Annotated in this window: 37 protein-coding genes and 1 pseudogene; 12 read left to right on the top strand and 26 right to left on the bottom strand. The window is 41.3% G+C overall.

Annotated elements, in window-relative coordinates; all coding sequences use genetic code 11:
• Window positions 1-1,077: 1,077 nt before the first annotated feature.
• The 5 genes from B4U84_RS29250 to B4U84_RS29230 form a co-directional block, all read right to left on the bottom strand.
• Window positions 1,078-3,993 carry a plasmid replication protein, CyRepA1 family gene (locus tag B4U84_RS29250; protein WP_165490400.1) on the bottom strand — a complete coding sequence of 972 codons (2,916 nt, stop codon included), beginning with the start codon at window positions 3,991-3,993 and terminating at the stop codon, window positions 1,078-1,080.
• A 291-nt stretch (window positions 3,994-4,284) separates the two neighbouring features.
• Window positions 4,285-5,010, bottom strand: coding sequence for a hypothetical protein (locus B4U84_RS29245; RefSeq protein WP_131121542.1), 726 nt, complete (start codon window positions 5,008-5,010; stop codon window positions 4,285-4,287).
• Window positions 5,011-5,091: 81 nt separating this feature from the next.
• On the bottom strand, window positions 5,092-5,292 hold the full coding sequence (locus B4U84_RS29240; protein ID WP_026718843.1) for a ribbon-helix-helix domain-containing protein: 201 nt from the start codon (window positions 5,290-5,292) through the stop codon (window positions 5,092-5,094).
• A 74-nt stretch (window positions 5,293-5,366) separates the two neighbouring features.
• Window positions 5,367-5,621, bottom strand: coding sequence for a hypothetical protein (locus B4U84_RS29235; RefSeq protein WP_131121541.1), 255 nt, complete (start codon window positions 5,619-5,621; stop codon window positions 5,367-5,369).
• Between the two features lie 12 nt (window positions 5,622-5,633).
• Complete coding sequence (locus B4U84_RS29230) at window positions 5,634-5,870, bottom strand: hypothetical protein (protein WP_131121540.1); 237 nt, start codon at window positions 5,868-5,870, stop codon at window positions 5,634-5,636.
• 1,236 nt (window positions 5,871-7,106) lie between these two features.
• On the opposite strand from B4U84_RS29230, the gene B4U84_RS31820 reads away from it, so the two are divergent.
• The 9 genes from B4U84_RS31820 (at window position 7,107) to B4U84_RS29190 (ending at window position 11,106) form a co-directional block, all read left to right on the top strand.
• The gene (locus tag B4U84_RS31820) at window positions 7,107-7,271 is read left to right on the top strand and encodes a hypothetical protein (protein ID WP_242677765.1); all 165 of its coding nucleotides are present in this window, start codon (window positions 7,107-7,109) and stop codon (window positions 7,269-7,271) included.
• Complete coding sequence (locus tag B4U84_RS30995) at window positions 7,246-7,413, top strand: hypothetical protein (RefSeq protein WP_017307430.1); 168 nt, start codon at window positions 7,246-7,248, stop codon at window positions 7,411-7,413. Before B4U84_RS31820 ends, B4U84_RS30995 begins: the two co-directional genes overlap by 26 nt.
• The gene (locus B4U84_RS29220) at window positions 7,413-7,976 is read left to right on the top strand and encodes a hypothetical protein (RefSeq protein ID WP_017307431.1); all 564 of its coding nucleotides are present in this window, start codon (window positions 7,413-7,415) and stop codon (window positions 7,974-7,976) included. The genes B4U84_RS30995 and B4U84_RS29220 overlap by 1 nt, the downstream gene beginning before the upstream one ends.
• 379 nt (window positions 7,977-8,355) lie before the next feature.
• A complete protein-coding gene (locus B4U84_RS32025; RefSeq protein ID WP_269208872.1) occupies window positions 8,356-8,481 on the top strand; it encodes a hypothetical protein in 126 nt (41 codons plus the stop codon).
• Between the two features lie 3 nt (window positions 8,482-8,484).
• Window positions 8,485-9,039 (top strand): hypothetical protein, encoded by a 555-nt coding sequence (locus B4U84_RS29210; protein ID WP_131121538.1) that lies wholly within the window; start codon window positions 8,485-8,487, stop codon window positions 9,037-9,039.
• Window positions 9,039-9,281, top strand: a complete 243-nt coding sequence (locus tag B4U84_RS29205) for a hypothetical protein (RefSeq protein ID WP_017307433.1) — start codon at window positions 9,039-9,041, stop codon at window positions 9,279-9,281. The genes B4U84_RS29210 and B4U84_RS29205 overlap by 1 nt, the downstream gene beginning before the upstream one ends.
• A complete protein-coding gene (locus B4U84_RS29200; protein WP_131121537.1) occupies window positions 9,253-9,924 on the top strand; it encodes a hypothetical protein in 672 nt (223 codons plus the stop codon). The genes B4U84_RS29205 and B4U84_RS29200 overlap by 29 nt, the downstream gene beginning before the upstream one ends.
• Window positions 9,925-9,961: 37 nt before the next feature.
• The gene (locus B4U84_RS29195; protein WP_131121536.1) at window positions 9,962-10,327 is read left to right on the top strand and encodes a hypothetical protein; all 366 of its coding nucleotides are present in this window, start codon (window positions 9,962-9,964) and stop codon (window positions 10,325-10,327) included.
• Window positions 10,309-11,106 carry a hypothetical protein gene (locus B4U84_RS29190; RefSeq protein WP_131121535.1) on the top strand — a complete coding sequence of 266 codons (798 nt, stop codon included), beginning with the start codon at window positions 10,309-10,311 and terminating at the stop codon, window positions 11,104-11,106. Before B4U84_RS29195 ends, B4U84_RS29190 begins: the two co-directional genes overlap by 19 nt.
• A 323-nt stretch (window positions 11,107-11,429) precedes the next feature.
• Here B4U84_RS29190 and B4U84_RS29185 read toward each other — a convergent pair whose 3' ends face one another.
• The 11 genes from B4U84_RS29185 to B4U84_RS29135 all read right to left on the bottom strand — a co-directional run bounded on the left by B4U84_RS29185 (window position 11,430) and on the right by B4U84_RS29135 (window position 26,767).
• Entirely contained in the window at window positions 11,430-13,268 is a 1,839-nt protein-coding gene (locus tag B4U84_RS29185) for a type I restriction enzyme HsdR N-terminal domain-containing protein (RefSeq protein WP_131121534.1), read from the bottom strand.
• Between the two features lie 542 nt (window positions 13,269-13,810).
• Complete coding sequence (locus B4U84_RS29180) at window positions 13,811-18,493, bottom strand: hypothetical protein (RefSeq protein ID WP_131121533.1); 4,683 nt, start codon at window positions 18,491-18,493, stop codon at window positions 13,811-13,813.
• Window positions 18,494-18,773: 280 nt separating this feature from the next.
• The gene (locus tag B4U84_RS29175; RefSeq protein ID WP_131121532.1) at window positions 18,774-19,328 is read right to left on the bottom strand and encodes a hypothetical protein; all 555 of its coding nucleotides are present in this window, start codon (window positions 19,326-19,328) and stop codon (window positions 18,774-18,776) included.
• Window positions 19,329-19,377: 49 nt separating this feature from the next.
• Complete coding sequence (locus B4U84_RS29170) at window positions 19,378-20,508, bottom strand: tyrosine-type recombinase/integrase (RefSeq protein ID WP_242677764.1); 1,131 nt, start codon at window positions 20,506-20,508, stop codon at window positions 19,378-19,380.
• 278 nt (window positions 20,509-20,786) lie between these two features.
• The gene (locus B4U84_RS29165) at window positions 20,787-21,242 is read right to left on the bottom strand and encodes a carboxysome distribution maintenance protein McdB (RefSeq protein ID WP_131121531.1); all 456 of its coding nucleotides are present in this window, start codon (window positions 21,240-21,242) and stop codon (window positions 20,787-20,789) included.
• 2 nt (window positions 21,243-21,244) lie between these two features.
• On the bottom strand, window positions 21,245-22,024 hold the full coding sequence (locus B4U84_RS29160) for a ParA family protein (RefSeq protein WP_131121530.1): 780 nt from the start codon (window positions 22,022-22,024) through the stop codon (window positions 21,245-21,247).
• 290 nt (window positions 22,025-22,314) lie between these two features.
• Complete coding sequence (locus B4U84_RS29155; protein ID WP_165490399.1) at window positions 22,315-23,904, bottom strand: restriction endonuclease subunit S; 1,590 nt, start codon at window positions 23,902-23,904, stop codon at window positions 22,315-22,317.
• The gene (vapC, locus tag B4U84_RS29150; protein WP_131121528.1) at window positions 23,901-24,308 is read right to left on the bottom strand and encodes a type II toxin-antitoxin system tRNA(fMet)-specific endonuclease VapC; all 408 of its coding nucleotides are present in this window, start codon (window positions 24,306-24,308) and stop codon (window positions 23,901-23,903) included. The genes B4U84_RS29155 and vapC overlap by 4 nt, the downstream gene beginning before the upstream one ends.
• Window positions 24,305-24,559, bottom strand: coding sequence for a hypothetical protein (locus B4U84_RS29145; RefSeq protein WP_131121527.1), 255 nt, complete (start codon window positions 24,557-24,559; stop codon window positions 24,305-24,307). The genes vapC and B4U84_RS29145 overlap by 4 nt, the downstream gene beginning before the upstream one ends.
• Window positions 24,560-24,592: 33 nt before the next feature.
• Window positions 24,593-25,234, bottom strand: coding sequence for a Uma2 family endonuclease (locus B4U84_RS29140; RefSeq protein WP_131121526.1), 642 nt, complete (start codon window positions 25,232-25,234; stop codon window positions 24,593-24,595).
• 27 nt (window positions 25,235-25,261) lie between these two features.
• Window positions 25,262-26,767, bottom strand: coding sequence for an N-6 DNA methylase (locus B4U84_RS29135; RefSeq protein WP_242677763.1), 1,506 nt, complete (start codon window positions 26,765-26,767; stop codon window positions 25,262-25,264).
• 264 nt (window positions 26,768-27,031) lie between these two features.
• Between B4U84_RS29135 and B4U84_RS29130 the strand changes: the two genes are divergently transcribed.
• The gene (locus tag B4U84_RS29130) at window positions 27,032-27,646 is read left to right on the top strand and encodes a Uma2 family endonuclease (RefSeq protein WP_131121525.1); all 615 of its coding nucleotides are present in this window, start codon (window positions 27,032-27,034) and stop codon (window positions 27,644-27,646) included.
• Here the strand turns inward: B4U84_RS29130 and hsdR are convergent.
• The 8 genes from hsdR to B4U84_RS29090 all read right to left on the bottom strand — a co-directional run bounded on the left by hsdR (window position 27,643) and on the right by B4U84_RS29090 (window position 37,146).
• Window positions 27,643-30,975, bottom strand: a complete 3,333-nt coding sequence (gene hsdR, locus B4U84_RS29125; protein ID WP_131121524.1) for a type I restriction-modification system endonuclease — start codon at window positions 30,973-30,975, stop codon at window positions 27,643-27,645. The genes B4U84_RS29130 and hsdR overlap by 4 nt on opposite strands.
• A 236-nt stretch (window positions 30,976-31,211) precedes the next feature.
• On the bottom strand, window positions 31,212-31,700 hold the full coding sequence (locus B4U84_RS29120) for a tetratricopeptide repeat protein (RefSeq protein WP_131121523.1): 489 nt from the start codon (window positions 31,698-31,700) through the stop codon (window positions 31,212-31,214).
• Between the two features lie 2 nt (window positions 31,701-31,702).
• On the bottom strand, window positions 31,703-33,286 hold the full coding sequence (locus B4U84_RS29115; protein ID WP_242677762.1) for a type IV secretion system DNA-binding domain-containing protein: 1,584 nt from the start codon (window positions 33,284-33,286) through the stop codon (window positions 31,703-31,705).
• Window positions 33,287-33,307: 21 nt separating this feature from the next.
• Entirely contained in the window at window positions 33,308-33,850 is a 543-nt protein-coding gene (locus tag B4U84_RS29110; RefSeq protein ID WP_131121522.1) for a hypothetical protein, read from the bottom strand.
• A 45-nt stretch (window positions 33,851-33,895) separates the two neighbouring features.
• Window positions 33,896-34,531 (bottom strand): hypothetical protein, encoded by a 636-nt coding sequence (locus tag B4U84_RS29105; protein WP_131121521.1) that lies wholly within the window; start codon window positions 34,529-34,531, stop codon window positions 33,896-33,898.
• A gap of 298 nt (window positions 34,532-34,829) precedes the next feature.
• A complete protein-coding gene (locus B4U84_RS29100; protein WP_131121520.1) occupies window positions 34,830-35,768 on the bottom strand; it encodes a DUF6753 family protein in 939 nt (312 codons plus the stop codon).
• Window positions 35,769-35,845: 77 nt separating this feature from the next.
• Window positions 35,846-36,607, bottom strand: a complete 762-nt coding sequence (locus tag B4U84_RS29095; RefSeq protein ID WP_131121519.1) for a P-loop NTPase family protein — start codon at window positions 36,605-36,607, stop codon at window positions 35,846-35,848.
• Window positions 36,604-37,146 (bottom strand): hypothetical protein, encoded by a 543-nt coding sequence (locus B4U84_RS29090; protein ID WP_131121518.1) that lies wholly within the window; start codon window positions 37,144-37,146, stop codon window positions 36,604-36,606. The genes B4U84_RS29095 and B4U84_RS29090 overlap by 4 nt, the downstream gene beginning before the upstream one ends.
• Window positions 37,147-37,594: 448 nt before the next feature.
• On the opposite strand from B4U84_RS29090, the gene B4U84_RS29085 reads away from it, so the two are divergent.
• Entirely contained in the window at window positions 37,595-38,005 is a 411-nt protein-coding gene (locus B4U84_RS29085) for a plasmid mobilization protein (RefSeq protein WP_131121544.1), read from the top strand.
• Window positions 37,986-39,218 carry a relaxase/mobilization nuclease domain-containing protein gene (locus B4U84_RS29080; RefSeq protein ID WP_131121517.1) on the top strand — a complete coding sequence of 411 codons (1,233 nt, stop codon included), beginning with the start codon at window positions 37,986-37,988 and terminating at the stop codon, window positions 39,216-39,218. The genes B4U84_RS29085 and B4U84_RS29080 overlap by 20 nt, the downstream gene beginning before the upstream one ends.
• Before the next feature lie 18 nt (window positions 39,219-39,236).
• Here the strand turns inward: B4U84_RS29080 and B4U84_RS29075 are convergent, their stop codons facing one another.
• Window positions 39,237-40,136, bottom strand: coding sequence for a DUF4336 domain-containing protein (locus B4U84_RS29075; protein WP_131121516.1), 900 nt, complete (start codon window positions 40,134-40,136; stop codon window positions 39,237-39,239).
• A 720-nt stretch (window positions 40,137-40,856) separates the two neighbouring features.
• Window positions 40,857-41,315: pseudogene (locus B4U84_RS29070) on the bottom strand (ISH3 family transposase); the annotation flags it as partial.

Here is a 41,315-nt window from a genome sequence, read left to right as displayed (position 1 = left end):
CTCGTAAAACAGTCAATTTTTTTCACCACATTTTGATTCACAACTCTAAATCATTTCATTTTTTAGCTCGTAGTCAACTATAACTTTTTATTATGTATTTTCCCTGAAAGTGTGCTGCATCTCACCAGCGATCATCCTTTCGGGAAAAGTTTGTGATCTACTGAATTTACCCAAAGACTTATGTTTAGAGTTGTTTTCGGCGGCTAACTCTAGCGAGGACTTGGGAGATCAGATCGAAATTCCAATTGACCCAAACACTGACTCAATCATAGAGAGATTATTCTGGCAGTATAAAGACAGCCCCAGTCACGCACAAACTATTGAAAATATATCGTCTGTCTCTTCATTTCACAGACAGAAGAATCATAAAATTTGGTGCAATTTATATCCCATATTTTGTCTAGTGGATGAGGAAATTCTCCTTAAAGCTCTTAAAAATAAATCTCCTCAAGAAACAGACTACTCACTACGTGCCATGATTCTGTTTAAAATGGCTTGCCCAACCTGTCTCGATGATGAGGAATTCTGGGAAGATGACACCCCCCCAACCCCCACAGAGATTTCAAACTTATTATTTAAGGACTTGTCCTTGAATAGTCAATACAATGACACTGAGCTACAGCAAATCAAAGCCTTTTGCTCTAATATAGGGTCGCTCCTTTCTCGAAACTGGGAAGAATACGGGTTTTGACTTCAATAACTGTTACCCTGTTATGTTTGTCCAGTAAAACTGTTTATCTATTTATTTACCGTTAGTGGACGTAACTCGCTCATAGGTATTTTGACGCTTAGTTTGACCAAACTGTCACCGAAGTTAAGCTTCGCGGCGCTTAAAAACGTGCCAAGGCACTTGCCCTGAAAAAAGATACCAGCCGTCACATCCAGATCCCTCGCCGCACAACGAATAAACGAGGGAACACGGCTGGTATCTTTTTTTTGCGGTCTCCCCCAAAGACGTAACCAAGCCATAAAGCAACGAGGCTGTAGTGTCAAAGCTACAACTAACACAAGTATTTACTTTTATTTACAGTCTCAAATTGTGCTTAAGCATCCGCGCAGGAATAAGTTGGTCAACCCCTAAGCTTGAGCTGCATCCACTGCCAACCAATTTAGGAAGATTTGCTCACGTCCATCGTCAGCATCAACCACACGATAAACTCGTTGGCGAGATCCTGTCCCATCTCTACCCAAATACTTCAATTTCAGCCCTATTTTCTTCAGCAATCGCCGTAAGATAACAATCGGGCTGTCATTATCGTTGAGCGTAATTCCCAAAACTGTTTGGACTTGCCACTTCACAGACAAGGCATTTGATGCCATCTGCAATAGGTCGGCATCAGTCCCCCGTAGCTCGCGCCCATTGACAATAAAACCGGGAATGTTGAACATTTCTAAAGCGTGAATCACCAAACCCAGTTGACCGCCGTTAAAATCTGGTAGCCAAGTACTTTTAGCTTGAAGCATTTTTTCACCCAGTTTGCGATCTCGTTTGGCAACAAAAGCTCTGCCCAAAGTGAGATAATAATGCAGCCTCAGCTGCGGGTAATAGCCCTCGTCGTCCTTTTTGACCAGTTCTGGGGTAACGTCCACACCGTAACGCTGCTCTAGTTTGTATTTGCGCTCCTGGTGGCGTTCGGTCATGGTTTTAGACCTTTGCTGTTGCAGTGCCTCATATTTAGCTGGGGTCATTTCGCTTGTGTCAGCAGCAGAAATATCTTCACATTCAGAGTTATAGACTTGATTTTTTTGAGCAGTAATCTCTTGCTCTAATTTCTTTCTCCTCCTGTGATCTAAAACCTCGATAATGTTGTGGCCTTCGTCGGCTAATCCCGACAAAACTGACTCACGGTAATTAATCATCCCCGCATTTATCCGACAGGCCATTTTGCCAAAAATGTTTAACGCAGTGCGATTAATATTAATTTCATCACTATCGATAATTAATGACGCATCTTGCAGCAGCTTCAAATTAGCTTGAAACTTTTTATGCTCACTAGCTAACAGCGATTTCAAGCTGATAGCACCGTTGCCGATTTTCCCTATACCATGATGCGCCACCCACAAATGACGAGGCAAATCCTCACGTACACGGGCTAAAGCTTGGCGGGTCGAGTTTTCTGCTGTCACTCCCTTAAAACATCCCCAAACACTAGTAAAATGCCCCTTAATGTCAATACTTACCCCCGTACCAATGGACGGAGAAGCCAGCACAATATCATACTCCAGCAGCACTTTATTTAATCTCTCAATGCAGCCGTAAGCTTCATGTTCTGGGTTGGTAATGCTTTCAGAGTCAATACGAAGTATTTTGCGGTCGGGGAATTGTTTCTTTAACCTTGCCTCTAAAACTTTGGTTCCCCATTTGGATTTAGCTTTTCGGCAATCGACTGCAATAAAAGGCTTACCCCCCTCTTTGATGTGGGCTTCCAAGGCAGCCAACCAGTTCACTGGTGTAGTTTTTTTGTAGTGGTAAATGTTCCAAGGTTGCTCCTTCCAAGTGTTGACCACCACCCAAGGAGTTACTTTAGTTTCTGCCAGACCCAAAACCATTTCTGGCGATAAATCCGATAAGTCAGCATCAGCCAGGATCACTCTACCACGTCCAGGGCCAAGGGCATTTTTGAACAGCTGTGTAATTTGGTTAAGGACTTCCACCCGATGATTTTTAACTTCAGTGTTGGCAGACAGCAAGTGCCAAATCACCTGCTCGGACTCATCGATGATCACTAGAGGTTCCTTCCAGTGAAGGGCATTAAATCTGGCTTGTCCAGTTGGGTGTAAACTATCTACACATAGAGCAAAGCCGAGTAAAATCCCCGTTTCTGAGTTTCTAACTTCGGTGATGTAGGGGATGCCTACCCTGTCCGCTAAAGCCTGGGCTAACTGTATTCTGTGGGATAACAGTAACACTGGCTGACCATTGGCAATCGCCTCGGAGACAATGGGGACAAAAGACTCAGTTTTCCCCGTACCTTTGGGGGATTTGAGTAAAATCAGTTTCGCAGTTTCTGGTATATTTAATTCTCCCAGATAACGCTGATTTAGGGTCAATGCCGCTTCAATTGATAATATTTTGTACTCTCTGGCCTGCCACTGTTGGACGGTCAATGCTTGGTCAAGGATGGCTTGAGCTGCTGCTTGTCCTTTAGCAGCAATCAGGTCATCAATGCCTTTTTCTGGGTGGCTCCACTGTGCAATTAACACTTGACAGCCGCACTTAGTTAACAGTTTTGCGGTTTGGTTAATAGCAATGTTGACCCGATAGATTGTTTGTGGCTTAGTGTCGTGGTCAAAGCAGATCGTGAAGAGTCGCCCCATTGTGGCAAAGTGTTGCAACTCTGGAATCAGATGTGAATCTCCCGTCGGTTCCCCAAGCTTATCTTTAGGATTGCGGTAGCCAGAATTTACACCTGGAAGGGCAATAGCGGCAAAGCCTGCACTTAACAGCGCCCCTGCTTTTTTGGCTCCTTCACAAATCACAATTGGAATGTTATATTTCCATACCCAGTGCCAGAAGCCTAACGCTTTATCTTCATCGCTAATCGGTTGGTCATACCGTGCGGCCACAGTTGCCCAGATGTCATCTGGTACAGCCAATAAAAATGCCCGTGTTGACACTCGCAACGGATGCTCATATTTGATCAGTCTATGGACTTTGTTTTGGTCGCGCCTGGGGCTGTCGGGTTTCATGCAGCCCCACTGCATAGGGCTGTAATTGTTGAGTGGGTCAACGCCACTACACCACCAGTTGTTGCCTTCGATGTGGCGATACTTCCTCAGTACTGAGTCTCTAAGTCGTCCGTCGTTACGCCGAGGCACGTTTTGACCATAGAACAAGTAATCGTAGGCGGCTGTGCCTGATACTGAAATAACGTTTAAGGCAATAATTCCTGGGTCAACGGCACTGGCTAACCATTCATTCCAGTGTTTGGCTTCTATATACGAGGGTTGTTGCTGCTGAAGCGAGTTATTAACTTGTTGTAATTCTGGCATTTTGCCCATCCTCCAGTAAGTGTATTGGAGGAATTGGGGCTATCCCTTCGCAGTAATCATCTAATACAAACGTTCAGAAATATAAGAACAAACATTTACATAAAATTTCTGAGTTGTTGTTTGTTTCTGGGTGGCCACTGTTACAATGGCTTAATACTCCAAAAGTTAAGATAAAATTACTGTTAGGGATATTAATTAGGCTCTCAAAACCCAATACCCCAACTCCAAATTGAATAACTTTTGAAAACCCTGCTGTCTCGTCGAGACGTGGGGTTTTCACTGTTTAGTCGTCTATTCGTACTTGGCTAACCAAGCCCTGACAAACTCGGTTACTTCCTCCTGTTGAATAACAAATGCAGTACCTTTTCTTCTGAGAGCCAGAATCCTCATACTTCCTACCTCAGAATAAAGATGGTCATTGTGATCAATAGCCGCCTTGGTAGGGGGCCATAAGACCAAAACTTTTGCTGTCGGTGTTTTTGTTACCTCTTTCGAGGACATTCCGAACAAAGCTCTATTTTTAGTAAGCCATCTCTCATAATCTGATAGCTCAACTAGTGGACAGGGTTTCCAGGTGGTTAAACCACGAATATTCTTCTTTTTTACCTGTAAAATTTCTCTGGCTTCGTTGTAGATAACCTCACTTTCTCCCCGCGAACGAATGGAGATAAACAGATGTGTTCTTCGCTCAAACCGTAAAAACAAGTCGATAGGGTTTTTGTCTTCGATTTGAAGCACTGGAAAAACTTGTATTCCCTCGCTTTTAAACTCATCCAAAAGCAGGGCTGTTAATCTTTCCAGCCGCGCAAGTTTTTCAACTCGTACTAATGGCTTATAAGCTAATGCAAAAAGAACCCAGCCTAACGGATGAACCATGCCGCATGTAGCAAGCGCAGCACCACCAGCCGCTAGAGCCACAGTAGACTCATAGTCTTTCGCCTCCCTAAGCATCTCTAACGCCGCTTCATTGTGCGGCGGGAGTTGAAAATTGCTTGGTGGGTCTAGAACGGTAGTCATTGGCTACATTAAAAATTAATTAGTGACGTAAAATTAATAGTTCTTTTACAAAGAATAATGCTTTACACCGATCTGCATTGATCATTTGTCCTCCTTTTTGAGTGAGGCGGATTTTGTTTTTCTAGCGGTGATCGCTTCTGCTAGAAGTATCGCCGCCATTTGGCTTTTAGTTCTCATTTCTGCTTGTGCGATTTTCTCTAAATCCTCCCAAACTTCATCCGGGATAACAGCGTTTAATTTTTTACTCACTTCAATATAATCATTTATCTCATCACACATCATCGTACATCACCTCTAAAGTTCAGTCATCATATTCTTATTGTTAGCATGATGTGTTGTGATGTGATATGATGACTTTAGTAGCCCAAAAACGTCACATAACAAAGGCAACGGAAGCCAGAAAGTGCGTGTCTAGGCTGCAAAAACAGATTTTTGACCAAAATCATGATTGACAAATATGAAAGCAGGCGAATCACTATTAACTGTTTCGCCATCGCTGATTTATGCAGACTTGAGGGGATTTCAATAGATGCCCCTGGCAATGTGCTATCCGCAGCTGTAGAGAGGCTGATTTTTAAAGTTGCTTCTTCCGAAACTGGCACAGCCAGCAAAGCACCTGTTTCTCAGTAGGTTTCTAAAAATGTCATCAGTACAATTTGACCCTCAAAATCTTCTTGAACGCCTTCCGGGTAGTTTCCGGGTACGTTCAATTCTCCGAGTAGACTTCCGGCCGCTTCCGGGTCGATTTTGTAAGGCTTCCGGGTATCTCCGGGTAAAAACGTCCGGGTACGAAAACAAAGAGTATTTTTGAAAAATTCACCAGTCAGCCGGAACCCGGAGCATAGTAAACCAGCCTTCATAGTTTCTTGTTCAGCAACAGCACAATAAGTAATAAATACGACGCTGTACGTAAAGGCTAGATGTGTGACAGTTCCGAGAAATTTTAATTAGGAGAAAAGTCAATGCCACGTCAAAAGAACGAAACAGCAATACAAACTACTCCTGAAGTCGTTGAASCACAAGAAAGTGATGTGACAGTTGAAGTTTCAGAAARTACTACAAATGCAGAGACTACTGAGGATACGGAGAAACTATCCAAGTCCAGAAAGCCGCGTGTAACCATTCCTAARCAAGAAATCATCATTGTSATGGAYTGCGGACGCTCTCGTATTAAGGCAATGCCCATTATTAACGRGGTTGCCTATTCAAGTATCGTGCTTGACTCRATYGTGTGTGARGTAKMWTCACCRCCCTTTGGGGARATGGGAGCCTTTAGCATGAGTCGAGARAAAGTAGAGSTAGARGGAAARCTCAAAGACAGRATTGAGCATTGGGTGGTYGGTCGTAGTGCCAAACTCCAAGGYAGTGAATGGGTRGCAATGTCAGATGATGATGACAACAAAGTACGCTATTTCCCAATCCTTGCACTAGGGGCGATTGCATCCTTGCCCAATCTTTATCAGTATTCCACTGGAGCCAACGAGAAAAACCGAGCATTGACCATCCGCTTRGTAACTCTCAGCCTTGCCAAYCCYCTAACSCTCAAAAAAGCAATTAAYCAATGCAAGTGGATGCAAGTAGACGGGGTGAAATATCGGCTTTCYTTYTCYAAAGGCGCTCTTAAYTACCCAGAAGGCTACGGYGCTGCACTGCATGGGCGAGGTAACAAGCTCGAACGCCCAACATTATTTACATTTGAYGTTGGCTATGGAACAGCGTGTGTTTCTGARTACAGCAACCTTGGGCTTTATCCCAAACGCATAGCTCACGAACCCAACGGYGGYGGTGGGGTWTCRCAGTTAATCAAGGAATTYGCTAARGCWGTSGCCAATACTGAYTCATCCAGRGTAATTAAGCCCAGTCAACTGCGAGAAGTACTAGAAACCGCAACAATCCAAGACGGRAAAGTRTCAGCCATTGCCCCTGATGGACGTGATATYGGGCAAGCACTAGAGACAGCTATCAAAAACTGGATTAAGGATWSYCCSCTYACTTTYGCCCTYGAATCACTYGGYACAAGCGCTCGTAGACATCCCGTTGTGTTGTGCGGTGGAGGTTTTGCTATCAARCCYGCCCATCACTTGATTAAAGAACAAATGCTCAAACAAGGCATACCTAAAGAGCATTTAATCGAGACTTCWGACCCAGGAATGATTGCTTTATCAGAACTCAAAAGACTGTATGTAACTGAACTTAATACTGAACAGAATACTGAGCATCAGGAGGAACAAACCAATGCACAGCAAGAGCAAGCGGCTTAACTGGGACGTACCCACTGAGCTAGTACCAACAGTGAGAATGCTTGCTGACATGGACGGTGTAACCCCTGCTTATTGGTTACGAAAAACTTTGGAGAAAGCAGTCAACGAAACGTTTCTAGGACGCAAGGAGAACGCGGCGTGATGTTTGTTAACCCTGCAAGGCTCGAATCAATTAACGAGTTACCTAAAAAAGAAACTAAACCTATGCTGACAACTGACCACATCGAAAAACTAGAACTTAGCTACAACTGGATACTCGATGTAGCTACATCACAAGAGTACTTGAGCCTAGAAAATAATCGCCAGCTTGATGTGGCTCTTACAAATATTGACAAGGTACTCAAGGACAATCAACCGTGTGCTTATCCCAATGATGAAAAGTTGATTAAAAAAAAGCTTGACGATGCACTAAACGAGATTGAGCAATATCGCAAGCACTCTATTTCATATTGGTTATGGTGTTTGGCTAAAAACTTAAGTGTTTTTGGAGTTCAGATAAGTTTCATAGGGATTGTGTTGTGTGGTTTGGGTACAGTGTTCTGCTATGGGGTTGACCGAGTGCAGCAGAGCAGAGGTGAAGATTACCAACCCACTTGGAGCAATGAAGCGAAAGTATTTGAAGGACTGGCTATTTCTAGTTTTGCTGTGGGTGTTGGTGCGGTTGTAGTTGGTGTCTGTGCTTCTGGGGGTGAGCAAGATGGATGATTTACAGCTTGTTCATTGTGTAACCCTTTTAACTCAGAGCAAAACCTACAGTATTGATGGGACGCTGTACCGTTATCTTTACAGCACTGGCAGCATCCGGCATACACAATACCTGTTTACTCCACTGCCTGGGCAAAGAAAAAAGGCTGACCTGCAACTTAACCGAAACAAGGTACTATGCCGCGTCTACGAGGTTCCCAGTTTGTACAGGCAGCATTTCTGCACCATGACAGATGAAGCTATACAACAAAGCCTGTTCTAGGGGATGAGACGTTTCCATTAAAAATTGGGCAGGCTTTTAAAGCTCCCTCGATTAGCCCAATTCTTCTTCGCGACAATACCCAGAAGCCTGCCCAATTTTTAAGGGAGGATTCAAAGGATGAGCGATCGCCTTCTAAATCAGCCACGAAAAATCAGCGATCGCCTACGGCGGGTATGCTTGACCATCGCCTTCCCCGACATGGTGCATCCGACAACGAATACACGCAACCTAAAAGGATTTTAACTCATGCCTAAAAACAATCATCCAGCCGCTTTTGCTATCACCATTGCAGGCTCGGAAGACCGCACCCACTATTTTGACGACCGCTCTGAGTTTGATGACTTTGTTAGGGGCTTGCTCGTAGGCGAGGACGAGGGGAGAAAAACACCAACTGACTTCAAGCTGTATAGAAAAGCTACAGACGCTTGGTGGGAGTGGGAAGAGCAAAACTTTGACCCCTACGACTACTTCAAAGATATTGATGATACTCCCTACCCATTGGCGCACGGGCAATTTTTAGCCCATTTTGGTGGAGGAGATATTGACCCTAAAATTCTTTGGGATATCGCTCAAGGATGTGAGAAAGTTATTCCTTTTGCTACTGAGAGCAAATCTACTCAGTATTTACTGCAAGAGAAATTCCAAAACTTAAAGGATGTGGGTGCATGGGCAAGGGACGATGAAGACCCAGCGTTTAGCGAGTACGAGGTTGATACCGCGCTTGTACTGTACGCACTTGCAACTCAAGGAACTTCCTTTGTTGATGACGATGAAGCAGAGGCTTGGCTCTACGAAATCTAATGACTAAACGTGTTGTTGTTCGCACTGAAACTACTGATACTCACGCAGACGGCACGACCACCACCAGTAAGACAGAGCGATTAGAAGAAACACCATCAAGTGGTCTATTAGAAGCATGGATGGCTCTAGTACTTCTTCTTTTCACTGGACTTCTGTTTATTACGACTTATCGTGTCGTGTCATCAATTACACAAATACAAAGAGAACAAACAAATGGAGTTCAACAAGTTGACCACTACTAACCAAGCTCAAATTTCTGTTGTCAAAGGTGGTAAGGGTGATTTCTCCACCAATGCCGCGCAAATGGGTAAACAGGCTGCATTACCTCAAGCTATTTCAATGCTGCAAGGGCTTTACCAGTCCTACGGATTGCAATTTCCTGATATCAACATGCAAGATCCTAGCTTTAAGGACAAAGTTGTTGCTGTGGGCAAGGTGGCAGAAGTAGCTCGGTTAAACACCAAAGCATTAGCCCAAATGTTAAAGCACACGGCAACCCTGATGGCTGGACAAGTCAAACTAGCTGAGTTTTACGCTGCCAGTACAAACATTGTTGTTGAAGGCAAGAAACGCATTGATCGATCCACTGCTGACGCATTCCTGGCGCTTGCCGATTACAACAAACACGCTCAGTCTTTAACCGCGAAAGTTGACCGCAAGGTTAAAGCCCTGGATGCAAAGTACGAACTGATGGGGCAACTGGGAGAAGGCAAGCTCAAAACCAGTTTGCAACTTATTGAGAATCAGAAACAAGCTGGAGAGAAACGACAAGCAGCAACCGCACAGTTACAACAAACCCGTCAAGAACTATTAGCATCTGTCGGCATTAAGCGGCAGAAAGACGCTGAGTATATCCGTTACGGACATTTGAAATCTGACAAATAATTAGGAGGAATGGGGCGGTAACGCCCCTTAAGACTGTATGCAATCCAGTTTTGAACCAAAACCAAGTGGTAAAGGGACTAAGTTTTACATCCATCTAAGTAACTGGGCTGAATTTCTCTCATGGATGAGTGCAGGTGTTGCAGTTGCTTTTGTAGTCCAAATAGCCCCCAAGTTGCTTTTGATTTACCCAATCGCTTTTATATTAACCATTACTTATTTTGTTAGTAATATCCCTCACAACAAAACGGCTAGCTTATTGCGTATTGCGGCTGTCTTCTGCTCACTGTTTGGCTTTTGGAATTTGGTTTGGCTCTATCGAGATACCGTGTCAGCCGTTGTTGTTGGGGCTAGCGCATTAATTATTGTTGGGGGAGGGTATGTGCTATGGCTGAAACTACGTTAAGAATCAGCTATAAAGAATTAGCTTTTGGTAGCTTTGCTGTGGGTTTAGTGAGTTTAGGGCTAGCAATACCAGGCTATTTAAAGGATTGGCGTGAGTATCGCATTTGTGAAGATTATTTTGGTATCACCACTTGTCAGAACAGGGCTTACACAATTGAAAACCCCTCTCAACCAAGGTTACAGCCAACAAAAATTTACTTTAACGAAGCTCTAACAAAAATTCTGGGCATAACAATAGCCTGTGCTGCTTTCCCTTTAGCGGGGTACGCAGCCAGAGAAATGGCTTCAATTAGTGAGTATAACGAGACTGTGGAGGCAATTAATAAAACTGCCCAGTTGCAATCCTTAACCCAGGAACGAGCTACTGATCTAAAACTAGGTGGGGAAGCCTACGAAGCCATGAAAGCCATTGAAATGGCGGATGCAATTGATAGATTCCGCGAAACTCTCTATATTCCTGTTAGTGCAGAAGATGTAGATGCGGAAATTGAAGCAATCCAGCAGCAGCTAAAGCAAGCAGAAAACCGCAAAGCGCTGGAGTTTGAAATTGACGCAACAGTCCAGCCTGATAAACCACAGATAAGCGAAAACGCTCAAAAGCTGTTTGATTATCTGCTCAGGAAGGAAGCAACACTAGACAAGCCAATGAGCGTTAACACCGTCAATAAAAACGGAGTCATTAAAGATGCGGATGCTGCGATGATTCGTGAGCTTTTTGCAGAATTGGTCAAGGCAGAGTTGGCCCAGCTAGACGACGACGGCAACATTTATCTGATTTAGCTTCTTCGGTCACAGTTTAAAAATTGTGTTGCGTTTAGCTTCATAACTATTCAAAAACTGGGAGTTCTTCGGGTGACGACACTCCACTGTCGGGGGCGGGCTGCCCAGTCAAGGCCCACTCCACAAGTAAACTTCTTGCCCGTCCCCGACACCACCCGAAGAAAGTATAGCGGCTCCCAGTTCGCCACGATTAAGCTTTGAATAAGAAATGCTTGTGGTATTAAAGTGAAAAAATGCGTTCATACAAGCGTTTTAATTTTTGATGCTGCACACTAGAGTTGCGCGATAATGGCTCAAAGAGATTACTTAAATCAGAAAATCCTTCAAAGCAAAGGTTTGATAGGGTTTTTTGAAAATAAAGGCTTTCTTTGTAAGGAATTTATTATAAGTTTTTTGCTATCTAAACTCACATATCCTTCAATTAAACAATCTTCTTGCTCATTATTATTACCATTGAATTTAATCTTAATAACTTTATTTTCATCATTTTTTTCTTCAACAAAGTCAGCGAATATTCTTTCCTTTTCAATCAATTTTTCTAAAATTACTAATAACTCATTATTACTATTATCTGTGTTTAAATCTGCTGAAAATTCATATCTATTTGTATAATACAAATACTTTACTATAAAAACTTCGACCCAATTTAAAGAATAAATTTTTGATGTAAATTTACGTTGTAATAATTCTAGAGAAAGGTCTAAGATTTCTTGATTAACTATTGCAATTACCAATTTAATCTCAAAGGAAAGAATATGGAATAATCCAGAATTTAGATAGTCGTATGGATTATTAAAATTTTCGTAGTTTATGATAATTCTATCATTACTAGGTATCTTTGCGACCTCCTCTTGAGCGCGTTCATTAATTGCTAATTCATATTGGTCTAATTCACTATTTAATTGTGATAAAATATTTTCGTCTAAATCTTTATTTTGATAATATAGTTTAAGAATAAACTCATCTATTTTTTCTAATCTTTCCGAGGGAAGGCTAGGATTTTGAAATACTATCTCTTCATCTTGCCATATGTCTTTTTTGAATTTGACCAATCTTTTTAATAAAGGTTCAAACCAATCATTCAAAAAAAAGTGAGTTTTATAGGCGATTCTATAAATACTACACTCAAATTGATAAAATTTTGCTATTAAAGGTATATCTTTAAAATGTGTTAAACATACTTTTATCTCTCTGACAATAACATCATTTATCGAAATATATGAGACAGATTTAGGTAAATATTCAACAATTGGTTTAATCCGAATAAGCAGGTGTATAAGATTTCGGCGATGATTTATAGAAGGTCTTTCTTGCAGTGTAGATACAATATTTACTATCACATTAGCTTTTTCATTGTCATTCAACTCTTCAAATTTGATAATAAATAATTCATAAATTATTTGAAAATTATCTAAATTAACGGGGATAGCAAAATCAATTTTAATAATTTCATCAAAAGTATGGGTTATCAATTCTTGCTTTACGTTGGCAAAATGCTCTGTCTCTTTTCTTAGTAAAACATTTATTCTGTTCTGCTGAACTACAGGACGAACCAATTTTAGTATAGAATTAACTTCCTTAGAAAATTCCTGTAGGCGTTCATCAATAACTTCAACAGAAAGAATATCATGGATATCTTCAAGAACACGTTTTTTTAACATGGGTATGATGTTTTTAGCTCCCAAAATATTATTGAGTTCTTGAAATCTTTGAGGTAATTCATCAACAGATATTCTCAAAATTGGTTGATACTTCTCATCAATATTTCTTGAATCATATATTACAATTTCCCATCCGTTTATAACTGCAAAATACCGAGCACTAACTTCTGGATGCATTGCATAAAAATGTGCCTGAAAAATAGATTGTTCTTGTATTTTTTTAGGATAAGCTGGTTTTGCTTCTATCAGCCAAAACTGTTTTTTACGAACTAACAACTCATAATCAACATCAACTCTTTTACGACCTATCATGAGAAAAGGTTTATGTAAGAGATGTTTTCCCTCACGGTTGATATCATAGTCAGTATCTTTACGATAGCCTAAAAGGTTAAGAAGAGGTTTAATAAAATCTTCCCTGACATCGTTTTCATTCCAATTATCAAATTTAATACTTGCTAAATCAGTCAGTTTTTTGTAAAGCTGCTTTATTTTGTAATCCATTATATTCTAAATATTTTATTCAATTTATAGTAAATATTAATATCTATCTTAGCTGATGCTGCTAGAATCTGAGCGTTGAGACAGCTGATTCCAAATCTTCATCTAACACCTCTAAATACTTTTGCAACGCCGACAAAGTTCTTGACCAGAAAATTTTTGGATCACCTTCAGTGGCACCACTTCATGTCAGCTTCTCTAGCCTTAGCCCTACTGATAGCAACAATTTATCAACCGGGGGTATAGAAGCGTGTATAGACAATTGGGCAAGCCGCAACATGAGCAGCTCCTATTGGTGCGGACTATACCCGATTGTGCGTAATGTGCAGCAAGCATAAGCAAGTTTTATCAGCCAACGAAATTATGAGGGTTGTAGCATTCGTGCTGTCGGGCTGATTGATAAGTTTGGGTTAATCGGGTGGATTTGCTCACGAAACATTAGGCTTTTTGGTCACATACATTGTGATTTGGCAGTTAAAGGCACTAAGGGATATACGGGAAAATCCTTGATATCATCCCAAATAACCTAGATATTTGAGTAATTTTTATATTGAAAGATTTTGCAACAAATTTTGGGAGAACCTGTAACAGAGAAAATATTTCTCTAGCTCTTTCTCATTTTCTTTGATAGACTTCTCTATCTTATTCATATTATCTTCAAGTAAATTAAGATAATTTTTTTGAAAATTCTCAGATGAATTATTACAAATAAAGTTGTCTTTCCATAACCAGAATCGTCTATCAACACAAAGGAGGAATAATTTAAAGTAGCTCCATGCGATTACCCGCTCATCTGTATTCATAAAGCACTTAAACCAATGTTTAGCCCACGAATTTGTTTGCCATCGAATGAACGATATATCTACTATTCCCTTCCTCCAAGTGTTTGGTTGTTCTTCTTTTAGTTGACTAAGGCGAGTAAAAGCGGCATCGGTTTCTAAAAATCCGAGAATCGCCACGGCACGAGAAAAATCTAAAGGAGCAGACGAATTAAGCTTAAGTTCTATGTAAGAATTGAGCCAATCTAAACCATGACCTTGTTGAGCAGCAATAGTAAGCTGCATTAGTTCTAAGTCTGAGTAGCAAAGTTCAAGCCGACGCTGCCATTCATTTTCTATAGAACCATTAGGTGGAACTTGAAAAAGAGTATAGTCCAGAAAGCAGATATTCGTCTTGGAATTTTTTAGGATAATTCTTCGATTAATATTTCTAAGGTACTGATATAACTTTATTGCCTGCGGGTGATTTATATCTAGTAAAACAGAGCAGAGAATTTGATAAAAAGTACTACCTAGATGAATGACTTTCTCTGCTGTATTATCCTGCTCAGGTTGTATAGGATTTAGCCATATATCAACTAAATCAGGACGCTGAGATACTATTTGTGTTAGAACATCTCTAGGAATAATTTCACAAAATAAGTAGTTTCCTGCTTCAAGTTGTCTATTCTGAGTTTCAGTAAATATACTCCTAACCTCTTCTCTAGTCCTCTGGTTTGCATTGATATCTTGAAATTCTTTAAGCGATTCTATAGAATTATCTCTACTCCATATTCCCCAAACAACATCTGGGGAGAAAAAAGTTACAGATTCCTCAAAGTTATTTTCTGATATTGAAATTTTGTAATAAAACTCCTCGAAATTATCCTCACTAGTTACGTTAACTTCAATAATTGGAAAATTCTCTGGTAACCCGGCTACTTCTGTAGCCATTTTAGTCCAAATTTGGTGAATATCATCTGCATATTGTTGGACTTCTTCTGATTTCATTCCCCGGTAGCGAATAGCATAACCTTTATAAGCTGGATGAATACGGTTCTTAAGATTGGAATAAGTCAAATCTTTACCATACTTTCCGAGAATCAGACTTCCCCAATGATTTTCCTTACCGTGATGCTTAGAATTCCATCTCCAAGAACTGTCGATAAAATTCTGGATAGTCTCATTGTCACCAAACTTATATAGAATCTCCAGAACTCCTGAACGTATTAAGCTATCGTCATTCTCAAGAATTGGGTAAATGTATTTGTGTATTACATCTGCCTGTAAATTTTCTATGTAAGTAGAAATAAACCAAATTACACGTTGCAAACGTCTTACATCACTAACCAAGTTTGATAATGCTATTTCTGGGTTTTTAAGTGGTTTAAAACTTCGCTGAAAGAATAGCAAATCAATGGCTATATCAGGACGATTTAGAAGATGAAGTAGCTGTTCTTCTGCATCTAAATCTTTGAGAACTATCTGAAACAGATAAGCTTCAGCTAGATTGTCCAAATCACTTCCCGTATTACAGTTTTGCTCAAAATTCTGCCAAGCCTGATAAATATTGTTTTTTTCTTCTGAATCAAGAATCAGATAATTTTCCAATATATGAAAGCTCAGTTGTCGCAAGCTTATTCCTGTTCGCTGCGCGATATTTCGTATAATTTGCCTAACTAAATCAGCTATACTATACGGTGCATAGGCACACAGAGTAGGTTCAAATTGATCTAATTTAAAATTATTTGATTCACTCCAGTATGTAGACCAAATTGAGTTAATTGAAATTTGGTTTACTAATACTTCAAGGCGTTTACCAAGATCATCGGGAACTACTAACTCTGGATTAATACAAATTGATTTTATACATCCAGCTATCCAATCAGGTGTCAAGTCAGTTCTATGTATGCAGTTTTCATAATTATCTTGACTCCATTGAATATATAAATCACAAGGGTCGTATGTATTAGCTGGAAAAAGGTCTGTAGGTAATGTCTGTAGAAGTCGATAGGCTTCCTGACTTCCTTCATATGACAATAGCCGATAAGCAGCCTTTTTAGCTACTCTACTCTGCGATGCAAGAAGTTGTTCAACCTCTGATTTAATTTCATGCCATACTGTTTGAGGAGCAGTACGAAACACCCAATTAAACAAATCGCCTTTGTTGGGAAAGCCCATAATTTCCTCTGCCAGAATTCCTGTGGCAATAGCCCTAACAAAATTTTGTCTGGGCAGACGAGAGATTAATGCTAGCGCAAGTCTTCCAAGGCGGAGTAGTCCATCATCTTCAATTACTGTTAAGTTGTAACCCTGAAATATAAAATTTCCTGGTTTTAATTCCTGTCCTGCCCGTTCATTAATTTCGTGTCTGATTTCCTCTATGCTCACTGACGGATTGCGTTGAAGTGAAAAACCGTCGCAATTTAAAAATCCTAACCACTTCTCTAGTGCCTTTGAAAGAATTTCTAATATGTTGCTATATTCCTTCCATTTCATGAAAGCACGTTTTAGTAATTCTTCTGCCCAAGGATTTTGAAATGTATCAGATCCTATAATCTCTGCCAAATCAATGTACGCATAAGGATCACAAGGCAAATATGCAATAAATTCTTTCTCAATATCTAGTCCTGGATTACGACTACTAATCCAGGCATTTAGCAAAGCAGTTTTTGCTTTTAGCGGAAGATTGGGGTCAGTAAGAGCAATTAAACTGGCATAGTGACAAATTTTTGCTTTAGTATCCATTTCAGCCTGTGGCTCTATCCACTCAGCAATTATTTCTTCTGGATTTTTACCACTTTGCTCAATACTTTCTTCTAGTTGATTAACTAATAATAAACCTAATCCATAATGTAAAAATTCTGGAACAATTTGATTTTTATTTTCTTTATTTCTAAGAATACCTCCAGTTATAAGCTCCTCAAAAACTTCAGATTTGTTAAATATAAATGATAAATTTTCTTCTATATCTCTATCCCGTAAATATTTTTTATTTTTTTCTTGAGTTTTTTCGGCTAAATCTCTAATTAATCCCCGAAATTTATCGTCATCTAATGTAATCCCCTTTCTTTCAATCCTATCTTTCCAATCTTCATAAATCAATCGTTCAACAGTTATCTCTCCACTAATTTCAATACTTTTATGATGCTTGAGCATCAGATTAAAATAGCGTGGTTTACAAAGTAGTTTTAACAGTTCATTTGAAAAGTCAGAACGGCTTAATTGATGATGTTTTAATGCTTCTGTTAGTTCATTGTTATTATAAGATGAGATAGGATATTTATGGATATGATTTTTTAAAAAACTTAGATGATCAAATTTTCGTTGCCAATATTCATTACGGCAAGTGATTATTATTGCTATATTTTGATACCATAAGGATTCGCAAAGTTGGACTAAAAAATCTCTCCAGCATGAAGAATCATAACGTTCATTAATACCATCTAACACCAGCAGCAGTCTTGGAACATTATCACTTGAGTTATTAAACCAGCGTTCTACACGTTTTTTACAATGTTCGTATTGCAAACTTAGCTTCTGTTCAAGAATATTAGAAAATAGGATTAATGGGTTATGGTTACTAATTTTATTTGATGATAAAAAAGCGACAGCAGGGAATAAATTAGACTGCTGTATCTTTATTCCTAACCAATGAGCTATTCCCCATGTCTTTCCATCACCTTCTTCCCCTAGAAGTGTAAATATTTTTTTATTATTTCCCCAGTTTGAATACCAACTATCTAATTTGTCTAGCAGTTCCTTTCGTTCAATAAATCTTACATCATTACTGAGAACATTTATAGGTTGTCCAAAAGCAGCATGAGATTTAATCTCTAATTTCAAGCAATCCAAAAAATGCTGATTTTGTTTGAATCGCCAATTGTCATATCCTATAATTACTGAACAAAATTTAGATTTTAATAGTTCTTTTTTTATCTGGAATTGAGGATGAATTGCAACATTATTCAAATATTTTTTCAATTCTTGCACTTGATTTGATGGAATAATGGATTCGGATTGTAAAAAATTAATTACTATATTTGGTGAACAACCACATAATATTTCTAATGAATCTGGATTTTCAATACCTTCTGCAATAACTTCAAAGTGTATACCGAGATTTAGTGCTTGATTAGTTAAGTTATCAATTAATTTTGAATCAACCTCACGAGTAGCAACCAGTACCCAAATATCTAAATCTGGAATTGAATTCCTAGCTTGAACTAATTCTCCTAATAGTTCTCGCTCATTAAGATTAGTTGTATTTAGGTAACGTTTGCATTCTACTGCTATGACGTTCGAGTCATAATGACGAGAACTCATATCACGTCCTTCTTGAGAACCTGATTTAGCTAGATAGAAACGTCGTCCAGTTAGAGCTTCTAACAATTGAGCAACTAGTCCCTCGAAGCCTTGTACTCCTGATGGCCTAAGTTTTTGCAGTGCATGAAAAAGCTGATTACTCATCTTATTTAATAAATGCAAGCAATTGATGCTTCACAGTAAATTTTACAAATATATCTTATGACTCCCCATTGAGGTATCGAGCCGGAGCAGCAGCATTGGTTTCAGTCTCAATGAAGAAATCTATTTTCTGAGTCGGATTGGCCACGTCGAGCTTTTCTGGCATCCACAGTCATCATCTGTCAGAAAACACTGGTATAAATCTGTTGAGTCTCGCTTAGATCCACTTGAGAAGGCTGTCATGAGATGGGCTAAAGCAAATCCTTTTTGCTAGGCTACATAATTAAGTATGTATTTTAGTGAGCCAAACTTGATGATGTGGACGAGCTTTATTCAAACGTCTTAAACCGTTTAAGAACGATAAGCGTCTATGACCTTCTAATAAATGATAAGGCTGTTTTAATAAAACTTCCGTTATAAACTCATGTTGACCTTGATTATCAAGTAATACAATAGGAGTATTCCATGTCCCCTCTTGCAACATATAGCGAGCAAGCCAGTCATCCATATCTTCTGCCCGTTCCTCAACATTCTGGAATCTGTCGTAAAAACTTTCATCATTAAAAGCTTCTCGTCCTGGAATCTGCTCAAGCGGCCAAGTCTCTAAATTAAATTTTAATCTTTCTAAATTGAGAAATGCATAGTCTTCCATGCAGCTAGCATGACGATATAACCACTCCTTTAATAGTTCTTCTGGCCAATTTGAGAGAACTCCCTTTTGCATTCTATGAACATAGTCTGACTCCTCTTCTACTACTCGCCAATCCTCGTCACGAAAGGGTTGATACTTCAAAGTTATTGGATAAATTTCTTCTAAATCCATGAGTCTTGATACCAATTATTGAATAAGAGTAATCTACTATAACAAATCAATTTATTAATTTTTCTCACTCGGAATCCTTCAACATTCCCGTCAACAACTCCGACATTTCCCACAAATCTTTATTCCGATTATCGTCATAAATCATCAACGTTCTGGGGTCAGCATGACGGCTTAACTTCTGCACCTTTCTGATATTCCCATCAGTTGCATCAAGCGCCGCCGTAATCGCTGAATGCCTTACCCGGTGCGGTGACATGGGTTTCTTCACCCCTGCCTTCTTAAAAGCCTGAGACACTATTTTATAAATGGCATCCGTAGTCAATCTATGCCCTTTATTATGAAAATCTAACGCTGTAAAAATTGGTAAATTAGGATTCAAATCCCCCCTAGCAATTAACCAAAAAGCTATTGCATTCGCCACATCCTTGGACATATCTAAATACTCTTCATTCGTTCCCTTACCCTTCCCCAAAATTCTTAACTTGCGTCCATAAAAATCAAAATCACCCACATTTAATTGACATATTTCCTGGCGACGCAACGCTAAACCCCACAACACCATAAAAATTGCATAGTTGCGTTTACCAATCAACGTCTCCCTATCAAATTGCTGTACGGCTTTTGCTATCGCTTTGCTATCAACCCCCCGCGTATCCCGGTACGCCTTAACCTTCTCCCCCGACACATCCTCTAGGGAATAGTTGCACACCCCCAACTTGCGCCCCATCTTCGCCAACGACTTTATCGCTGCCAATCGCCGATTAATTGTCGCCTCCCGCACTCCAGACGCTATCAGTTTCGCCTTATATTTCAGCACCACCATCACCGCCTGCTCTCGCTGCAAGTGCAAAAACTCCAACACACTATCACCAGTTGCCTCTAAACCAGTCATCTTCACAAAAAAATCCCGAATATCCTTCTCATAAGCACGCCGAGTATTGGGGTTGCGCTTGTCTGCCAACAGCTGCGCCAACACATCCGGGTCTTTGTCAAGCTGTGCGTCAAAATATCTAGTGATCGGCGCATCCAAACACGCCTCTAACGATACTTTAACAGGGGAAAGACTGGAAAAAACAGCCGAGTTGTCGTCGTTAATTTGTTGAGCATCACAGTTAGTCGAGGAATTAATAACGCTCGGCTCCTGAGTTTGTCCAAAATGCGAGACTATCTCGACCCTACGTGGTTCATTAGGCATAAGTGCTTACTAATACGTAATTGATAATGCGCGTTTCCGATAACAAGTATCATACCTCAGTAGGTGTCAGCATCAATCTTTACATTCAATCAGAAGTCAGATATTGATTACGGAAATAGTCGGGTGTCAATTGGTAATCCGTTGAGTACAAACTATACAAGTTTTATCTTGCACTCTACACCATCGGCAGGCTGCAAGGGTTCCAAAAAACCTTGTTTTTGCAGTACCAATTAGACCTTATTCCAGTACAGCGCTCGCTCGCGCCCTCTCAACATCTATTACTTTGACGAGTTACTCAACATAGTTATTAATCGTTTAATTTGACCCACTCGCTTACGTTGGTCGTAGCGGCGCTTGGCTTCTGTGGTAATTTTTTCTAAAAGTGCGTTATCTGCACTAACAAAAGTCCAAGCAGCTTCTAGAAATACCTCAACTGTGATGCCTCTGTCTTTACAAAAACGTGTTAGTTCTTGGTCGAGGTCTTTTTCTAAAACTATTGCTGAATGTCGTCGGGTTTCAGGGTATTTTTCAAGTTCGGCGATTAGTTCGGCAATTGTGTCTGCTGGTGTAGCAGTTGGATTGGTTGCTTCGGTAACTGGGCTGATTTCCTGTGGTGAGTTTTGTTCTTCTGCTTGGGGTGAGGGTTGTACTTTGGGAACGAGTGCATCCTGACGTGGTTCAACTGTGGGGCGATTGCGTTTGTTGCGTAGTTGGTTGAGTACGTTATCTGACATTTTTATTTACCCCCAAGTGAAGCCTGAATTTTCTCAATTAAAATTTCAAATGGATATTCCAAGTCGGTATATCCCAACTCACTCAAAGTTGTACGTTTGTTGATGGCTTGTTTATAGCGTTCTGATTCACGGATTGAGGGTATAACTAACCCCTCGCCAACTTCGTCACGCATTCCATCTACAGCCGCCCGACTTTCTTGGGCTTGGGTGTTACCAAACCAGCGATCTCGGAAAGGTAAAACGCCTAATACTTGAGCATTCGTTGCACCGACATCTCGCAAGCCACTAAGTAAATCCAACGTCCGCACCAGGGAACCATAACCTTTAACCGATGCTTCGGCGGGGATAATCAAAAAATCTGCTGCGCCGATCACTGTCAAACAAATTTGCGATCGCTGAGGTGGGGCATCGATAATGCACACTTTGAAAATTTTGCTGACGGCTTCCAATCGCCGCTTGAGTAAGGTTGCACCAACTCCACTGTTAGATAAATAATCTTGTACGGTATCAAGTTGGTCGTCGGCGGGGATAAGAAATAAGTTGTCGTTGTCTTGTGTTGGGTAAATGCAGTCAGAGGGTGCGACTGTTTTTTTGAGAAATTCCAATAGTGTTGGTTGGTTGGGTTCTAACTCAAAACCCAGATAGGTGGTGAGATTATGTTGGGGGTCGGAGTCTAGCATCAAGGTGGGCAACCCCTGGCGTGATAGCAGCCGACCAAGGAATAGTGATGTTGTTGTCTTACCCTGTCCGCCACTCAAGGAGCTTACGGTAATCGTCAACATATATATTTTTAGTATTTTATTAAATTAGCCAATTAACTTAAACTCATTTGATTATTTTGTCAATTAATAAATTTAGCTAATTATCTTTTTAGCTTTTTGTAAAATTAGCTTTTTGACTTTAGCTAAAATTAGCTTTTTAGCTTTTTAGAGGTTTGGCAGGGATTCAGGGACATTCCGCGATTTAGGGTGAAATGCTTGCTCTGGTTGCTTTTGGGCGATAAATAGAGGGTGTCAAGTTCTGGTGTGAGAGGATGATTTATTGAGTTGGCGCGATCGCTAATTTGTCTTCGCTACTCTAAGCCTAGTTCTAGCTGCACCGATTCTTCCTGTTGTGGTTGTGTTTTTTTGGTGCGTCGTGCGCTGGTTTTGGTGGTGGATTTTTTAGCTGTTTTGGTTTGGAGTTTGGCGCGTTCTGCGCGGATGTGTTCTAGTAGAACGGATGCGGGTTCGTCGTCGGGGTCTTGGGGTACGAGTTCGCCGCGAAAGGCTTTGGCTAGGATTGATTGGTCGAGTTGGTCTAGGTTGGCTTTGGCTTGTTGGTATTGTTGTTCAATACGATTGACAACCTTCAAAAATGTATGAACCCGATTAACGATTTCTTGTTGTTCTTCTAATGGAGGCAAAGGAATTCTAAAATCTCGTATCTCGATAAGATGTAAGTCGGGTGTGCCTATTCCAGTAACTCGCTGTCTAGCTTGAGAAAATACAATTTCAGAATTCATTATGGCTTCAGCATATTGACTTGAGAAATATGGATTAACTGGTTTTATAAGGGCTAAACTGACAAATATACTAAATGAATAATCTAACTGATTAATAGCAGCATAACCAAAAGTAGCACCTACTTTTGTGTAAAGTATATCCCCTTTCTCTGGATTGCATCGAGCATTAATTTCTTGGTACTCTTTCTCAGAAATAAACTTGATGTCCTCATCTTTAACAACAAAAGGACGTACATTTTTAACTGATAAGAATGGTACTCCTTCTGTTTGATATTTAGGTGTTTGATGAGTTCCATCAGTAACTAAATATGAAATATCTTCTAATCTGGCAATAGACCAAGTATCTGGAATATCATTAATTTCTATAGATGTATGAGTGGATTTTTTATTTTTCCTGGAGTCTTTAGGTTTCTTTCTACCTTCTTCCTCTGCTTTTCTGCATTCTTCTTCATACCATTTTTTACGCTTTTCTTGAATCTTCTCAAACAACACCTCAGCAGGTTCAACATTACTGTTCTGCTCCCGCCAATCAGCAGTGAGGTCGCCACGAAAGGCGGCGGCGAGGACAGATTGACGGAACTGGTCTAGCAGTTGAGGAATATCCTCAAGCTCCTCCTTCACTCGCTGACTCCTAGCCTTCAGTGCCTCTATTTTCGCAACTATCCGGCGTTGTTCATTGAGGGGTGGGATAACAATTGCAGCAGACGTAACATCAGTATCCGTCACTGCTGGATATAGTGTGCCGTCCATTGTGCTGCTGATTTTACGAATGAATTTATCAGACACGACAGAATAAAAAAGAAAGTTACTGTCAATTCCTGAACTACATCGAAGAACAGCAATACCAGTGGAAGTTAAAACACCGTCAAGTTCAGCAGGTACACGCGCTATATTTTTTAAATAAGTTCTAACTGTAGAAAATAAAATATCATCTTTTCTAACTATTCGACGCGCACGCGAAGGAGCATCTTTACCTAAAAAGGTTTTTATATTTGTGATTTCTTGGGTAGAATTATCAATCGAACCAATATCAATATATTTAAACTCTGTCTCTGGCTGTTTTGCTGGTTGTTCTGTTTCGTAAGGTAAAGTAATTTCTCCAATAGTTACTATTTCCCAACATTCAGGCAAATTTTTATCAAATTCATCAATACTCAACTCTCTTCCTCCCAATCCTCAATCTGCAACCCATTAACTCGATTAAATTCTCGTGTATTATGCGTAACTAATATTAAATTATTCGCCATCGCAATAGCTGCAATCTGGAAATCATTAGGCCCAATAGGAGTACCATTAGCTGACAATTCTGCACGGATTCTTCCGTAAACGAGGGCAGCAGAATCATCGAACGGCAGCGAAACAAACAACTTGAGAAACTCTTGCTGTCTAGATAAAGTTTTCTCAGGATTATTGCTCTTTATTGCACCATAAAATAACTCGCCTTTGACCACAGAACACACAGCAATATCTGCAATATTTGTTGCTCGTAAACGCTCCCTAATTGCCAGTGACCTACCATTGAGATAACGAGCGCAAACATTACTATCCAACAAATATCTCACACAATTTCTTCCCTTTCTTCAAAATCACCTTCAGAATCAATAACAATGGGGTCATCCTGACAACTGCCATAGGTCTGCTCAAAAAAACCAGGAGGCCAACCTAATTCTTCTGGTGTTTTTTGAGGTTTTGATATTTCTATTGGTTGATAAATCACCATGATTTCTACTTCTTTATCTGTGATTCCTACTGGAATATCTAAATGTAAAATCCCATCTGCACCAATATGTTTTTTTAATTTAATACTCTGCATAGCTAATTATCCTGTAGAGATTGACTTGAATACTTATTGACCAGCATTAAAAATTTGTTCCGCAGTCAAATTTAAATCAGGGAAAGTAGGAGATATGATTTTATCGCTACCCCGAAACTGAGTAACTTGGTATTCACCATCAATTAGTTGATAGACTGAGAAAGTGGGTTGTTTGGGATTACCGATAAACTTCCTAGCTCCCAAAGCTGCATAGTCAATAATCCAATATTCGGGGATGCCCATCTCTACCCTTCGGGAAGGGCTTCGCCCAACATAATCAGCAAGTTTGAGATAGTAATCATCGCGCCAATTTGTACTGACAACCTCAATAACTAAAGGAATTGATGTCCCCTTAGTCACAGTAGATGATTTTTCCCAGAGAGGTTCATCAGCCAAAGCAGCATCATTTAGTATTAATAAATCTGGGAAATAACCTGATTCTCTTTCCGGTGGTTTTACTATTGCTTGATTAGGGATAAAGTAGGGGAGATTTAATCGTCTAAACTCTAGAGTCAATTCAGCCGCCGAAAATCCTTTTATCCTTTCATGTTTCCCTGTAGGCTGTGTCATTTCGACAATTTCCCCATTGTGCAGTTCGTAGCGTACCCCAGAGTTTTCGGGATACCACGCGATAAATTCGTCAAAGGTAACTATTTTTGGTAAGGCTTGGGTCATAACAATTGGATGACTGTGGGTTTGCTTTTATTCTAGAAGTGCTGTCCCTTCCTCGGTTTCTTCGTCCCCTGACAGCAACGCCGTCAAAGCCTCCATCTCCTCCATTGCCGTTTGTAACTTCGCCATAATAGCGGCGGCAATTACATCTGGTTCAGGTAAATCATCACCCGACTGCAAACTTTCATCCCGCAGCCAAGTTATATCCAGGTTTTCACCGCGTTTAGCAATATCCTCCCGCGTGAAGCAGCGCCAACGTCCCAACTCCCCTTGATCTACACGGGAACTGTTACCATTGGGGTCATCGCCAAAGGCTTCCTCGAACGGCTTAAAATGCTCCCTAGTTAAAGGTGTGCGCTTGCCAAATGCAGGCATATTAGTTCTCATGTCATAGAACCACACTTGCTTGGTGTTCCCCTTGTCTGTCGTCCCCCGTTGGAAAAACAGCACGTTAGTCTTGACACCTTGAGCGTAGAAAATCCCCGTAGGCAACCGCAAAATTGTATGCAGGTTGCACTTATCCATCAAGTCAGCGCGGATGTTACGCCCTTGCCCATCTTCAAACAGCACATTATCAGGTAACACCACCGCCACCCGTCCTCCGGGTAACAGTCCGCGATAGATATGCTGTAAAAAAGCTAACTGCTTATTTGACGTAGGATAAGTAAAATCATCCCGTGTGGGCAGTCCGCCGCCCTTTTTCGTCCCAAAGGGGGGATTAGTTAAGATAACCTTGGCTTTTGGTAACTGCTGCCCATCACTGGAGAGAGTATCGCCCAAGTCTACAGCCCCCTCAATGCCATGTAGCAGCATATTCATTAATAACAGCCGATGGGCATCCTGTACCAACTCAATGCCGTAGAATGCTTGGTAACGCTGAAACGACTGTTCAGCTGTGCTTAAATCGAATAATTCACTTGTGTGCTTTTTGATATAGCGGTCAGCAGCAATTAAAAACCCACCAGTCCCGGCTGCGGGGTCTTGCACCAGTTCCCCTGGTTGCGGTTTGATGAGTTCGACCATGCAATCAATCAAAGGACGCGGCGTAAAATATTGCCCAGCCCCGGACTTTTTCTCACTGGCGTTCTTCTCTAACAGCCCTTCGTACAAATCGCCTAAGCCTTCTTCCTTGGCGGAGTACCAGTCAAGTTCATCAATGCTTTTGACCAGCTTATTGAGAATTTGCGGTTTTTTAAGGGCAGTTTGGGCATTAGCAAAGATGGCCTGCACTCGTGGCGTACTGTTAGAACCCAACTCCAACAACGTGGCGCGGTAAAAGTTCATCTGTTCGATGCCGTCCTTCACCACCAAATCACCCCAGCGACAACCTTCTGGGATTTGGCTTTCAGTCCCAGTTTCCTGCGCCATCTTCAGGAATAGTAAGTATGTTAACTCTGTCACGTATGCCAGATAAGTAATCCCATCATCCCGCAGGACGTGACAGAGATTCCAGAGTTTTTGGACGATATCAGTAGTCGCGCTCAATGTTTTAAATAAATAGTCAGTATATAAATGCTGCTTTGTGATTATACGCAATTAGGTAGTGTTGTCAAAGTTTAAGATTGTTGTGATGATTGGCGTAAAGAAGGATGACAACAGATAAAGTTATTTACTGATTTACTATAAATTAAGCAATGGCTGTTTAATTATGCTAATTGCCTAAGTATATAAGTGAAGATTAGCCTAAAATTTTCATCCAAATCTTTGCAAATAAACACTATAAGAATCAAACATAATTGAATTATCCCAATAAAAAATATGAAGCGTTTGATAAAGTAAAACATATATGGAGGTAAGATTATGACCCAATCTTTGCCAAAATTACTGACATTTGATGAATTTATCGAATGGTATCCCAACGATGGTAAACGCTATGAATTACATAACGGAGTAATTTTTGAAATGCCCCCTCCAAGCGGAGAACATGAAAAAGTCATAGCATTTTTATCACGTAAATTAACGGTGGAGTTTGATCGTCTGAATTTACCCTACGGTATTCCTAAAACTGCATTCGTTAAAACTCCTACTGCTGAATCTGCTTATTTGCCCGATGTATTGTTATTAAATCTAGACAACCTCAGCAACGAACCGCTTTTTCAAAAGCAGTCAACAGTCAGCCAAGCTGCATCTGTGCCTTTGGTGGTTGAGGTTGTATCGACTAACTGGCGAGATGATTACTACAACAAATTTGCTGACTATGAAGAAATGGGCATTCCTGAATATTGGATTGCTGATTATGCTGCTTTGGGAGCTAGGAAATTTATCGGTAATCCCAAACAACCTACTATTTTTGTATGTAATTTAGTTGATGGTGAATATCAAATGACTCCGTTTCAAGGTAACACAGCGATTAAATCACCTACCTTCCCCCAATTAAATTTAACCGCACAGCAGATTTTTGATGCAGCTAACTAACCCACATCCTGCCACAATGCTTCATTAATTTGCACTAAAATCTCTTCTAAACGCCCATTAAAAGCTTTATTTAATCTGACAAATCCGCCCCCTTGAATTTTAAATTCTCCCTGGTCTAATGCTTCTTTATCCACAATAGTTTCTACCTTCAACTGCTTACCAATGCGTTCTAACCATTTGCGTTGGGGTGGTGTCCAGTTTTGAGAAGTTAGAATTTTCTTCATTGCCTTGTCCACCCTCTCCTCATGGGAAACCAAAGCATCCCCCAATGTGGCTTGGCGGATAAATCCAATTATTGAAGCCGCAATATCAGCATTAGTCATTTCCCGCCATGCTACCTGCAATGTTTTTTCTGAATACCCAGCTTGGTCAAGCATTAAGCGCAATTCCTTCAACTGCGCCCTAGTCAATTCACGGGGACGGGTAGTTACAACTATCAAAGCTGGAATTTTGTTGATGTTCTCGCGTAAATATGCGCCAAAACTATCTAAATAATCTTCAGGTTTTTGGGCATTACCATAACCCCTTTCTACCCGTCGCAGTTCATCAGCATGGCGAGAAATTAGTATTGGTTGTCTACCACCATCTCTAGCATCTAACATTTGTGCGATCGCGGAGCGTTGCCTAAACCATTCCTTAAGTTGCTGGGGGTCACTTTGGCGCAGGTGGTTGATCATCTCTGCCATTGGCATTCCGGCTGCGGCTTCAATACTATCTCGGTTGCTATCCCCTAACTTTCTTTGCTGACGTTGCAGTTTGGCTAAAAGTTGGTCAACAATGGTAGCCGCAGCAGTGCTGTCATTGACTGTCTCCAATTCTGACACCAGTTGGGTAAACGAAATATTAGGATTAACCGCCACTGGTTTCATCGTGGAGACTGGGGCGAGGGCTGCATATAAATTCACAGCATCATAAATGTAAAAAACTTCTTTTTTAATCTCATCACAGCGCCGTGTCGCCCGTCCTAACATCTGTTCGTAAAGGATGCGCGAGTTCACCCGCCGAATAAATACTAAGTTGCAAATTTCTGGGACATCAATGCCAGTAGTTAATAAGTCCACTGTGACAGCAATTTTAGGATTAGCTTCGTTTTTGAAGCGGCGAATTAATTGTAATGGTTGGTCTGCTTTGCCAGTAATTTTGAGAACCGCATCATCTTCCACACTGCCATACTGGGCAATCAACGCTTGTTTTAATAAGTGAACAACAATATCAGCATGACTATCATTCACACAAAATATTAAAGTTTTTCCTGGCAGTGAAGGGTCAATATTTGCTGCTAAGAATCCGCAGATTACCCGATTAAATTCTTCGGTAACAACTCGCCGATTAAACTGTTCTACCTCAATTTTGACTTCATCCGGGGCATGAACTAAATCGATTCTGCCTGTGATGGGGTCAAAATATTCCATTGCTTCCCCTGCTTGCCACACCATGCCATCTTCACTAAGGGCTGTAACTATGCGGATGGGGGGTTCACAGTCAGTAAGATGACCATCAATAACGGCTTCTTTGTAACTGTAGGTGTAAACTGGTTCACCAAATATTTGAGTGGTGTGTAGGGCGGGGGTGGCAGTAAGTCCAATTTTTACAGCATCAAAATGGTCGAGGACGCGGCGATATTTGGAGACGTAATCGTTAAAGTCGCGGAAGGTAATTTCTGTATCGCTTAACTCCCTATCTAGCAAATATCCTCTGTGACATTCATCCACGACAATGCAATCATATTGGTCAGCTGTGGGGATGTCCGTGTTATCGCCTGGGTAAAGAATCCGTTTCACAAAAGCTTGCACGGTGGCAATCTGGACTTTGGTATCTCTATCCGGTACTGCGTCCCCTAGTTCTTTGATATCAAAAATGTCAGCGAAGGTTTGCAAATTCTCCATCCGCGTTTCTTTAAATGCATTAGTGGCTTGTTCTCCCAAGGCGGTACGGTCTACTAAAAACAGGACGCGGCGAAAACGTTTGGTTTTGAGGAGACGATAAACCAGGGCAATGCAGGTTTTAGTTTTACCTGTCCCCGTTGCCATTGCCAGTAATAGTTCCCTTGCACCTTCTGCTAATTGGGCTTCAACGGCTTGAATGGCTTTGATTTGGTAATCACGCAGTTGCAGGTTATATGCAAAACCTTCTTGGGCAAGTAGTTGGTGTGCTTTCTCTACATCTTGGTTAAGGGCATCAATGAAAGCTTCCGGTTTGTACCAAGTGGTCAGGGGACGGCGGATATTTTCAGGACGGCGTACATCACAGAACCATATACCGCTTTTGGTTTGCAACTGTCGTAAAAATTCTCGTCCGTTGGTGGCAAAGACAAAGGGGACTTGATATTCTCCCCAGGGGCCACCGGGTAAGATTTCATCACCTTTAATTTTGTAGCCGCGACTGTAACGCTTGGCTTGGTCAATGGCAGCATAAACATCGGTGCTTTGACGTTTGGCCTCGACTACAGCCATTACCTGGAGTCCTACAAATAAAACATAGTCAGCACGTCCATCATCTGTAGGCCATTCTGCGATCGCCAAATTTTTCCCTTTTTGCGGACGAATGCCTTTTTGATAAATTAGTTGTTCCGAATCTACTTCCCAACCAGCTGCCCGTAGTTGAGCATCAATGAGGCGGCGGGTTTCGCGTTCATCCAGGTCAATATTTTCGCCTACTTCCTGGGAAAGCTGGATGGTTTCTTGAATTGTTTGTGCAGACTGACTTTCTGCTGTAGTTTGAATAGTTACAAGGTGATTTAAGGCTGCTTGTTTTTGTGCCTCAGTTATGAGTGCCAGTTCTTCTGCGGATATGCGGCGCTGTGCTTCTTGTGCGGCAGCAATTTGTGCTAGTTCTGCGGCTGTGCGGCTGGCTTGTAACTCTGCCCGCAGCTGTGCTAATTCTTGTTTGAGTGCTTGGGTTTCTCTGGCTGGGTCTTGAGGTGGAACAAAAGGGCCAGGGTTAAAATCAGGATTTTTAGTAGTAACCCGATGAAACCATATTCCTAGTTGACGTGCATACTTCAGGTTGCTGAGGGCTGTTCTGTGGTCATCTGCTAATGCGTGTGTGGCATTATTCCCTGCCAAACGTAATTGGTCAAACAAGTCATATACTTTACCTTTAAGGATTCCTTTGTCCCGCAGGCGACGCATTAAATCGATTTGCCGTGCTTCATCGTCGTACATCCCTACCTGAGCAGCAATCAGTTGTGCCAGGAGTTCACCAAACTGACGCAATTTGATCAGGCAGGTGTTAGGGTCATCAGTAAAATATCTTTCTGCCAAAGCTCCCAGTCGCACCAGTTGCGGGTCATGGATTTCTAGGAATCCAAAGTTTGGCGATACTAACATTTTGTCAGTCTTTCTCCTGAGAGTTTGGCAGTGTAGATTGCTACTTAATTCAATATCTTTCTAGCAAATTCTTCCATAATTTACAATCAGGATGCTCTATTGCCGTTATTCGTTTTAGGCTGCTTTGTTCAGGGTCGTAATTGTTGGCACTGGCAAACACGCCTGGTTGAGCGAAGCTGTTAAAACGTTGCGCCTTATCGACTAATCCTCATGAGGATACTTTTTCTAGATTTTGATCAAGGAAGCACATCAGGAAAATACCAATCATATGCAGGAGCGCCCGAATTGATTTTCTGTTCAAGCTTAGACAGTTGTTGAGCCAAAATCGGAACACGTGGACGGTAAAGTTCTTGGGCTTTTCGCAGATGTTCCAGTCCTTCTTGCTTGTATGTAGGGTTACGCTTTTGGTTCCACAACCTTAATTTGTACTCTGCCATTAAAGTGTGAGCCTCAGCCGAATTCGGATCTCTTTCTAAAACCAGTTTGTAAATCGCTTCTGCCTCCGGATCATCAAGCTGATTGTACCGTTTGAGGTGTGCTACTTCCAGTAACCTATATTCAACTAGTTTGCGCTCCCTTGGGTTGCGTGTTGTTTTAAAAGTTTGTATTAATTGTTCTTCCGAAGCCTTGCGTTTCTGGGGAGCTTCAATCACCCAGCCTGTGACCAACCCACCGATACAAGCGCCAAGCACAAATTTACGAATCCAAGACTGAATTAAATACATTTTTAAGTGTCACTTACTGGTATAAACCGTTCTGTTTGACTTGCGTAACCCTTGGGCGTAATTTTGACTCGTGCCGGAGATGAGCCGTCAGCAATGCACAAATAGCCCTCTAACGGTGGTAGGTTTTGTATTTCTGCCGGGAGGACAGCAGCTGTTTCACGAATGGTTTGTGATTGAGTTTGGCTACCACCCAAATCTGAGTTTTGCGAGTCCGAGAAAGTAACATCAATCCGTTCTTGCGCCCCTATCATGTCTGAGAATTGTTTGGCTGTTGTACCATCCCGCACATTTAAAATCAGCTTTGTGGCAATACCCTGAAGGATTATCCTGCTGCCCAATTCCCCGTAGGTCTGCTCAATTTGGGCAGTGGTTTGAGTACCAATGAAGCCACTGCCTTTGAATTTACGGCTCTCTGAAAGCATTCGAGGTAGAGATTTTAATTGGCTCAATGCCCCCAGTTCGTCAATCACCAGCGCTGTTTTGTAACGCCGATTCTCATTACTCAACAGTCCCCGCAGCATTAACTCAAAGCAAGTCGAAATCAGAGGTTTGAAGGTTTCCGCATCTTCTTCAAACAGAGGCAGAAAGATCCAATGTGGGCTGTCTTCTTTACCCCATTTGTAAAAGCTAAATTCGCTCTTATTTGATTTTGCTAGGGTTTGATAAAACCGCAGTTGGTTAATGGCTGTGGCAATAACACTACCTGCTGTGTTGCCACTTTCGCCCTCAAAGTAGCGGCGGGAAATTGTACCCGATAGGAAATCTTTCAGTTGCTCAAGAGAGAAATCAGTCAACACCTGCCACACTTCAGCGTTAGAGTAGGTGCGTTCAAATATATCGGCAATAAAGTTTTTAGCTGCATCGCTGAAAAATCGTTCTTTCGGGTCATCAGGGATAAGAGCAGCAGCGATAGTACTCGGTGAAACTCCTTTTTCTGCTCTATGGCTCCACCCTACACTACGGGCATCTCTGGGATTAAAAATAATATCACCAGGGCGATAAAGTTTTTCAATCAGTTCGCCGTTACGGTCTAGTACCATTACCCGCCAATCCGAGCGCTTATGCAGGGTATCGAGGATTTGTAATATGGATTGGGATTTGCCTGAACCGGGAGCGCCAAAAAAGCCGAATGAGAGATTTTCCAAGTAATTAGGCAGAACAACACCGCCGATTGATAATTTTGGTTCTAGGGGCTGTTTACCTGATTGTTTGAGTAGTTTTACTTCCCTTAAGCTCAGTTGACGTTGCAATTGTTGGGGCGTGACGATTTTGGTTCCCCGCAAGATTTGAGACGTGAGTCCTTTGGGGAAGAGAAGAAAGACAATTGTTATTAGAAGATTCAGCCGCCACAGTCCCAACCAGCCTACACCACTAAATAATGCAATGAGCATTAAAAAACCGACTGTTGCTAGAGCCACCTTCAAGGGAAATGGTTGTTGTCGGTTGTTTGACCAATCAGCTGTAAATAATAGTAAAGGGAACAGTGGCCCAGCTATTTTCGCTATCCAATAAGCAAAAATCCCTAGTCCGACACCAAAAACAAAAATTAGCAGCGAGACTATGTTACCACCAGCGATCGCTTCCATGTTCAGCCACTCCTTATCAACCTATCGGCTTCTGTCTCTAAAATGCTGTTGTTGTTTTTCGTTTGAGTTTGATTGAGAAATGCCGTATTGAGAGCGGATGGCTTCTAATCGTTCCTGCAACGATAGGTTTGCCCAATCCTGCTGCTGGTTATTTGTCTGCTGCGGTTGTTCTGAAATTTGTGGAGACTGTGTTATTTCTGGCTCTGGTTGTGTCGTTGCTTTTTGTTCAGAGTGCTTATTAGTAAGATAATTCCAGCTAACACCCATGTCGGCTGCTAAATAAAGACCACTTGGGGTAATATTTTTTGCCCATTCTCCAAAGCTGGGAGATGCATCTTTGTTGTAATAATCAGTCGGCAGATAGCCAAATTCTTTACCTAAATAGATTTTGTTATCGTCTTGTTGGGTGTTGGTGTCCTGACTGGGTTCTGAGGTGCTGTTTTCTGGTTGTAAGTTGATGTGTTGTTGGTTGAGTAAATGTACTTGTGGTGAGTCTTCTTCTAATTCAGAGTCGCTGTCCTTTTTGGTGCGTTGTTGCTTAGTGTAGTAATCATCGTCGTTCATCTTGCAATACCTCTGTTGTGTGTACCATCAGCCTTGAGATGCACTCTATAGACTCAGCCCACTATTTCGGTTTTGAACCCTTTCTTTTTCCTCTTTCAAGTGTTGCAATCCAGGCTGAATTTTTGGGATAAGTTGCTGAAAGTGCTGTACTTCTTCACTCGTAAGAAGTGAGGGTTCAACAGGTTCCCATTGTGAATTCTCTGAGTTATAAGAGGCCTTCATCAGTTGCGCCCCATCACTATTTCTCACCAATACCAATTGATCTAATTCATCCCAATAAACTGTGTGCTTATCACCTTCAAAACGATTTTTCTCAACTACTTTTAAAATTCCAGCAACAATAGGCGCTACAGTTTGGGTACGTTCAAATTGCACTTGAAAGGAGGTATTAGAGAGTTCTTCAGTAATAAATTCTTCAGAGACAACTTCCTCACAGACAAGTTTAGAAGCAACGACTTCTTCAGATACAAATTCAGAAGCAACGACTTCTTCAGTAACAAGTTCGTTTTCTTTTTGAGTCGAACGAAGCCTACGCTGCTCAATTGCGTCCAGATTTCTATTAATGTTTTCAATAGCTTCTGCTGTTGCCGCAGTGTTAAACCTAATCCGTTCAAGGCTAGTACGAGCCAAATGCTTACTTGCGTTCAGAGCTTCATCAACTTTGCTAGAATCTTCAGTCACTCGTTTTACTCCTCTCTTTAATTTCTATTTTTCTAACGAGGCAGGAGGGGCAAGGGGCAGAGGGAGCAGAGGGAGCAGAGGGAGCAGGGGAGGCAGGGGGAGAGAAGAGTCATTAAACAGTAACTCTCTTTCTTCTCCAGCAATACCTGCGGATGAAGCTCCAAAAGGAAGAGAAGCTTCTCTAGCAACACCTGCCCGGAGTGGAGGGCATTCTGAGAAAGCTCCCGGAAGCCTCCCCTACTCCTCTGCTTCCTCTGCTCCCCCTGCTCCCGGAAGCCTCCCCTGCTCCCAGCCTCCCCTACTTCTGCCTTGGATCTGTACCCAATTTTTTCTCAATTCGTTGTAATTTTACGTTCGTATACTCCACCTGCTTATGAATACGCTCAATCTGCTGTTGGGTAAAGTTGCCCAACTCTGAGTGTGCTAATTGGAAACCCACTTTGCTGATCATTAATATCAACACGCAGCCAACTAGAAAACACACCATCGTGACTACGAATCTTGAATTCAAAAATAAACTACAAATGCTAAGTGAAATACTGTTTAATAATCTCGACCAAAATGAAGCAATCTTCGACTCCAAGCTGACTGTTGAATCTTCCTTATTAACCAACTGTTCTATTTTTTGCATCAACCATCTTTGATTACGTGCTAAATCCTCTATCTCTCCCCTTATTTGATTCAATTCTCTGCTACCAGACACTGCCAAAATCTCCCTTTTCAATTCCGACATTTGAGCTTGGTTTAACTCCACTTTCAATGTCTGATTCTGGGAGAGCGCTTGATTTAAATTCACCAACAGTTTTTTGAAAGTTGGTATCTCTGATACAAAGCTTTTATATGAAGGTGATACTTCACTCAATGCTTGCAGTTGAATCAGCTGTTGTTGCGAGGTTAAATCTAATGCGTTCAACGCTGTAGTCAGCCTATTGCACGACTGAGCCAGGTTGTTGATCTTCTCACTTTGATCTCCTGCATCTTTTAATTGCTGTGCTGTTAGTTCTGTCCATTCTGACAGTTCAAATTGTAATTTTTTAAATAATTGTTTCCACTCATGTGGCGCTGTTTCTGTCAGTTGTGCCAGATACCCTATGTACTGCACCAATCGAAATGCTGGATCTTCTGGACGCATTCCAGAATCTACTGCAAATCGCAACACCTTCGCTTGAAATTCTGGCGGTTTATCTGAAAGTAATCTATCCAAATGAGATGGTTGAGCGAAGTCATTATTAGCCATCCTAAAACCTCAACACCAAAATCCAGAGATTACATTTAATTTGAAAAGTAGTTTTTCAACTAGAGAATAAGCGAGATTTACTCAAATCCTAGTTGCACTGCTGCTCTTAAAAACTCACTCTCGCAACTATCCACCCACCCAAACAACCTGGACTGATTGCTTAAAGTTAGCGCCTCATGTGATAAGGCTTCTCGAAAACTTAAATCGTTACTATCTATAAAATCAAAAATATCGTCAAACAACTCCGGCAGGTTCAACTCTATTGCACCCAAACCCAATGCAGCCTGCCGCGCCTTTGAGTTGTTGTAGCGAGTAAACTTATTCTCTGCACCCCAGTAGAGATTCCTAACTATCACATAGTCCACTCGACTGCCACAAAACTCTAACAGCCTTTTTAACTGCACCACCGAATCCTTGACTCTGCCCAGCACACTTACCATTGTGATTCGGTAGCCTAAACGCTCGGCATTTTGAAATAAATAGATGTCGTTTGCCAATTCTTCAAAATACTCTGCTGCACCCGCAGGCAAATCAACCAATGAAACTTGAGGAGTCAGCAGTTTTAAATCATCTTGCAGGGCATCCGCACCACCCCGATGATTCAATTTCAGGGTTTTTACCCCAGGCAGAATATTGTTGTAATGCCTCCACAACTGAGGATTAGAAGCGTCACACTCATAAGCAATGCAATTGATATTGCGATTTCGGTAAATATCGAGCAAAATTCTGGCTACTACGCTTTTCCCTGTCCCCCCTTTATCCCCCGTACACATCACAATCCTTTTATTTACTGCTGATGGAGCGGTTTTCTTCTCAACAGCAGTTCGAGTTTTGATCATAAATCATCTGGGTTATAGAGTTTTGGCTTGAAGGTATGCGATTCACCCTGTAACTTCGATTCCGACTTTGACTGACTCTGTGCTTGTGACTGTGATTTGGCTGATTGTCCTGACTGAGACTTTCTTCTTCCTTTTTTCTCAGACTCGCCCCCAGTTATTTCCTGAGATTCAGTAGCCCCCTGGTCAATAGTGGTTGACTCTCCCTGGTTAGTATCAGTCTCTGAAACCTGCTCAACATCAGTCTCTAAAGACTGGTCAACTTTCTTTTTCTTGCGAGTGCGAGTACTCTTTCTCACCTCGCCCAATAAATATTTCAGCCGACTGCCACTAATGTGAATATCTAGCCCAGCCAATAGCTCTGATATTTCATCATAGGTATAATTCTTTTTTAAAGCACCCTCAATATAGCGTCGCATCTGACGAATTGCTTCTTTAGCAGGAACATCAGGCAACTCTTTAGACTTCAACTCCTTCAACGCTTTTATCGCTTCTGGAATCTTGTCTTTGCTTATCCTTTCAGTATCTTGTTCTTGGTGCATTCTAATCGTCGCGTGAAATTATTTGTTAATTCTAATATTTCCTCCGTAACTCTGTTAGAAATATATACTACTAAAGAAAATATGTACTATTTTCTCTTAATAATGCAAAATATATTTACAATTATCGAATTTCCCACTATCTTGCCGCTATTTCTCACTCTCTCGTCTTCTCCTGCCCACTGGGCAGCCCCCAGACCCGACTCTTGCCCAAAATTGGGTTAGGAGCCAGCCATGCCTTTTTGCCTCCGGCAAACTTCGCTCCGCGAAGACGGCAGGGCTGGCACAAGGGGAGCGCCCCTTGTGAATCCCCCAACTACGTTACATCATTACCCTCACCAATTATCAAAAACTTTGACACTCAGCTATGAAAAAATGGGGACATACTCAAGCAACCAAACTGTGTCACCTCATTAGCCCTTCTCCACGTCTTCCCCAATCCCTAAAACTTATGCCCAAACGTATTAAATTTAAAGCTAACTTCAGAACACATTCTTACAGCCTCCGATTGAGTGACCTGGAACTCGACTGGCTACGCATGAAAGCTAAAGATGCAGGTATGAGTGGAGCCGATTTAATACGCCGCTTAACTTTCAGCAAACCACTCCCCAAAAGAATCAGCAAAATCTCACTCGCTACTTACCTTCAATTGGGGCGAATTGGCAACAACCTCAATCAACTTGCAAGAGTATCTAACACTGCCATCAAAATGGGATATCCACCACCAGCTAAACAAGAGCTACTAGAGGAACTTTTAGAACTTCTACACGAATGCAGACGACAACTCGCACAAGTCGATGTTGATGATGACGATGACGACTTAGAATCAAAGGATTTTGGGGATGATTGGGAAGCAGATTAAAGGCAGAGGTTTTCGAGGTCTGTTGGACTATTTGCAATCCAGCCAAGAATCACGATTAATTGGTGGCAACATGAGCGGTAGAAACGCTCTCGAATTGTCCAGAGAATTCAAAATTTCACGCCAACTTAATCCAGAAGTCGAACGAGCAGTTTATCACGTCTCACTCTCAGCTGCGAAGGACGATAAACTCGATGATTACCAATGGTGTGAAATAGCTGATAAATACATGGAGAGGATGGGTTTCAACTGCAACCAATTTACCATTTTCAGACACGCTAACACTGACGATGACCACATTCATATAGTTGCCAGTCGCATCAGATTAGACACCGGGAAAGTAGTGCATGATAGTTGGGATTATGTACGCTCCGAAAAAGTACTCCGAGAACTTGAAAAAGAGTATGAACTAGTGCAAGTAGCTGGTAGCAGAGATAAACTTGCAAGAACACCCACCACTGGACAAGTTCGGCGCATCAAAAGAGAACAATCAGAGTATGAACGCGGGGAACGAGAAAACCCACCACAGCACACCATCAAACAACGACTCCAAGAACTCATTGACCGCGCCACAGCTGACCAACCAACTATGCCCCAATTCATTGAACGACTACAACAGCATGGTGTAGAAGTTCGACACGGACTAACACGCAATGGTAAATCAAAGGGCATTTCTTATGCTCTGGATGAACAACATTTTAGTGGCACACATTTGGGTGCGGCTTACACCTTTCCAGGACTCCAAAAACATAAAAGTGTTGACTACCAACCACAACGTGATGATGCGCTTATATTACAGCTGCTTGCAAACCCAGTTAAGCAGATCCAGACTCACCAACAATCACTCTCAAATAACCACACTAACGCAGAATTTGAAGAAGAACAAATTCAACTTGAACACATCCAAACTGTAGCTCCTATCCTCGCTAGTCTTTTAAAAGCTGTGGACTCAAATCGATTTGAGGGAAATCAACACACAGCTTACTGGGATGAAAATCAATTGGTTCTGGTGAGAAACAGCGATAGGGTGCAACTCATGAGGGTATCTTATAACTCGCAAAAATCACAATGGGAACCCATTGAGCGCTCCCAACTGACGACTGAAGAAGTACAGCACTTTCAGCAACTCATTCCCAAAATTCAGTCCAGATTGGACTCACTGCAACAGGATAAAGAAAGGTCTTTGAAAAACCGTAGTCGGGGGCTTAGTCGATGACCTGCAAGGAGAACTTACTTACTTGCTTCCATCTTGTTTGACAAGCCGTGGATAGACAATATCGGCAGCCAACACAATTAGTGCGTGAATCGGCAGGATAACTAGTAACAGTGTTAACAGCCGTACCATACTCATTGCGGCTTCGACAATCACAGGCTGTGGAGTCAGCCAATCGAACGCAGAGTCTAAAAAGTCTGCAACCTGTTTCTTCCCTTCCACACATAACCAGGGGCTGTGAGCAACTATTGCATGTTCAGCCTCCCAAGCACGCACACTCTTAAGCGAATTACGTAAACATGCGCGGTCAAAGATATGCGCTAGCTGCACTCCACGCGGCGTGTGTCGATACATTTGGTTCCACTGAGTAGTTACGCGCGAAATCGACGAAAATTTCGCCTTGTCGAAGTCCATGATCAGATCCGTAAAGATTACAGTGCGCGACGCCCAATGGAAAAAGACAATCTCATCAAACCATCCGTTCCCTGACCCGAAAATGCACTGATCGATCTGACCAGCCCATTCGGGTTCAGGCGTATCTGTAGACAGCGTTTTGTAGAAGGTTAAGTCCTTGCGCTTTGAAGCTAGTCCTGGTGATGCATAAAGTTTGGCATCCGGATACACCTGGCTCCAGTCTCCCATATGTAGGTGGTGTAGCTGATTGGGTGAGACGAGGTATTTCACTACCCCAAGCCTATCAATATCGGCACGGATGTCGGGAGTCAGACGAATTGGAGAGACAATCAAAAGGCTATTGTCGTTGAGGCGAATTACGACTGCACGATGCGTATACCGATAGCGCGGTTGCATGGGCGGGCGAAAGCAGACACACTCCTTGGCCTCAATCGTCCAGATATTTGAGGCAACTTCAACTAGACCACTTTTGAGTTCGCTCTTGATTGGACGAAAGCTTTGTACCACAGAGTCCTCCTGGTCTGGATTCAACGTAGATTACAGCTGGCAAAGGTATCGATTGCCTAACTATTTATTATGCGGATACTTTCTGTACAGTACAAAAAAATTTGGAGTGAGCATTCTGGTTGCCAGGGGGGATCGGCGCATCCCCCCTAGAACCCCCGCGCAGCCTGTTGCCGAGTCAGAGCCGACAATAAGCAACTTCACATGGCAATAAGGTTAATCGCGGCTCTCACTCCGGTTCGCTTCGCCAACAGGCAAAAATAAAAATCTAGAAAAAGGAGATTAATAGCTTGATAACTATTGGACTCGCCTCACTCACCATTTTAGTTAGAGTGTTGTAAGTGAGAGCATAACTACAAAAAGCGTACTAGTTTTGAATAGATTTAACTCAAGCGATATCTACGCTTATTCGGCTCTAGTTTTGAGTCAAGCAGATATACCTTAATTATTGCTAGGAGAAACACAACATGGGTGAAGCAAAAAGACGCAAAATGTTAGACCCTAATTACGGAAAAGTTAGTAATAAAAAAAACAATGTACAAAATGATATCTCCCCCCTTGTAAATGCCTTAATCAATTTCAGTAGATCACAAACTTTTCCCGAAAGGGCGATCGCTGCGGATTTTTGTAAGATAGGATACTTTTTGTTGTCATATTTATAAAAACAGTGCAGTAATTAATAAGTTACATTTATAAATGGTTGACAGTTTTGTTTTCAGCATATTAACTAGACGGAAGATAAACAGCTTGAATAACTTGATATTTTCGTTCAACAGCTTGACGCAAGAATGCTAACATCTGCTTCAGACCAAATAATTGATGATAAACGAGCCTTCCACCTCTTCTATTCAGGCTAATTTTTAACCAGAGAAGATAAACCCAAATATTAACTAAAAGGAAAGAAATGCCAACGAATAATAATCGAAGCGCTGGTTTTTTATTAGTGGTTCTAATTCGACATAAATTTTTTAACCGATAACTGCTTTCAATTCCAAATCTTTTTCGATAGTGTTGATGTATGTAAGATAAACTAGTTTTTACTTGATAAATAACATAAGCGAAATACTCAACTCCATGTTTACCTCGCTTACCTTTTCTATATTTACAGACTATCCATAAGTTAAAAGTTACTGAATTATCTTTACCCTTGGTCATCGTATAATGGGTTTTATAACTTTTTTT

The organism is Westiellopsis prolifica IICB1 (genome assembly GCF_004323185.1).
In the GTDB taxonomy this organism is placed as follows: Bacteria; Cyanobacteriota; Cyanobacteriia; order Cyanobacteriales; family Nostocaceae; genus Pelatocladus; species Pelatocladus prolificus_A.
This window is presented reverse-complemented; position numbering and strand designations above follow the sequence as displayed.

Coding starts and splice junctions, on each gene's coding strand:
- B4U84_RS29250 (WP_165490400.1), bottom strand. CDS start 3,993: ATGCCAGAATTACAACAAGTTAATAACTCGCTTCAGCAGCAACAACCC.
- B4U84_RS29245 (WP_131121542.1), bottom strand. CDS start 5,010: ATGACTACCGTTCTAGACCCACCAAGCAATTTTCAACTCCCGCCGCAC.
- B4U84_RS29240 (WP_026718843.1), bottom strand. CDS start 5,292: ATGATGTGTGATGAGATAAATGATTATATTGAAGTGAGTAAAAAATTA.
- B4U84_RS29230 (WP_131121540.1), bottom strand. CDS start 5,870: ATGAAGGCTGGTTTACTATGCTCCGGGTTCCGGCTGACTGGTGAATTT.
- B4U84_RS30995 (WP_017307430.1), top strand. CDS start 7,246: ATGCACAGCAAGAGCAAGCGGCTTAACTGGGACGTACCCACTGAGCTA.
- B4U84_RS29220 (WP_017307431.1), top strand. CDS start 7,413: ATGTTTGTTAACCCTGCAAGGCTCGAATCAATTAACGAGTTACCTAAA.
- B4U84_RS32025 (WP_269208872.1), top strand. CDS start 8,356: ATGAGCGATCGCCTTCTAAATCAGCCACGAAAAATCAGCGATCGCCTA.
- B4U84_RS29210 (WP_131121538.1), top strand. CDS start 8,485: ATGCCTAAAAACAATCATCCAGCCGCTTTTGCTATCACCATTGCAGGC.
- B4U84_RS29205 (WP_017307433.1), top strand. CDS start 9,039: ATGACTAAACGTGTTGTTGTTCGCACTGAAACTACTGATACTCACGCA.
- B4U84_RS29200 (WP_131121537.1), top strand. CDS start 9,253: ATGGAGTTCAACAAGTTGACCACTACTAACCAAGCTCAAATTTCTGTT.
- B4U84_RS29195 (WP_131121536.1), top strand. CDS start 9,962: ATGCAATCCAGTTTTGAACCAAAACCAAGTGGTAAAGGGACTAAGTTT.
- B4U84_RS29190 (WP_131121535.1), top strand. CDS start 10,309: ATGGCTGAAACTACGTTAAGAATCAGCTATAAAGAATTAGCTTTTGGT.
- B4U84_RS29185 (WP_131121534.1), bottom strand. CDS start 13,268: ATGGATTACAAAATAAAGCAGCTTTACAAAAAACTGACTGATTTAGCA.
- B4U84_RS29180 (WP_131121533.1), bottom strand. CDS start 18,493: ATGAGTAATCAGCTTTTTCATGCACTGCAAAAACTTAGGCCATCAGGA.
- B4U84_RS29170 (WP_242677764.1), bottom strand. CDS start 20,508: ATGCCTAATGAACCACGTAGGGTCGAGATAGTCTCGCATTTTGGACAA.
- B4U84_RS29165 (WP_131121531.1), bottom strand. CDS start 21,242: ATGTCAGATAACGTACTCAACCAACTACGCAACAAACGCAATCGCCCC.
- B4U84_RS29160 (WP_131121530.1), bottom strand. CDS start 22,024: ATGTTGACGATTACCGTAAGCTCCTTGAGTGGCGGACAGGGTAAGACA.
- B4U84_RS29145 (WP_131121527.1), bottom strand. CDS start 24,559: ATGCAGAGTATTAAATTAAAAAAACATATTGGTGCAGATGGGATTTTA.
- B4U84_RS29140 (WP_131121526.1), bottom strand. CDS start 25,234: ATGACCCAAGCCTTACCAAAAATAGTTACCTTTGACGAATTTATCGCG.
- B4U84_RS29130 (WP_131121525.1), top strand. CDS start 27,032: ATGACCCAATCTTTGCCAAAATTACTGACATTTGATGAATTTATCGAA.
- hsdR (WP_131121524.1), bottom strand. CDS start 30,975: ATGTTAGTATCGCCAAACTTTGGATTCCTAGAAATCCATGACCCGCAA.
- B4U84_RS29120 (WP_131121523.1), bottom strand. CDS start 31,700: ATGTATTTAATTCAGTCTTGGATTCGTAAATTTGTGCTTGGCGCTTGT.
- B4U84_RS29115 (WP_242677762.1), bottom strand. CDS start 33,286: ATGGAAGCGATCGCTGGTGGTAACATAGTCTCGCTGCTAATTTTTGTT.
- B4U84_RS29110 (WP_131121522.1), bottom strand. CDS start 33,850: ATGAACGACGATGATTACTACACTAAGCAACAACGCACCAAAAAGGAC.
- B4U84_RS29100 (WP_131121520.1), bottom strand. CDS start 35,768: ATGGCTAATAATGACTTCGCTCAACCATCTCATTTGGATAGATTACTT.
- B4U84_RS29095 (WP_131121519.1), bottom strand. CDS start 36,607: ATGATCAAAACTCGAACTGCTGTTGAGAAGAAAACCGCTCCATCAGCA.
- B4U84_RS29090 (WP_131121518.1), bottom strand. CDS start 37,146: ATGCACCAAGAACAAGATACTGAAAGGATAAGCAAAGACAAGATTCCA.
- B4U84_RS29085 (WP_131121544.1), top strand. CDS start 37,595: ATGCCCAAACGTATTAAATTTAAAGCTAACTTCAGAACACATTCTTAC.
- B4U84_RS29080 (WP_131121517.1), top strand. CDS start 37,986: ATGATTGGGAAGCAGATTAAAGGCAGAGGTTTTCGAGGTCTGTTGGAC.